This is a genomic window from Streptomyces sp. B21-105 (assembly GCF_036898465.1).
In the GTDB taxonomy this organism is placed as follows: Bacteria; Actinomycetota; Actinomycetes; order Streptomycetales; family Streptomycetaceae; genus Streptomyces.
The window spans coordinates 4351628-4407005 of record NZ_JARUMJ010000001.1; the positions used below are offsets into that span (position 1 = coordinate 4351628).

58 protein-coding genes (1 of these 58 only partly in view) are annotated in these 55378 nt (G+C 71.0%); 26 read left to right on the top strand and 32 right to left on the bottom strand.

The genetic code is table 11. From position 1 onward, the window contains the following. The first annotated feature begins 36 nt into the window (after nt 1-36). The 3 genes from QA802_RS19550 (at nt 37) to QA802_RS19560 (ending at nt 4065) form a co-directional block, all read left to right on the top strand. The gene (locus tag QA802_RS19550; RefSeq protein ID WP_334524342.1) at nt 37-855 is read left to right on the top strand and encodes a class I SAM-dependent methyltransferase; all 819 of its coding nucleotides are present in this window, start codon (nt 37-39) and stop codon (nt 853-855) included. Nucleotides 856-1192: 337 nt separating this feature from the next. Next, on the top strand, nt 1193-2290 hold the full coding sequence (locus QA802_RS19555; protein ID WP_334524345.1) for a C40 family peptidase: 1098 nt from the start codon (nt 1193-1195) through the stop codon (nt 2288-2290). 248 nt (nt 2291-2538) lie between these two features. Continuing rightward, nucleotides 2539-4065 (top strand): PP2C family protein-serine/threonine phosphatase, encoded by a 1527-nt coding sequence (locus QA802_RS19560; protein WP_334524348.1) that lies wholly within the window; start codon nt 2539-2541, stop codon nt 4063-4065. Between the two features lie 144 nt (nt 4066-4209). Here QA802_RS19560 and QA802_RS19565 read toward each other — a convergent pair whose 3' ends face one another. The 4 genes from QA802_RS19565 to QA802_RS19580 form a co-directional block, all read right to left on the bottom strand. Further along, entirely contained in the window at nt 4210-4545 is a 336-nt protein-coding gene (locus tag QA802_RS19565) for a DUF2516 family protein (RefSeq protein WP_373430479.1), read from the bottom strand. A gap of 181 nt (nt 4546-4726) precedes the next feature. After that, nucleotides 4727-5425 (bottom strand): hypothetical protein, encoded by a 699-nt coding sequence (locus QA802_RS19570; RefSeq protein ID WP_334524351.1) that lies wholly within the window; start codon nt 5423-5425, stop codon nt 4727-4729. A gap of 145 nt (nt 5426-5570) precedes the next feature. Next, nucleotides 5571-5999, bottom strand: a complete 429-nt coding sequence (locus QA802_RS19575; RefSeq protein ID WP_334524354.1) for a helix-turn-helix domain-containing protein — start codon at nt 5997-5999, stop codon at nt 5571-5573. Between the two features lie 445 nt (nt 6000-6444). Then, nucleotides 6445-7278, bottom strand: a complete 834-nt coding sequence (locus QA802_RS19580) for an NAD(P)H-binding protein (protein ID WP_334524357.1) — start codon at nt 7276-7278, stop codon at nt 6445-6447. Between the two features lie 429 nt (nt 7279-7707). On the opposite strand from QA802_RS19580, the gene QA802_RS19585 reads away from it, so the two are divergent. Beyond that, a complete protein-coding gene (locus tag QA802_RS19585) occupies nt 7708-8136 on the top strand; it encodes a VOC family protein (RefSeq protein ID WP_334524360.1) in 429 nt (142 codons plus the stop codon). Nucleotides 8137-8294: 158 nt separating this feature from the next. Here the strand turns inward: QA802_RS19585 and QA802_RS19590 are convergent, their stop codons facing one another. Beyond that, nucleotides 8295-8456 (bottom strand): hypothetical protein, encoded by a 162-nt coding sequence (locus tag QA802_RS19590; RefSeq protein WP_334524363.1) that lies wholly within the window; start codon nt 8454-8456, stop codon nt 8295-8297. A gap of 18 nt (nt 8457-8474) precedes the next feature. Continuing rightward, entirely contained in the window at nt 8475-9602 is a 1128-nt protein-coding gene (locus QA802_RS19595) for an FAD-dependent oxidoreductase (protein WP_334524366.1), read from the bottom strand. A 53-nt stretch (nt 9603-9655) separates the two neighbouring features. Between QA802_RS19595 and QA802_RS19600 the strand changes: the two genes are divergently transcribed. Both QA802_RS19600 and QA802_RS19605 read left to right on the top strand, forming a co-directional pair. Further along, on the top strand, nt 9656-10348 hold the full coding sequence (locus QA802_RS19600; protein ID WP_334524369.1) for a TetR/AcrR family transcriptional regulator: 693 nt from the start codon (nt 9656-9658) through the stop codon (nt 10346-10348). A gap of 155 nt (nt 10349-10503) precedes the next feature. Beyond that, nucleotides 10504-10983: an SRPBCC family protein gene (locus QA802_RS19605; RefSeq protein WP_334524371.1), complete on the top strand. Its 480-nt coding sequence runs from the start codon at nt 10504-10506 to the stop codon at nt 10981-10983. Nucleotides 10984-11072: 89 nt separating this feature from the next. Here QA802_RS19605 and QA802_RS19610 read toward each other — a convergent pair whose 3' ends face one another. From QA802_RS19610 to QA802_RS19630, 5 genes are all read right to left on the bottom strand, one after another. Further along, complete coding sequence (locus tag QA802_RS19610; RefSeq protein WP_334524372.1) at nt 11073-13196, bottom strand: HelD family protein; 2124 nt, start codon at nt 13194-13196, stop codon at nt 11073-11075. Nucleotides 13197-13235: 39 nt separating this feature from the next. Then, nucleotides 13236-13910: a TetR family transcriptional regulator gene (locus QA802_RS19615; protein ID WP_334524374.1), complete on the bottom strand. Its 675-nt coding sequence runs from the start codon at nt 13908-13910 to the stop codon at nt 13236-13238. A 152-nt stretch (nt 13911-14062) separates the two neighbouring features. Then, nucleotides 14063-15118, bottom strand: coding sequence for an ATP/GTP-binding protein (locus tag QA802_RS19620; RefSeq protein ID WP_334524377.1), 1056 nt, complete (start codon nt 15116-15118; stop codon nt 14063-14065). Nucleotides 15119-15230: 112 nt separating this feature from the next. After that, a complete protein-coding gene (locus QA802_RS19625; RefSeq protein WP_334524379.1) occupies nt 15231-15995 on the bottom strand; it encodes an HAD family hydrolase in 765 nt (254 codons plus the stop codon). Between the two features lie 144 nt (nt 15996-16139). Then, entirely contained in the window at nt 16140-16286 is a 147-nt protein-coding gene (locus QA802_RS19630) for a hypothetical protein (protein WP_334524382.1), read from the bottom strand. 30 nt (nt 16287-16316) lie between these two features. On the opposite strand from QA802_RS19630, the gene QA802_RS19635 reads away from it, so the two are divergent. Further along, nucleotides 16317-16493: a hypothetical protein gene (locus tag QA802_RS19635; RefSeq protein ID WP_334524384.1), complete on the top strand. Its 177-nt coding sequence runs from the start codon at nt 16317-16319 to the stop codon at nt 16491-16493. On the opposite strand, the gene QA802_RS19640 is transcribed toward QA802_RS19635, so the two are convergent. The 5 genes from QA802_RS19640 to QA802_RS19660 form a co-directional block, all read right to left on the bottom strand. Next, nucleotides 16484-17197, bottom strand: a complete 714-nt coding sequence (locus QA802_RS19640; RefSeq protein ID WP_443042145.1) for an HAD family hydrolase — start codon at nt 17195-17197, stop codon at nt 16484-16486. The genes QA802_RS19635 and QA802_RS19640 overlap by 10 nt on opposite strands. 58 nt (nt 17198-17255) lie before the next feature. Next, nucleotides 17256-18107: a winged helix-turn-helix domain-containing protein gene (locus QA802_RS19645; RefSeq protein ID WP_334534755.1), complete on the bottom strand. Its 852-nt coding sequence runs from the start codon at nt 18105-18107 to the stop codon at nt 17256-17258. Nucleotides 18108-18179: 72 nt separating this feature from the next. Further along, nucleotides 18180-19079: a winged helix-turn-helix domain-containing protein gene (locus tag QA802_RS19650; protein WP_334524387.1), complete on the bottom strand. Its 900-nt coding sequence runs from the start codon at nt 19077-19079 to the stop codon at nt 18180-18182. Nucleotides 19080-19444: 365 nt separating this feature from the next. Then, nucleotides 19445-20731 carry a GNAT family N-acetyltransferase gene (locus tag QA802_RS19655; protein ID WP_334524390.1) on the bottom strand — a complete coding sequence of 429 codons (1287 nt, stop codon included), beginning with the start codon at nt 20729-20731 and terminating at the stop codon, nt 19445-19447. A gap of 441 nt (nt 20732-21172) precedes the next feature. Further along, complete coding sequence (locus QA802_RS19660; protein ID WP_334524393.1) at nt 21173-21739, bottom strand: RsiG family protein; 567 nt, start codon at nt 21737-21739, stop codon at nt 21173-21175. Between the two features lie 158 nt (nt 21740-21897). Here QA802_RS19660 and dtd point away from each other — a divergent pair, with 158 nt between their 5' ends. Both dtd and QA802_RS19670 read left to right on the top strand, forming a co-directional pair. After that, nucleotides 21898-22323, top strand: coding sequence for a D-aminoacyl-tRNA deacylase (gene dtd / locus QA802_RS19665; protein ID WP_319170515.1), 426 nt, complete (start codon nt 21898-21900; stop codon nt 22321-22323). 583 nt (nt 22324-22906) lie between these two features. Beyond that, nucleotides 22907-23083, top strand: a complete 177-nt coding sequence (locus QA802_RS19670; RefSeq protein ID WP_319170516.1) for a hypothetical protein — start codon at nt 22907-22909, stop codon at nt 23081-23083. A 31-nt stretch (nt 23084-23114) separates the two neighbouring features. Here the strand turns inward: QA802_RS19670 and ygfZ are convergent, their stop codons facing one another. From ygfZ to QA802_RS19685, 3 genes are read right to left on the bottom strand one after another with little or no spacing between them, the layout of a single operon-like run. After that, nucleotides 23115-24080, bottom strand: coding sequence for a CAF17-like 4Fe-4S cluster assembly/insertion protein YgfZ (gene ygfZ / locus QA802_RS19675; RefSeq protein ID WP_334524398.1), 966 nt, complete (start codon nt 24078-24080; stop codon nt 23115-23117). A gap of 10 nt (nt 24081-24090) precedes the next feature. Continuing rightward, nucleotides 24091-24582, bottom strand: coding sequence for a Fur family transcriptional regulator (locus tag QA802_RS19680; RefSeq protein ID WP_334524401.1), 492 nt, complete (start codon nt 24580-24582; stop codon nt 24091-24093). 26 nt (nt 24583-24608) lie between these two features. Then, a complete protein-coding gene (locus QA802_RS19685) occupies nt 24609-25184 on the bottom strand; it encodes a heme-binding beta-barrel domain-containing protein (RefSeq protein WP_319170519.1) in 576 nt (191 codons plus the stop codon). 449 nt (nt 25185-25633) lie between these two features. Here QA802_RS19685 and QA802_RS19690 point away from each other — a divergent pair, with 449 nt between their 5' ends. Further along, nucleotides 25634-25996: a DsrE family protein gene (locus tag QA802_RS19690; protein WP_334524404.1), complete on the top strand. Its 363-nt coding sequence runs from the start codon at nt 25634-25636 to the stop codon at nt 25994-25996. A 35-nt stretch (nt 25997-26031) separates the two neighbouring features. On the opposite strand, the gene QA802_RS19695 is transcribed toward QA802_RS19690, so the two are convergent. From QA802_RS19695 to QA802_RS19725, 8 genes are all read right to left on the bottom strand, one after another. Further along, complete coding sequence (locus tag QA802_RS19695; protein WP_319170521.1) at nt 26032-26292, bottom strand: DUF3099 domain-containing protein; 261 nt, start codon at nt 26290-26292, stop codon at nt 26032-26034. 81 nt (nt 26293-26373) lie between these two features. Next, complete coding sequence (locus QA802_RS19700; protein WP_007382995.1) at nt 26374-26661, bottom strand: DUF1416 domain-containing protein; 288 nt, start codon at nt 26659-26661, stop codon at nt 26374-26376. Between the two features lie 44 nt (nt 26662-26705). Beyond that, nucleotides 26706-27545 carry a sulfurtransferase gene (locus tag QA802_RS19705; protein WP_319170522.1) on the bottom strand — a complete coding sequence of 280 codons (840 nt, stop codon included), beginning with the start codon at nt 27543-27545 and terminating at the stop codon, nt 26706-26708. Between the two features lie 136 nt (nt 27546-27681). Then, the gene (locus QA802_RS41625; protein ID WP_350818853.1) at nt 27682-27765 is read right to left on the bottom strand and encodes an Ms5788A family Cys-rich leader peptide; all 84 of its coding nucleotides are present in this window, start codon (nt 27763-27765) and stop codon (nt 27682-27684) included. Nucleotides 27766-27991: 226 nt separating this feature from the next. Further along, on the bottom strand, nt 27992-28729 hold the full coding sequence (locus tag QA802_RS19710) for an LmeA family phospholipid-binding protein (protein WP_334524411.1): 738 nt from the start codon (nt 28727-28729) through the stop codon (nt 27992-27994). A gap of 192 nt (nt 28730-28921) precedes the next feature. Beyond that, the gene (locus QA802_RS19715) at nt 28922-30241 is read right to left on the bottom strand and encodes a hypothetical protein (protein WP_334524414.1); all 1320 of its coding nucleotides are present in this window, start codon (nt 30239-30241) and stop codon (nt 28922-28924) included. A gap of 1 nt (nt 30242) precedes the next feature. Further along, nucleotides 30243-30497 carry a MoaD/ThiS family protein gene (locus QA802_RS19720; protein WP_334524417.1) on the bottom strand — a complete coding sequence of 85 codons (255 nt, stop codon included), beginning with the start codon at nt 30495-30497 and terminating at the stop codon, nt 30243-30245. Between the two features lie 36 nt (nt 30498-30533). Next, nucleotides 30534-31373 carry an alpha/beta hydrolase gene (locus QA802_RS19725; RefSeq protein ID WP_334524420.1) on the bottom strand — a complete coding sequence of 280 codons (840 nt, stop codon included), beginning with the start codon at nt 31371-31373 and terminating at the stop codon, nt 30534-30536. A gap of 224 nt (nt 31374-31597) precedes the next feature. On the opposite strand from QA802_RS19725, the gene QA802_RS19730 reads away from it, so the two are divergent. The 7 genes from QA802_RS19730 to QA802_RS19760 all read left to right on the top strand — a co-directional run bounded on the left by QA802_RS19730 (nt 31598) and on the right by QA802_RS19760 (nt 39784). Then, nucleotides 31598-32386: a response regulator transcription factor gene (locus QA802_RS19730; protein ID WP_334524422.1), complete on the top strand. Its 789-nt coding sequence runs from the start codon at nt 31598-31600 to the stop codon at nt 32384-32386. Between the two features lie 105 nt (nt 32387-32491). Next, complete coding sequence (locus QA802_RS19735; RefSeq protein ID WP_334524424.1) at nt 32492-33529, top strand: LacI family DNA-binding transcriptional regulator; 1038 nt, start codon at nt 32492-32494, stop codon at nt 33527-33529. A gap of 157 nt (nt 33530-33686) precedes the next feature. After that, a complete protein-coding gene (locus tag QA802_RS19740) occupies nt 33687-34898 on the top strand; it encodes a S1C family serine protease (RefSeq protein ID WP_334524426.1) in 1212 nt (403 codons plus the stop codon). 63 nt (nt 34899-34961) lie between these two features. Beyond that, nucleotides 34962-35180: a hypothetical protein gene (locus QA802_RS19745; RefSeq protein ID WP_334534757.1), complete on the top strand. Its 219-nt coding sequence runs from the start codon at nt 34962-34964 to the stop codon at nt 35178-35180. 150 nt (nt 35181-35330) lie between these two features. Next, nucleotides 35331-36068 carry a response regulator transcription factor gene (locus QA802_RS19750; protein WP_334524428.1) on the top strand — a complete coding sequence of 246 codons (738 nt, stop codon included), beginning with the start codon at nt 35331-35333 and terminating at the stop codon, nt 36066-36068. Further along, nucleotides 36065-37543, top strand: a complete 1479-nt coding sequence (locus QA802_RS19755; RefSeq protein ID WP_334524430.1) for a HAMP domain-containing sensor histidine kinase — start codon at nt 36065-36067, stop codon at nt 37541-37543. Before QA802_RS19750 ends, QA802_RS19755 begins: the two co-directional genes overlap by 4 nt. A 138-nt stretch (nt 37544-37681) precedes the next feature. Next, a complete protein-coding gene (locus tag QA802_RS19760) occupies nt 37682-39784 on the top strand; it encodes a pectinesterase family protein (protein WP_334524432.1) in 2103 nt (700 codons plus the stop codon). Between the two features lie 141 nt (nt 39785-39925). Here QA802_RS19760 and QA802_RS19765 read toward each other — a convergent pair whose 3' ends face one another. Beyond that, nucleotides 39926-41737: a bifunctional metallophosphatase/5'-nucleotidase gene (locus tag QA802_RS19765; RefSeq protein WP_334524435.1), complete on the bottom strand. Its 1812-nt coding sequence runs from the start codon at nt 41735-41737 to the stop codon at nt 39926-39928. A 159-nt stretch (nt 41738-41896) separates the two neighbouring features. Here QA802_RS19765 and mshD point away from each other — a divergent pair, with 159 nt between their 5' ends. From mshD to pstB, 8 genes are all read left to right on the top strand, one after another. Continuing rightward, nucleotides 41897-42823, top strand: a complete 927-nt coding sequence (gene mshD, locus QA802_RS19770) for a mycothiol synthase (protein ID WP_334524438.1) — start codon at nt 41897-41899, stop codon at nt 42821-42823. 670 nt (nt 42824-43493) lie between these two features. Further along, on the top strand, nt 43494-45725 hold the full coding sequence (locus QA802_RS19775; RefSeq protein ID WP_334524441.1) for an RNA degradosome polyphosphate kinase: 2232 nt from the start codon (nt 43494-43496) through the stop codon (nt 45723-45725). Continuing rightward, nucleotides 45706-47013, top strand: a complete 1308-nt coding sequence (locus QA802_RS19780; protein WP_334524443.1) for a CHAD domain-containing protein — start codon at nt 45706-45708, stop codon at nt 47011-47013. Before QA802_RS19775 ends, QA802_RS19780 begins: the two co-directional genes overlap by 20 nt. Before the next feature lie 158 nt (nt 47014-47171). Next, entirely contained in the window at nt 47172-47615 is a 444-nt protein-coding gene (locus QA802_RS19785; RefSeq protein WP_334524445.1) for an NUDIX hydrolase, read from the top strand. A 345-nt stretch (nt 47616-47960) separates the two neighbouring features. After that, a complete protein-coding gene (pstS, locus tag QA802_RS19790) occupies nt 47961-49088 on the top strand; it encodes a phosphate ABC transporter substrate-binding protein PstS (RefSeq protein WP_334524448.1) in 1128 nt (375 codons plus the stop codon). A 153-nt stretch (nt 49089-49241) separates the two neighbouring features. Then, on the top strand, nt 49242-50330 hold the full coding sequence (gene pstC / locus QA802_RS19795; RefSeq protein ID WP_334524450.1) for a phosphate ABC transporter permease subunit PstC: 1089 nt from the start codon (nt 49242-49244) through the stop codon (nt 50328-50330). Further along, entirely contained in the window at nt 50327-51391 is a 1065-nt protein-coding gene (gene pstA, locus QA802_RS19800) for a phosphate ABC transporter permease PstA (protein ID WP_334524452.1), read from the top strand. Before pstC ends, pstA begins: the two co-directional genes overlap by 4 nt. 50 nt (nt 51392-51441) lie before the next feature. Beyond that, the gene (pstB, locus tag QA802_RS19805; protein ID WP_334524455.1) at nt 51442-52218 is read left to right on the top strand and encodes a phosphate ABC transporter ATP-binding protein PstB; all 777 of its coding nucleotides are present in this window, start codon (nt 51442-51444) and stop codon (nt 52216-52218) included. 136 nt (nt 52219-52354) lie between these two features. Here pstB and QA802_RS19810 read toward each other — a convergent pair whose 3' ends face one another. Both QA802_RS19810 and QA802_RS19815 read right to left on the bottom strand, forming a co-directional pair. After that, entirely contained in the window at nt 52355-53353 is a 999-nt protein-coding gene (locus QA802_RS19810; RefSeq protein ID WP_319172203.1) for an inorganic phosphate transporter, read from the bottom strand. Nucleotides 53354-53360: 7 nt separating this feature from the next. Then, complete coding sequence (locus QA802_RS19815) at nt 53361-53981, bottom strand: DUF47 domain-containing protein (protein ID WP_319172204.1); 621 nt, start codon at nt 53979-53981, stop codon at nt 53361-53363. 214 nt (nt 53982-54195) lie between these two features. On the opposite strand from QA802_RS19815, the gene QA802_RS19820 reads away from it, so the two are divergent. Beyond that, on the top strand, nt 54196-54660 hold the full coding sequence (locus tag QA802_RS19820) for a metal-sensitive transcriptional regulator (RefSeq protein WP_334524465.1): 465 nt from the start codon (nt 54196-54198) through the stop codon (nt 54658-54660). Here the strand turns inward: QA802_RS19820 and QA802_RS19825 are convergent. Together QA802_RS19825 and QA802_RS19830 are read right to left on the bottom strand one after the other, a co-directional pair. Beyond that, nucleotides 54646-54846 carry a hypothetical protein gene (locus QA802_RS19825; RefSeq protein WP_319172206.1) on the bottom strand — a complete coding sequence of 67 codons (201 nt, stop codon included), beginning with the start codon at nt 54844-54846 and terminating at the stop codon, nt 54646-54648. The two genes, QA802_RS19820 and QA802_RS19825, sit on opposite strands and share 15 nt — an antisense overlap. A gap of 123 nt (nt 54847-54969) precedes the next feature. Then, nucleotides 54970-55378 carry the 3' end of an SCO4651 family lipoprotein gene (locus QA802_RS19830; protein WP_334524467.1) on the bottom strand. It continues 446 nt past the right edge of the window, so the window shows 409 of its 855 coding nt (coding positions 447-855); its start codon lies beyond the right edge, outside the window; it ends in the stop codon at nt 54970-54972.

The following is a 55378-nucleotide window of genomic DNA, read 5'->3' on the forward strand; positions in this document are numbered from 1 at the left end:
ACATCCCGCGCGGCCGCACCGCATACCCTCGTAGGCATGACGTCCCGCGCCCCGACCCGCCCCGTGGGCGCGGTCACGCGCGGCACGACGAACCCCAACCGGCTGCGCCGCATGGACCGCTGGATCGCCGCGACACACGGCCACGACCTGCGCCGGGCCGCCGATCCCGTCGCCGTCGACCTCGGTTACGGGGCCGCGCCCTGGACCGCCGTCGAGCTGCTGGAGCGACTGCGTTCCGTCGCGCCACGCGCGCGTGTCGTCGGCGTCGAGATCGAACCGGCCCGGGTGGCGGCCGCGCGGCCGTACGAGCGGGCGGGGCTGGTCTTCCGGCACGGCGGGTTCGAGATCCCGGTCCCCCAGCGGCCGCACCTGGTGCGCGCCGCCAACGTGCTGCGCCAGTACGACGAGGGCGAGGTCGCCGCGGTCTGGCGGCGGCTGTGCGGGCGGCTCGCGCCGGCCGATCCGGTGACCGGGTTCCGCGGCGGCCTGCTCGTCGAGGGGACCTGCGACGAGATCGGGCGCCGGCACGTGTGGGTGGCGCTGGGACCGGAAGGGCCCCGCACGGTCACGTTCGCGACCCGGCTGGGCTCCCTTCGGCGCCCCTCGGACCTCGCGGAGCGGCTGCCCAAGGCCCTGATCCACCGCAACGTGCCGGGCGAGCCCGTGCACGCCTTCCTGCGCGACTTCGACCGCGCCTGGGCGGCCGCCGCGCCGTACGCGTCGTACGGCGCCCGGCAGCGGTGGATGCGCTCGGTACGGGACCTGACGGCCGACTGGCCGGTGACGGACGGCCCGACGCGCTGGCGGCAGGGCGAGGTGACGGTGCGGTGGGCGGCGCTGGCGCCGCGGGACTGACGGCAACTCCCCTGGCGTGGCCGAGACACAGGGCGCAGGGCCGTCGCCGCCGGACGACCAGCGGGCGGCCACCGGCGATCGCCTGGCGACCAGCGGCCGGGCAGCAGGCGACCAACCGGGCAACCAGCCGGGCGACGGGGTCCCCCCGACACCCCCGGGAACGATCTCCGTGAGTCGTTCGTCACACAGGCGGGGAGAGTGAATGCGGGGGCGGGCAGGAGGGGAAGGACTGCCGATGCCGGTTCTGTCGTCACCTCTGTAGTTTTCGGCCGTGACGTGGCACGATCCCCCGAGCACCATAAGTTACTGACGGTTAATCACGCATGGGGGACGGGGTATGGGAACGGGCAAGCGCGGCCTGCTCGCGGCAGCTGTGACCGTGGTCTGCGCGGTCACCGTGCTGGGGGCGCCCGGCACGGCGTTCGCCAGCCCGAACCCCACGCCAACGCCTGCGCCGTCGGCGGGTTCGTCGGCCCCCGCGCTTCCCTCGACCGCCACCAACAAGGACCTCGAGGCCGTCCGCACCCAGCTCGAAGCGCTCTACCACGACGCCGCGGTGGCCACCGACGCCTACAACGCGGCCGAGGAAGCGGCGCAGAAGCAGTCCGCGGAGATCGTCGAGCTGGCGAAGAAGATCGTCGCGGGCCAGAAGAAGCTGGACGATCTCAAGGACCGCGCCGGTGCCGCCGCCCGCGCCCAGTACCGCACGGGCGGCCTGCCCGACGAGGCGCAGCTGATGCTGAGCAACGATCCGTCGGAGTTCCTCGACGGCGCGGGCCGGGTCCGTCAGGGGCAGCGCGCGACCAAGGGCCTCATCGGTCAACTGACCCAGACCCAGCAGGACTTGGAGCAGTACTCCAAGGACGCCTCCACTCAGTGGCAGAAGCTGGAGGCGGGCCGCAAGACCAAGGCGGCGGCCCAGAAGAAGATCGAGAAGCAGATCGCCGCGGCGGAGAAGCTCGAGGCGCAGCTGGAGAAGAAGGAGAAGGAGCGCCTCGAGCAACTGGAGGCTCAGGTCGCGCAGAAGGCGCAGAGCGCCTGGCTGGACACCGGGATCCTCAAGGAGATCGACAGCGCGGCGTCCCTGAAGGGCAGGGCGGCCGTGCAGTTCGCCACCGCCCAGATGGGCAAGCCGTACGTGTGGGGCGCCGAGGGCCCGAAGAGCTTCGACTGCTCCGGCCTGACCTCCGAGGCCTGGAAGAGCGCCGGACAGCCGATACCCCGCACCTCGCAGGAACAGTGGAAGCAGTTGCCGCACGTCGCCGTCGAGGACATGCGCCCCGGCGACCTGATCATCTACTTCAGCGACGCCAGCCACGTCGCGATGTACGTGGGCGACGGCTCGATCATCCACGCCCCGCGCCCGGGCCGCACCGTCACGCTCGCGGGAGCGGGCACGATGCCGATCCTCGGGGTCGTCCGGCCGGACGCGTGACCTCACCCGTGTGACCCAGGGCACCTCCGCCTGCGGCCGGGCACGGGGGCGACGTGACGTTCGTCATTCCCTTCCGGGCATCGGCCTGTCCAACTGCGGTAGGTAACGCGGCATATGACAGGGGCCTGAGATCAAGCTGCGTTCCGTACGCCATTCCGTTGCAGCGCCTTCTGCCGCTATGGTCCCCGTCGGTGGGTCGAGGTCCCTCGCCCCACCGTGCCCTCGGGGGGAGGGAAGGAACCAGGACGATGCCCGTACCCGTACCGCGGCAGAGAGCGATCCCGGCCGTGGAAAGTGGTCAGGCGCAGGCCGTGTCCGCAGTCGGCGGCCCCTCGGAGAATGAAGCCGGTCGCCGGGAAGAGCAGGCCTGTCGCAACGAGACGACGGTGGCGCACGACGCCGTCCCCTCCGGCGCGCAGCAAAACCCGCAGGGCGAAACGCTCAACGTTCCGCCCGTGGACGGCGTCCACCACGGCGTGAGCACCGCAGGGCTGAGCACCGCAGGCGTGAGCACCGCAGGCGTGAGCAATGCAGCCGTGAGCAATGCAGCCGTGAGCGCGCTCGGCATCACCGCGCCCGGTGCGGGCACCGCGCACACGCCCCTCACGCTGCTGCTGATCGAGGACGACCCCACGGCCGCGCCGATCTTCCGCGACCTCCCCGACTCGGACGGCAGGCCGATCCGGGTGCGCACCGCCCGCAACCTCACCGAGGCCGAGCGGCTGCTCACCGACGACGTGCACTGCATCCTGCTGGACATCGCGCTGCCCGTGCCGGGCCGCACGTCCGCGGCCGCCGGCGACGACGAGCTCGCCGTGCTGCGGCACGTGCTGCGGCTCGCTCCCCGCCACGCCGTGCTCGCGCTCACCGCATCCGGCGACGCCGAGCGCGGCGCCGAGGCCGTGCGCGTGGGCGCACAGGACTACCTCTTCAAGGACGAGCTGGACGGCCGTCTGCTGAGCCGCGCCATCCGGTACGCGGTGGAGCGGAAGCGTTCCGACACGGCTGAGCGGCGGCTCGCCGAGGGCAAGCTGCGCGCGCAGGAGAACGCCCGCCTGGAGCGCGGCCTGCTGCCCACGCCGCTGCTGGAGGGCTCCCCGCTGCGGTTCGCCGCCCGCTACCGCCCCGGCCGCTCGCGCGCCCTGCTCGGCGGCGACTTCTACGACACCGTCCGCACGCCCGACGGCACCGTGCACGCCATGATCGGCGACGTCTGCGGGCACGGTCCGGACGAGGCCGCGCTCGGGGTGGAGCTGCGCATCGCCTGGCGGGCGCTGACCCTGGCGGGCCTGTGCGGGGACGAGCTGCTGAACACGCTCCAGCAGGTGCTGGAACACGAGCGCGACGACGACGAGATCTTCGCGACGCTGTGCACGGTGGACATCGCGCCCGACGGCCGCCGGGCGGGCCTCTGCCTGGCCGGCCACCCGGCGCCGCTGATCGCCCGCCCGGACCGGCCCGCGCGTCTGCTGCCGTACGACAACAACGGCCCCGCTCTCGGCCTGCTGCCGGGTGCCCGCTGGCCGCGGATGCAGGTCGAGCTGGGCGCGGAGTGGAGCCTGATGCTGTACACCGACGGCCTCATCGAGGGGCGGATCGGCGAGGGCAGGGAACGGCTCGGCCAGGACGGCATGGTGGAGATGATCCGCCGCCAGCTCGCCGAGGGGCTCAGCGGGGAGGCGCTGCTGCGCGCCGCGGTGAGCGAGGTACGCGAACTCAACGGGGGCGAGCTGACGGACGACGTCGCGGTCGTCCTGCTGGACCGGGTGCCGTAGAAGGACGCGGGACGCGCCGCCGCGCGGCACCCTGCGCGCCGCGCGCCCACTACTGCGCCCACTGCTGTGCCTGCTGCCGCGCGTGGTACGTGATGTCTGGTGCGGGACCGGCCTGGTGCGGGACCGGCCTGGTGCGGGACCGGCCTAGCGTCCGCCGTTGTACGGGCCGTACGGGCCGTCACTGCTGCTTCCGCCGCGCCGGCGGCCCCAGCCGCCGCCCGAGACCTGCCGGAGGGCCGGACGGACGTCCACGAAGAAGACGATCGAGGCGACGAGGCCCGCGAGCTGCAGGAAGAGCATCGGCACCAGAAGGTTCACCGCGACCGCGATGCCGAGGATGATCAGCCAGAAGCCCTTGTTCTGCTTGTCGGCGGCGCGGTACGCGTCGTCACGGAACAGCGCGGCCATCACCAGTGCCACCACGGCGAAAGCCAACATGGCGAGGTAGAGCAGCCACATCAGCCCCGCGAAGCCTGCCATCAGCACAACGCCCACCACCTGATTCGACGCGTCTCGTCCCGGACTCGACCTGCTCGTGTCCTACGCGGTCACCGTACCCGCAACCACGCTTCCGCTACCCGTACAACGGGCCGGGCACCTCGTCAGTGCCCGGCCCGTGTCCGTATGTCGTCTTCTGCCGTGTCCGTCCCGGCCGTCGGTCTCACTTGGCGGGAGGCGTCGTCTTCTTCGCGGCGGGCTTGCGCACCGGGGCCTTCCGGGCGACGGGCTTCTTCGCCGCGGCGGTCTCGGACCGGGCCTCGGCCGGAGCGGTCTTCGGCTCGTCGGTCTTGAGCTGGACCGGCTCGGGCTTCGGCGCCGTCTTCGGCTCGGCGTTCGGCTCGACCGCGATCGCGAGCTCCTCGATCTCCTCGGCGGCCTCGCCGCGCCAGGTCTTCACGGCCTGCTCGCCGTGCTCGGCGACCTTCTCGTAGGTCTCACGGGCCTTGACGGCGTACTCGGCGGCGACGCCGACACCGCGCAGGGCGAGGTCCTGGGCGGACTCGCCGAGCTTCTTCAGGTCGGCGTCGAGGGTGCTGCCGATCTTCTTGATGTCGCCGTCGAGGGTGCTGATGAAGTCGGTGACCTTGGCCTGGAGGGACTCCTGCGCCTCCTTGGCGCGGGCGGTCGCCTCCTTGGCACGGGCCGTCGCCTCCTTGGCGCGGGCGTTGGCCTTCTCCTGCACGGACTTCGGGTCGGTGTTGCGGACGGCCTCGAACCGCGCCGGGGCCTCGGTGCGCAGCTGCTCCACCAGGCCCGGCACCTTCTTCGCCTGCTGGAGGGCCAGGTCGGCGGTGCCCGCGGCGAAGTAGAGCGGAGTCGGGTCGCTGAAGGTCTTGCGCAGGTCGTCGGTGATGGCCATGGTGAAGGTCCTCCCGGATTCACGTTCGTCTGTGTTCGTCTGTGGTTCGCGTGCGTGGTTCGCGTGCGCCGAGTACGCACGAGTACGTCGTCCTCGGCTGAGGGTCGTGCGGTTCCGCAGCGGTGCGGCCGGTCCCCTGGTCCGGTCAACCGGCCGTCTGCTGCGGATCGGCGTCGCTCTCGTGGGCCCGGAGGCCCGTTCCGTCCGCACGGCCGTCGTCGCTCCCGATCCCGTTCTCCCTGCGGAAGGACTCGTAGATCTGGAGCAGCGCCTGCTTCTGGCCCTCGGTCAGGGTGGGATCGGCGAGGATGACCGCCCGGGTCTCGACCTCGTCCAGGTCCCGCTCCGCGTCGAGGATGCCAGCCCGCACGTACAGCGTCTCGGCGGAGATCCGCAGCGCCTTGGCGACCTGCTGCAGCACCTCCGCGCTCGGCTTGCGCAGCCCGCGCTCGATCTGGCTCAGATACGGATTGGACACCCCGGCGGCGTCGGCGAGCTGCCGGAGCGACAGCTGCGCGTTGCGCCGCTGCTCGCGCAGGTAGTCACCGAGATTGCCGACGTTGAGCGATGCCATGACTCCACCTTGCACCACCACCGCTAACTTTTGCAAGCACCTGCTTGCAAAAGTGCGCCACACCACTCCACGGGCCCGGCATCGACGCCCCTGTGTCCGGTCTCTGCTGACCTGTCACGCTACAGGTGGGCCGGTCTCGGCCTATGTGAGCCATCTACCCGTGTGTCTCAGTCGACCTTGGCCGTCTGCTGTTCTGTCTCGCTCTTCCTGACCCGCTGCCACAGCCTGGCTGTCTACGGTCGCCGTACATGGACAGCGCCGGGTGGGGGTGTCTGGTGGAGGCTCAGGACTTCCGGCTGGAGTACGTCGACGCTCGCAGTGACCTGAATGAGGGGCCGCTTGAGGTGATGTGGCCGACGCGTTTCGCCTGTTGGCTCAGGTGGACTGAGACGAGCTCGGCACCGCTGTCTCACCCAGCCTGGACAACAGCAGCGAAGGTGCGGTTTCAGCGGAAGGCAGCACCGTTGTCCGACGCCCATTGCTGGAACGATCTGGCTGCGGACCCGGTGACCTGGGCAACGGTGTCGCGCACCTTCAGCAATTCGTCATTGACGTCCCCGCCCATCAAGTCGAGGACGGCATCCGCGGTCTCGTCTCCCATGAAGGAAGCCATCTGCCGGTGGGCTTCCTCCCGGCTGATCTCAATCAAGGCCACCTCCTGCCCCAACGCTGCAGCGATGGCCGCGACCTGCCATCGGACCGTGACGCACTCCGGCCCCGTCAATGCATACGTCTGCCCCTGGTGGCCCGGCTCGGTCAGCGCCGCACGGGCCACCGCCGCGATGTCCGCAGGGTGGATGGTCGGGAGACCGATGTCCGCATACGGCGCTCGAACCACGCCCCGATCCCGAATCGACTGCGCCCACCACAGGGTGTTCGAGGCGAACTGCGTCGGCCGCAGTATGGTCCAGGCCATGCCGCTGTCCTTGAGTAACCGCTCAACAGCCAGGTTCTCGCCGGCCGCAGGCAGATGCGGATGAGTCTGCACCGTGATCGACGACACGAGCACCACATGCTCCACGCCTGCCTGCCGGGCAGCCACCAGGACCCCTGCTTCCGCACCCATACCCGACAACAGGAACAGGGAGCGCGCTCCCTCCAGCGCGGCCTTCAGAGAATCCGCCCGCGCGAGATCGCCCTCAACGGCTTCGATCCCTTCAGCGAACGAGGCCCGTCCCGCATCACGAGTCAAACCCCGCACTGGTGCGGCGCCAGCCAGGCGCAACTCCCTCATCAGAGCACTTCCAATGTTCCCGGTCGCGCCGGTCACGAGGATCATCGTCATCTCTTTCTGCCGTCAGCCAGTGATCACGTCCACGGCACGCTAAAACCTCAACCTCACTTGGGGTCAAGAATTCAGCTCCACCGCCTCGTGCCGGCTCAGGTCAACTGCGACGACAGGACACCTGCACCCTCAGCGGCCGGAGTCGACGACCGCACATGGCTCAGCACCATCATCACGACCACGGCCCGACAGATCGAGACCCTCCTGGCCGCCCCGGAAGGCACAGTTGCCCCGGCTCAGGGTGCGCACTAGGGTCGATCGGGTGACTGCCGGGTCGGCCATGGGCCATACACGAGTGAGGCGCCCGGCCTCGGCGTGAGCGCAGGGCGGGCCAGAGCCCCGCCCGATTCTCCCTGTCTTCCCTCCCAGCGCCCTCGCACGGCGCCCTGCCCAGCGGATTCAAGACCCGGAGACACGCCTCAGATGTCACTCAAGCAGCAGCGCGAACCCAATTCCACGGCGGCGACGACCAGCGTCCAGTTGAACCACACCGCCGTCTACGCAAGCGACCGTCGGCTGTCGGCCGAGTTCATCGCCACGATCCTGGGCCTGAAGGTCAGCGCTCCGTTCGGGCCGTTCCTGCCCGTCGACCTCGGCAATGGCGTCACGCTCGACTACTACGAAAAGCGCGACGAGCCGATCCAGCCCCAGCACTACGCGTTCCTCGTTCCCGACGAGCAGTTCGACACCATGGTCGCCCGTCTGGACGCGGTCGGGGTCGTCCACTACGCCGACCCCAACCACACCGAACCAGGCCAGATCAACCGCCTCTTCGGCGGACGCGGCGCATACTTCGACGACCCGGACGGCCACAACATGGAGATCATGACCCGGCCCTACGCCCGCCCCTAGAAGGCCGTCCGGCAGCAGCACGTCGGACTCTCTCCACCTCCGATCACCCGTTGCCGACGAAGCAGCTGTCGCAGGTCGACGGCGCCCTCTCGGGCTGACCTCATCGCCAACAGACAGTCCGCGAAGCCGTGTTCGTGGGCCGCGCTCCCGGGCAGTTCTCACCAGCCCCAGGCCGGCGTCTGTTCGCCGTGGGTCCAGACCGCTGTCGTCCTGGGACGGCTCGCCGCGGTGAACGCGATGCCCGTCCACCGCATCCAGTAGCCCTCCCGGACGGCGATCTCCGGCGGCGCTGTCGGCGTCCGTTCGCGAGCGCCGGTCATCGGTGGTCTCGGACGGCGTCAGGAGGGCTGGACCCGGTCGAAGAGGGCGAGGGCTTCGGCGGGGTCCGGGCTCACCAGGCGCTCCAGGCCGGTCGTCGTGATCTCCGCCCACCTGCCGGCCCGCTCCCACATCCGTTCCTCGAAGGCGCGGACGGCCGTGTCCAGATCTGCGGGGCCGGCGGCGATGGACTCGGCGAGTTCGGCGCCTTCCAGCATCGCGAGGTTCGCGCCCGCCCCCAACGGCGGCATCAGGTGGGCGGCGTCGCCCAGCAGCGTCACCCCGGGGACATGGGTCCAGGTGTGGGACACGGGCAGGGCGTAAAGGGGGCGGTGGACGAACGCGGTGCCGCGGCGGAGGAGGTCGAGGACGGGAGCGGCCCAGCCGTCGAACAGGGCCAGCAGGCTCGAGCGCACGGCCACGGCGTCGGACGCGTCCAGGTTCGTGTGCCAGTCCAGCGGCGCGCGGAACTTGGCGTACACCTTGACGTGGCCGCCGCTGTTGCGCTGGGCGACGAGGGAGCGGTTCACGCCGTACACGGCCACGGAACCGTCGCCGATCAGCCCGGCGAGGTCGGGGTGCCGGGTGTCGACGTCGTCGAGGGAGGTCTCGACCGTGGTGACGCCGGTGTAGTGCGGCGTCACCGGCGAGACCGCCGGGCGGACTCGGGACCAGGCGCCGTCCGCGCCGACCACGAGGTCGAACGTCTCCTGTCGTCCGTCCGCGAAATGGACCCGTACGCCGTCCCTGGTCCCTGGCACCACCTGCGACACGCCCCGCCCCCACTGGACGTCGAGCGGGCCGAGCAGCAGATCACGGAGTTGCCCGCGGTCGATCTCGGGATTGGCCCGGTCGTCCGGACCGGGTCGCCAGTCGCGCAGGACGGTCCCGGCCGGGTCCAGGATGCGCATGGCCTGCCCCTCGGGGCGGGACAGCGTCTCGAACTCCGCCGACAGCCCCGCCTTGTCCAGCGCGACCCGGCCCAGCCCTTCATGCAGGTCCAGCGTGCCGCCCATGGGGCGGGCGTCGGGGGCGGGATCACGTTCGAGGACGGTGACGGTGACGGTGTCGGTGTCGTGGCGGTGCAGGACACGGGCGAGGGTGAGGCCGCCGGGACCGCCGCCGACCACCGCGATGCGTTGTCTCATGTCGATACACTGTATTGACACAAGACGATGTATCGCAAGAGTACGGTGTGACCATGACTGTGTGGGACCGGCCGGAGCCGCCGACTCGCCCCGTGCCGCTCGACCGGGAGCGGATCGTCGCCGCCGCCGTCGCACTCGCCGACGAGGGCGGGCTGGAGGCCGTGTCGGTGCGCAAGGTCGCCGCGCGGCTGAACGCCGGCCCGATGCGGCTGTACGGCTACATCTCCACCAAGGAGGAGCTGTTCGACCTCATGGTGGACGAGGTCCAGGCAGAGATACTCCCCGAGGAGAAGCCCGGCGACTGGCGGGAGGCCCTGCGCGTCCTCGCCCACCGCACGAGGCAGGCCGCCCTCCGGCACGAATGGCTGGCCGACCTGCTCGGCGGCCGCCCGTCCCTGGGTCCGAACGGCCTCGCCCTGACCGAGGCCACACTGTCCGCCCTCGACGGCCTCGCCGACGTCGACACCGTGATGCGCGCCGTGGAGACCGTCAGCGCCTACTTCACCGGCGCGATCAGGCGCGAGATCGCGAACCTGCGGGCCGAGCGCGCCACGGGCCTGTCCAAGCACGAGTGGCAGCGCGCCTCCGGGCCGCACGTGACGCGCATGTTGGCCACGGGCCGCTTCCCGGCGCTGGCCAGGGCCGTGTACGACGGCGCGGACGTGGACGCCGAGGAGTCCTTCGCGACCGGCCTGGACTGGGTCCTCGACGCCGTGGCCGCCAAACTCATCGGGCCGTCGGCGTGATGCTCGGTTCCTGCCTGGGAATCTCGATCACGCCATTGCCTTGCCGGTCGCCCTGCCATTACCGTCCGCGAGGTCCCGGACCGGACCGGGACCCTTTCCCCGCACCGCACGCACGGCACGCACGGCACATTCAGAGACCTTTCGGGAGAAACCCTGTGGCACGCCTGTGGGAAATACAGGAAAGCATCGTCGTCAACGCTCCCCGCGCAGAGGTCTACGCGGCGCTTTCCCATCTCCGGAACATGGGGAAATGGAGTCCGGAATGCTTCTACGTGTGGCACCGCGGCACGACGGTACGCGAGGGGACCGGATTCGTGGGGTTCAACCGCAAGGGGCCTCTGGTGTGGTTCACGACCTGCCGGGTCACCGTGGCCGACGGACCCCACGAGTTCGCGTTCCGGGTCGGCACCTTCGGTCTGCCGGTGGCCCTGTGGGGCTACCGGCTCGAGCCGGAGGGTGAAGGGACCCTCGTCACCGAGTACTGGCAGGACCTGCGGAGCGGGGCCGGTGCGCGCGTCACGGAGCTGCTCGGACTCCTGTTCACCGGCACTCGTCCCGAGGCCCGGGCGGAGGCCAACCGGGCCGGCATGCGCACCACTCTGCTGCGGCTGAGGCAAGCCGTGGCGGCTGTCTGACGGATCGGCAGAGCGGCAGAGCGAGACACGCCCCTGCTTTGTGAATCCTCCCGGGCCGCGCGTCTTCGGCGGCGCGGCGACCGGGCCCGTCAGGCCTCCGTCTCCCACGGCAACGCCCGTTCGTGCACCACGTCCAGACGGGAGACCGCCCGGGTGAGGACGACGTAGAGGCGGTTCAGGCCGCGGCGCTCCGATTCCGCGACGGCCGCCGGTTCGACGGCGACGACGTGGTCGTACTCCAGGCCTTTGACGAGGGTCGCGGGGACGACCGTGACCCGGGCGGCCGGGTCCTGCGGGCCGGCGGCCGGGACACCGGACGCGGTGAGGGCCTCGCGGATCGCGTCGGCCTGGGAGTCCGCGGCGATGACGCCGACCGAGCCCTCGTGGGTGAGGGCGTCGCGGACGGCGGCGGCGACCGCGGAGGGGAGGTCGCGGTCGGCCCGCCGGACGCGCAGTTCGCCGTCCCGGCGCAGGGATTGGGCCCGGGGCACGTCGGCGTCGAGGCGGTCGAGCAGGCGGCCCGCGAGGGCGAGGACGGCGGCCGGGACGCGGAAACCCGTGGTCAGCGGCACGATCGTGGCGTCCGGCTTGCCCAGGTGGGTCAGCTGGACCCGCCAGGAGGACGCCGCCCAGTCCGTGGTGCCCTGGGCCAGGTCGCCGAGGACCGTGAGCGAGCCGAAGCGGACCCTGCGGGCGACGGCCCGGCACTCCATCGGCGAGAGGTCCTGGGCCTCGTCGACGACGACATGGCCGTATCCCGGCGGATGGTCCAGCAGGCCGGCGATCTCGTCGAGGAGGACGAGGTCGGCGGCCGACCAGCGTGCCGACTTCGGCGTACGGGGCGGGCGCGGCCAGTGCAGGGCGCGTTGCTCGTCGGGGTCCAGGAGTCCGTCCGCGGCCCGGGCCAGCTCCTGGGGGTCGGTGAGCAGCCGGGCCAGCACCTCCGCCGGCCGCGCCTTCGGCCACACCGCCTCCACGCAGGCGCTCACCGGCGCGGCCCGTTCGATCCGGCGCGTCCAGGAGGCCGGACGGGGCCCGCTGCGGCGTTCCACCTGCTCCTGGAGCAGGCGCACGATCCGGGCCCGCACCCGCTCGCGGCCGGTGGCGTAGGGCGGCTCCTCGGCCAGCACGGTGGCGACGATCTCCGTCAGCGCCGGGCCGGCGATCCGCCAGTGACCGGAGCCCTCCGGGACGTGCAGGTCCTCGGCGCGGTCGGCCGCCACCCTCCCGTACACGGCCCGGCGCAGCACCTCGGCCATCCGTGCGTCGTGTTTGACGGCGGCGGTCCGCTCGGGGTCCGTGGCGGTCGCCCGGTGGCCGGCGGCGATCTCGTCCTGGAGCGTCGACTGCCGGACGCCGGTCTCGCCGAGGGAGGGGAGCACCTCGGCGATGTAGGAGAGGAAGGCTCGGTTGGGGCCGAGGATCAGCAGGCCGCCGCGTCGGATGCGGCGCGGGTGGGTGTAGAGGAGGTAGGCGGCCCGGTGCAGGCCGACCGCGGTCTTGCCGGTGCCGGGGGCACCCTGCACGCACACCGACGCGGCGAGGCCCCCGCGTACGAGGTCGTCCTGGTCGGGCTGGATGGTCGCGGCGATGTCCCGCATGGGGCCCACGCGGGGGCGTTCGATCTCTCGCGCGACGATGCCCCCGCCCGGCCCGACGATGTCGGCGCTCGCGTTCCCGCCGCCCCCGCACCCGTCTCCCGCGGCCCCGTCCAGCCGCTCGTCCTCCAGGCCCGTGAGGTCGGCGGAGTCGCCCCGGCTGCCCGGGGCCCAGCCGAACCGCCGCCGTACGGCCACGCCCTGTGGGTCGCGGACGCTCGCCTGGTAGAAGGCGCGGGAGACGGGGGCTCGCCAGTCGACGACGAGCGGTGGGGCGGCCGGGTGCTCGCTGACGCGGAGCCGCCCGATGTGGTGGGCGAGGCCCTCGTGCGCCCCGCCCGTGCCGGGCGCGAAGTCGAGCCGGCCGAAGAACAGCGGGCCCTCGGGCAGTTCGTGCAGCGCCTTGGCGTGGCTGCGCAGCCGGTAGCCGAGGACTTCGGCGTCGGCGCCGGAGGCGGAGACGTCCTCGCCGGTGACGACCTGGAGGTCGGCGCCCTCGACCATCGCGGCGAAGGCGGCACGGCAGGCGTCGTGGTGGGCGCGTTCGGCGTGCAGGACGGTGTCGAGGTCGGGCGGGTTCGCGCAGTCCGTGGAGGCGGGTTCGGGTGCCGTCATCCGGCAAGGATAGCGAATAACGTTACCGAGTCACGTTTTTTATGCGGTTACGTTTCCTGGTCGGCCGTCGCTGATGTCAGGGGTCCCGGCGAGTTGCGGCAGTCCCGCCGTCAGCACGTCGAACGCACGCTCCGCCGCGGCCACCGCGTCACCCCGTACGTCCTCCAGCCGCTCGCCCGCCGCGACCCGCCGCCAGGTGTCCTCGGCGAGGATCCGTCGGACGGCGATGATCTGGCCGGCTGCCAGCCGGGCGTCGAGGGCGGTGGGCAGGTCGTCCGCGAGGGCCTCGGCGAGGGCGGCCTCGGAACGCTCCAGATAGCCGTGCAGCCGCGCGACCAGGGAGGGGGTGCCGTAGAGGAGGTCGTAGAAGGCCCGCACCTGCGGGTGGTCGTTGAGGCCGGTGACCGGGTCCTCGGCGGCCAGCCCGTCGAGGAAGTTCCGGCGCAGCGCGGGCAGCGGCGCGACACCCTCGGCGCGGGCGGCGGCGACGACACGCGCCGCCTCCCGCTCGTGGTCGGCGATCCGGTGCAGGACCAGATCCTCCTTGGCCGGGAAGTACCGGAACAGGGTCGGCTTGGAGATCTCGGCCGCGGCGGCCACCTCGGCGACGGACACCGCGTCGAAACCGCGCTCGAGGAAGAGCCGGACGGCGACCTCCGACACGGCCCTGTACATCCGCTGCCTCTTGCGCTCACGCAGCCCGGTCGCACTCATGGAAGGAGCCTACGGGCCCGGTCGCCGCCCGGTACGGGCCGCCGGGCCACGCCGCCGAGGCCGTGTGCCGGCCCAGACCGCACGCCGGCCCAGTCCGTGACGCCGGCCGAAGCTGTGGCGCCTGCGCAGGACCGCCGGGAAGCGCCGAGCGGTCAGCCCGCGGAACCAGAACCGGAACCAACTGTTCCGCCGGTCCGTGCGCTGCTCGTCCCGCTCCTCCCGGGCCTCCCCGTCCCGCCGGTCCCGCCGTTCCTTGCGCCGGGCACGGAGTTCGCCTCCAGTGGGCGCGCGGCCCGCCAGTAGGTCTCGAAGAGCTCCCGGCGGCGGTCGATGACCTCCCGCGCCCGCGGCCCGTCGTCCCAGTGCCAGCGCGTCAGCAGCGAGTCGTACCCGAGCAGGTCGAGCAGCTTGTCGTCGCCGTCCGGGCCCGTGCCCTGCGTCGCCGGGAGCGGGCCGTACTCGTCGGGCCGCAGCTCGATCTTGTCGTAGATGCCCTCGAAGACCTGGTCGCGGTTGACGAAGTACAGCTTGAGCACCGGCGACATGTGCAGCACCCGGAACTCGACCGTCAGGGTGCCCTGGCCGTGGTGCTGCATCCGGCCGATCATTCCCTTCAGGTCCGACTCGTAGCCCTTGATCTTGCTCACCAGGTGCGCCCGGAACCCGGGGGAGTCCGCGGCCCTGCCGTCCGCACGGACCAGGCCGGGCACGTCGATCTCCTGGGTGAAGTCCGGGACCAGCACCCGGACGGTTACGGAGCGCCGGGGGTTGGGCGGCAGGCTGCCCAACAGCTGTTTCAGCGGGACCGCCAGGGTCTCGCCGGTGAAGGCCAGCGCGGCGAGGTGCACGTCCTCCACCCGGGACAGTGCGTCCCGGAACTCGCCCGCCAGCCCGTTCGGGGTGACCTCCGCGCCCGCCCGCGGACGCTGGACGGCGCTCAGCTCGGCGACCTGCTCGCTCAGGACGCCGATGGTGTCCCGCAGGCTCCCGGTGGCCTCACGCTGGGCGTCGTGCGCCGCGTTCAGCCGGTTCACCTGGCTGTAGAGCAGATAGCCGACGAGGCTCAGCAACGCCCCGCCGATGTAGATGTTGCCCTGCAGTGCGTCGCCCACGGGCCTCACGAACTGGGCCAGCAGACTGAGCCCGGAGACGGCCAGCAGCAGCACCATGGACAGCGCGCTCTCGACCTGCGCCCAGCGCGCCGCCATCCTGCTTCTCAGCGATGTCTCCGCCACCAAATCCCCCTGCCGGCGCGCCACTTCGGAACGAGCCTGCCCATAGTGCCTGGTGGTGGGCGGGGTCAGGAAGGGGACATCGGCATCACGGGTGACGACTTTCCCGGCCGCCTCCCGCACCGGCCGCCTCCAGCAGCGGGCCGTACGCGTCGAGCACGATCTTCGCCCCCGCGTCCCGCAGCCGCAGCCGCTTCTCGGCGTTGCGGCCGTACCCGACGAACGGAACGCCGGCCCGCTCCGCGGCCAGGACGTCCGCGGCCGTGTCCCCGATCATCACCGCCGCCTCCGGTTCGAGGCGGAGGTCGCGCAAGGCGCGCTCGACGACGTCGGGATCCGGTTTCATGAGGTCGGGGTCGGCGGACCGGCCGTGGACGGCGGCGAAGTACGGGCGCAGTCCGTACGCCCGCAGGTAGCGCTCGGCCGCGCGGGGCGCGTTGTTGGTGACGACGGCCAGCCGCACCCCGCGCCCCGCCAGCCACCGTACGAAGGCGGCCGCGTCCGAGGTGGGCCACGCGACGCGGGCCGCGGCGCACTCCCCCAGGCTCACCGCCTCGTCGAGGCGCGCCACCAGGTCCCCGAGGTCCCTGCGGTGCCGGGCGCGGTGCGCGGCGCGCAGCACCACGTGCGGGTCCTTGTCGGTGCGCTCCGCGTCGGAGAGGACGTCCAGGGCGCCGGAGGACTCGAGCATCCGCCTGAGCTCGTCGGCCACGACCGTCGAGGTGCCGCTCGGGAACAACCGGCACAGCGGGCCGTCGAAGTCGAACAGGACGGCGCCCGGGCCGCCCGACTCACCCGCGCTGCCGGCCAGGAGTTCCCACGCTTCCTGGACATCGCCGAGATCAGCCGTCATGCCGCTCCATCCGGGTCCATCCGGGTCCATCCGGGTCCATCCGGTCCATCCGGTCCATCCGCTCCACCGTTCGCACCCGGCGCCTCCGCTCGGCACGTCCGGGCGCCGGGCGCCGTCGGGCCGGCCTCGGTAACGGCAGCACGGCTATGAGGCCAGCCATTCCCAGATCGAATCGAACCAGTCCTGCCAGCTGTTCACGAAGACCGAACCCGGTGAATCAAAGTTCGCGTCCTTGACGTGGCCGGTGAGCGCGGCCCCCAGCCCCAACACGTCCAGCGCGTCGATCCCCACCCCGGAGTCCAGGGTGATCCGGCGTTCCTGTTGACGGCGGCGTCCCGGGAAGTTCTCGGCCTGGCGCTGGGGACTCCGGCGCAGGCGAGACTCGGCCCGGCGGGCGTCGTTCTCCTGCTCATGCTCGGGGTGGGCCTGCGGGCACGTCACAGCGGTCTGGCCGTCACGGCCGCCGTCGCGCTCGTGGTGCTCGCCAGTCAGGCCTGACCCCGGGCCACCCGCAGCACGGTCTCCAGCGAGTTCACCGTCAGCGATGCGCCTTCACGTCGCAACGCCTTCTCCTTGCGTTCATCGCGGGCGTAGCCCAGAAAGGGGACGCCGGCCTCGCGGGCGGCCCGGAAGTCGGAGGGGGCGTCGCCGATCACCAGGGCCGAGCCGGGGTCGCAGTCCATGGCGCGCAGGGCGCGGTTCAGGAGTTGCGGATGCGGCTTGAGGTGGCGCAGCCCCGGTGTGCGGCCGTAGACGTGCGGCGCGAAGCAGGAGGTGAGCCCGCGGCCGGCCATATACGCGGTGACCGTCCGGGGGGAGTTGTTCGTGGTGACCGCCTGTCCCATGCCCAGGGCCGTGAGGGTGCGTATCAGCGGGTCGGCGTAGGCCGTGGGCATCGCCGTGGCCACGGCCCTCAGTTCCTCCTGGGTGAGGCGTTCCTCCAGCTCCGCGAGCAGGTCGCTGTCCGGGTGCCGACGGCTCACGGCGTGCAGGACGACCTGCGGGTCGGACGACCCCCGCTCCGGCCCGGTCAGCAGGTCGCGCCGACCCCGGGATTCGAGCCACTTCACCAGACCGCCGGACACGTGCTCCGCCGAGTGGCCGGCGAACAGCCGGCAGATCGGGCCGTCGAAGTCCCACAGGACGACCCGCGCGCGGGTGATCAGCTCCCGCAGATCCGCCAGGTCCTGTACCTCGTTCACGCTCTTGTGCTCGGATGCCATCTGTCAGCCCGCCCGGTCCGCTTCGCGTCGGAAGTCGCTAGGAAAGTGTCAGGTCCGTCGTGATGGTTTCCCAGAGGGCGTCGAACCACTTCTGGGATTCCGCCACGAACGCGGCGTCACGCCGGCCGGCCTCCTTCTCGAAGGAGAACAGCAGGGACCCGGTGCCGAGGACGTCGTACATGTCGAGGGTGCCGCTGTCGGTGAACTCCTCCCGCCGGGTGACCATGTAGTACGCGACCAGCGCCTCCCGGTCGTTGAGGAGGTACAGCTTCACCGGCGGGGTGAACGGCAGCGCGCGGAAGACGATGCTGACGTCGATGCCGTGCGAGCGCAGAGACTGAAGGTTGTGGCGCAGGACGTGCCCCTGGGCGTTGCGCATCGAGAGCCAGCGCTGGTGGACGGGGTCCGCGTCGCCCGGGCCCTCGACCGCGACCGGGAAGGCCAGGTTGATGTCGCGGGACGGCAGCAGGACGCGGACGTCGATCCGGGCGGGCTTCAGCTGCCCGCTGTAGATCAGCCGGAGGGGCTCGCCCATAGCGATCATGAGGCTCTCGGCGGTGAGACAGGCCGCGTCGATGCGCACGTGCGAGGCGGCGAAGGCCTCGGTCAGCCGCGGCGCCAGCCCGACCATCGTGGGCTGCGGCTCATCGTCGCCCCGCCCCGGCAGCTCGGCGATCCGGGGCGGGCTGCCCTTGCTCACGTTGGTGAGCAGCCCGTCGTCCTGCAGTAACCGCAGTGCCTGGCGGACGGCGCCACGCTCCACGCCGAACTCATCGGCGAGTTCCGCCTGGGTGGGCAGCCGGTCGCCGGCCTTGAGATCGCCGACCCGGATGCGTTCGCGCAGGACATCGGCGATCTCCTGGAACGGAATCCGTCTGCTGCCGAACACGGTCCTGTTCTCCTCGGTCACAGGACAAACGGTACGGCTCCCGGCCCGCCACGGCGAGGCACATGCCAGGAGCTATTGCATCAGGGTCAGATCCGAACTGATCGTCTCCCACAAGGAGTTGAACCACAGGTGGGACTGCTCGACGAAGGACGTGTCCCGCACCCCGGCGCCCGTCTCGAAGCCGAACAGCATCGACTGGGAGCCCTGGGCGTCGTAGATCTCCAGCTGCCCGTCCTCGGCGTCCCGTTCCTGCCGGCGGCTCAGGGTGTAGTACGCGAACAGCGCTTCCGTGCCGTTGAGGAGGTACAGCTTGACGGGCGGGGTGAAGGGCAGCGCGCGGAAGGTGACGTGCACGTCGATGCCGTGCGTGGAGCGCAGCATGCGCAGGTTGTGCCGCAGCACCTGTCCCTGGGCGTTGCGATGGGCGAGCCATGTGCGCTGCAGCTGCCCGGCGTCCGAGGCGTCCACCGGCGTGGGGAAGGCGAGGTCGATGTCCCGGGACGGCAGCAGCACCCGGACGTCGATCTTCGCCGGCCGCAGTCGCCCCGCGTGAATCTGCCGCAGGGGCTCGCCGAGGGCGGCGGTGAGGCTGGTGGAGGTCAGGCAGAGGGCGTCGATCTCGACGTGCGCGGCGGCGAAGGCGGCGGCGACACGGGGGCCGAGGGCCACCGCCGTGGGCTGCGGGGGAAAGGTCGGACCGGAGGTCGGCGGGTCGCCGGTCTCCGACGCGACGGTCGCCGGGCTCCCCTTCGACACGTTGGTCAGCAGGTGCTCGCTCTGGAGGATCCGCAGGGCCTGCCGTACGGTGCCGCGCTCGACGCCGAACTCCTCGGCGAGCTTGGCCTGCGTGGGCATGCGCTGGCCCGCCCGGAGCACACCGGATCTGATCCGGGCGCGCAGCTCATCGGCCACCTGTTCGTGCGACCGAGGGGATCTCTGCCGGCCGTTGAGGACGGCGCTCTCCTGCTTCACACCAGAACATTACAACTTTGCGCCAAGTCACGTCAGTTGTTCAACAGATGGTTCCAAGACACTTCCAAGTCGAGGCAACTAGGGCTAAGTTGGCAACCAACTAATCCAACATGGCTGTATTTCCAGCAGGTTGGTCGACCTCCCCTCCGGAGGGGAGCCGGGAGATCGACCAGGCGGTGAGCAACCCGGCGACAAGCGAACGGCACAGCCACAACCGAACAGCGGAACCACCGCACAGCCACAACTTCACATCGACAACCGAAGAAGCGACACCGAAGAAGTGACACCGAAGAACGGCTACGGACGCACCACCACGGATGCACAGCCACGGATGCACAGTCAGCCGCCGTCGGCGAAGGGAGCTCTCAGAACATGTCCGGGCACCAAGGCCGTCCGGACGTACGCAGCAGGGCGTCGGCCCCCCGCGCGGCGCCCGCTCGTTCTTCGCGGAGCCGGCCCAGCGCCGCCAGCCGCCCCGCGGACTCGTCCCCCAGCCACAGCGTCGCCAGCTCACCGATGTCGAGCGTGAGGTCGGCGCTGCGGGTGGTCGGCGCGCAGGAAGCGCCGTCGGGGGTCGCGTCCAGCAGGAAGCGGCCGCCGGCCAGGCCGGCCCCGTCCACGACCTCCAGCACCAGCGAGCCCGCCGCGTCGTAGGTACGCGCCTCCAGGGCCCGTACGACGTCCAGGATCCGCACCCACAGCCAGTCCGCCTGCGTGGTGACGGTCGCCGCGCGCGGGTCCGGCAGGTAGAGCGGCAGCAGGTCGCCCGGGGAGCGCCAGCCCGACTTCACCCGGGTGATCCAGTCGATGGAGCACAGGTAGTGCCACAGGGCGCGCTCCGCGGCCGGCGTCACCGCGATCAGCCACCGCACCGACGCCGTGTTCAGCGGCTGCTTGGCATCGCTCCACTTGTCGTCGGCCCGGTAGGCGACCATTCCCTCCACCTCGCCGTCCGGCGAGCGGTACACCGCGTAGTAGGGCTCGGTCCAGGGCTCACCGGTCGGGTTCGCCACCCCGGTCTGGATGTCCCACCACTTGTCGCTCCTGCTGACGGCGCCGGGCTGGGCGCGCCGCAGCCGCTCGTGCAGCCCCGGGCCCGCCTTGCGGACCTCGTCGCCGTCGACGAGGTCGATCCGGCCCTCCTCCGGCTGACCCGACCGGCGCGGGTCGAGACCGGCACGCGCCACGTCGATCGACCACGCGGTCGTCGTGGTGGCCGGCCCGAAGCCGTAGCGGCCGTAGATCCGGTACTCGGCCGCGATGAGCGTGGCCACGACGTCCCCGCGCTCCTTCGCGGCCGTGAGGTCGTCGGTCATCAGTCGGGTGAGGAGGCCGCGGCGGCGGTGCGTGGGCGAGACGGTGACGTTGGAGATCGCGTCGGCCGGGACGGCGGCGCCGCCGACGGCGGTGAGCTCCTGCGGGAAGGAGCGGAACGTGGCGACGCAGCGGCCCGCGTCGAAGGCGCCCGACGTGCGGGAACGGGATTCCGAGATGGCCGCTCGGCGTTCCGCCAACAGCTGTTCGGTGAGGACCGGTGGGATCAGGAAGCCCGTGTCCAGGGCCCGTATCCAGTCGGGGAGTTCGGAGTCGGTGATCAGACGGGTGTCGACGGGGAGGCTGGCTCGGCTGGCTCGGCTGGCTCGGCTGGTCATGACATCACCGTAAGCAGCCGCGACCGGACACCGCGGGCATTTATTCTCCGCCGCCCCACGACCACCTCCCCCGAGCCACCGACCTCCGGCCACCCGTCCCCCGAGACGCCGGGCCCCGGGCCGCCGAGCCCCGGGCCGCCGAGCCGCGGGCCGCCGAGCCGCGGGCCGCGGGCCGCGGGCACGAGCCCAGAACCACGAGCCAGGGGCGACGGGCCGCCGATCCGCGGGCCCCGGGCCGCGGGGCGCCGGCCTCGAGCCGTGGGCCAGGGGTGACGGGCCACGGGCCACGCGACCACCGGCCCCCGAATCACAGCCACGGGCCGCCGATCGCCGGGCCGCGGGGCTGCCGAGACATCGGCCACCGTCCCGCCTCCGGCAGCCTGGGCCACCCGGGCCGGCGAGGCCGGCGAGGCCCAGCGAGGCCCGTTGCTCGTGCCGGGCTCACACCAGCAGGTCCTCCACCTGCGCCTCCCCCTCCCGGTACCGCCTGGTGATCTCCGCGCCGGACTCGTCGGCCGTCCGCTGGAGGTGCTGACGGCGGCTGGAGACCTGCTGCTCGTAACGCACCAGCCGGGCCATCGCCTCGTGCAGCTCGAGGTCCGTGCGGGCGTCGAGGTCGGAGAGCTCGACGTCGGCCAGCATGTCGGCGGCCAGCCGCCGGCCCTCCTCACTGTGCGGGGTGCCCAGGGTCACGTGACGTGCGGAGGAACGGTGCCGGGCCGGGCCGTCCGTGAGGATCTCCGGCAGCCGGTCCACCACGGACGCCGCCCCCGTCGGCGAGCGCCGGGCCAGCTCGGCGCGCAGAATGTCGATCCGGCCCTGCAACAGCCGTCGTACGTAACTGAGGTCGGCCTCGTCGCGCTGGGCGTCCCGGCGCAGGGTGCGCAGCTCGGGCAGGCTCAGCCCGGCCAGCTCCTGCTCGGGCGGTTCGACGGGCAGCACGGGGCTGTCGCTGCGCTGTGCGGGCGGCCGGTGTGTCGCCGACCGCTCGGTACTCGGTGTGCTCATGTGCCTCAACCGTCTCTCGACCGGCGTGTGGAAAGCATCGTGCCACCCCAAGTGGCCGCTTTGTGACCGAGTCCCCCCGAACGGCCCCAGACAGGTGCTTAAGGATAAAAAATGGGCCAGTCGTCGGTCCGCGCCCGCGACCCGGCATCATGGTCCGCATGCGAGCGGTGGTGCAGAGGGTGGACGGCGCGAGCGTCGTCGTGGACGGCGAGACGGTCGGCGAGATCAGCGGCGAGGGGCTGTGCGTCCTGGTCGGCGTGACCCACGAGGACACGAAGGAGAAGGCCGACCAGCTCGCCCGCAAGCTCTGGTCGGTGCGCATGCTGCACGACGAGAAGTCGTGCAGCGACATCGACGCCCCACTGCTGGTGATCAGCCAGTTCACGCTGTACGGCGACGCCCGCAAGGGCCGCCGCCCCACCTGGAACGCGGCAGCCCCCGGCCCGGTCGCCGAGCCCCTCGTCGACGAGGTCGTCGCCCGGTTGCGCGCCCTGGGCGCGACGGTGGCGACGGGCAGGTTCGGCGCGCAGATGCGCGTCTCCCTCACCAACGACGGCCCCTTCACGGTCCTGCTCGAGATCTGAGCCCGGCCCGCCCGCACGGCCGCCCGGCCCGCCCGCACGGCCGCCCCGGGTGCCCAGCCGCACGCCTGCCCGGCCGCACGCTACAACTTTCCTCCATCTATGCCGAGTTGCCGGGAAGTTGTTTATCGATCCCGGCCAGGTGGGATAACCAGAGCGAAGTTGGTTGCCAACTCGATTCGGTTGGCTGAGGATTGGCCTTTGCGCTCGGCTTCCCTGTCAGCCCAGGTGAGTCAGCGGCAAGGCGGTCGGCGACAGCCGGCCATCCGGGGTCTGTGGCAGCAGGTCCCGGAAGACGTGGATCGCCCCGGGGGATCACCACAGCCCCCGGGGCATCAGTCGTGACGTCCCTACGGAGAACGGCGGAGGAGTCCTCCCCTTCTCGTCGTAAGTGATTTCAACCCTCCCGGCGCGGCTTCGCGCGCTCTGTCAGTGGGCATCTCTCGCCGCACGGGCCGCGACTGCCATCGCGTGCTCCGTGCTCGACCGCTCACCTGGGCTGACGAAGGGATGGGGCATGGAACACCACCTGCCTGACGGGCAAGGCCCCGGCACCACGCCGGGGACGGGGGACAGGGGGGCCACCGTGGCACGGTTGCCCATGTCCAACGCGATCGCGGCGGTGATCATCGCTGTCGCGGCGCTCCTGGGCGGCATCACGGTGCTGCTCCTGATGCCGGGGACGCTGGAGGCGCTGGGCACCGCCGTCACGATCAGCGGTTCGGGATTCGCGCTGGCGGCGAAGATCGCCATACCCCACTGACCGGGACACCGCGCTCATCTCCCGGGGCTTCTCACGGTTCGACGACGACCTCCTGGGCCGCCGCCGTCGTGCCGGCCAGCAGCGGGGCGTCCACCGGGACGTTGCGCTTCACCAGCGCCAGGGCGACCGGGCCGAGTTCGTGGTGGCGCACGGACGTGGTGATGAAGCCGATCTTGCGGCCGTCGGGCGCTTCGTCCGCGACACGGAGTTCGGTGCCCGCGGCGGGCAGGTGGACCTCGCTGCCGTCGAGGTGGAGGAAGACCAGGCGGCGGGGCGGCTTGCCGAGGTTCTGGACCCGGGCGACCGTCTCCTGACCCCGGTAGCAGCCCTTCTGCAGATGCACGGCGGTGCCGATCCAGCCGAGCTCGTGGGGAATGGTGCGGTGGTCGGTCTCGAAGCCGAGGCGCGGGCGGTGCTGCTCGACGCGGAGCGCCTCGTGGGCCAGGATCCCGGCGGGCGGACCGGCCTGTTCCGTGTACGACTCCAGGTCGGCGCGGGGCAGGAAGAGGTCGCGGCCGTGCGCGGTCTCGCGGACCACGACGCCCGGCGGGACGGACGCGATCGACCCCGCGGGCAGGTGGACGACCGCGGTGTCCGCGGTGCGGTCGGCGACCTCGACCCGGTAGAAGAACTTCATCGACTCCAGGTACGCGATCAGCGCCTCCTGGGTGCCGGGCTCCACGTGCGCCCAGACCGTCGTGCCGTCGTCGACCAGGTACAGCGCGTGCTCGATGTGACCGTGCGCGGAGAGGATCAGCGCCTCGGTGGCCTGGCCGACGGGCAGGTCGGTGACGTGCTGGGTGAGCAGGAGGTGCAGCCAGCTCAGCCGGTCGTCGCCGGTGACGGCGACGACTCCGCGGTGCGAGAGGTCGACGAAACCGGCGCCGTCGGCGAGGGCGCGCTGCTCGCGGAACAGGTCGCCGTAGTGACCGGCGACGCCTTCGTCCACACCCTCGGCGGGGACGGCGCCGGGCAGGGACAGCAGAGGGCTCTTCATGACGCCAAGCCTACGACCCGGCAGGGGAACCCTTGACGGCCGAACCCTTGACGGTCGAACCCTTGACGGTCGAACCCTTGAGCGTGCAGTCCTCGCACCGGCCGAAGATCGCGAAGTGCTTCATGTCCGTCTCGAAGCCGAAGCTCCGGCGCAGCTTGGCCGTGAACTCGGCGGCGACCTGTACGTCCGCCTCGATGATGTTGTCGCAGTCCCGGCACACCAGGTGGATGTGGTGGTGCCGCTCGGCGAGGTGGTACGACGGCGCCCCGTGCCCCAGGTGCGCGTGGCTGACCAGCCCCAGCTCCTCCAGGAGCTCCAGGGTCCGGTACACGGTGGAAATGTTGACCCCCGACGCCGTCTTCCTCACTTCCACGAGGATGGCGTCGGGGGTCGCGTGCTCCAGGGTGTCCACGGCCTCCAGGACAAGCTGTCGCTGCGGCGTCAGGCGGTATCCGCGCTGCCGCAGGTCGCTCTTCCAGTCAGTGCTTCCAGTGCTCACCACACAGAAGAGTCTAGGTCCGTCCGGGATTACTTGAAGAAGGCGATTCCGTCGTCCGGCATGTCGTCGGGGAGGGCCTTCGCCCAGCGTTCGACGTCCTCCGGGGTGACGACCTTCTTCAGGTGGGCCGACATGTAGGGGCGCAGCTCGACCTCGGGAGTCTGCTTCTCGCCGACCCACATGAGGTCGCTCTTGACGTACCCGTACAGGCGCTTGCCGCCGGTGTACGGGCCGGAGGCGGCCGTGCGGGCCACCGCGTCGGTGACGAGGTCGATCTGCGGCTTCTTGTCGGCGAGCTCGCCGTACCAGATCTCGACCACGCCGTCGTCGCGGACCATCGTCACCTCGACCTTGCGGTCGGCGTCGATGCGCCAGAAGCCGGACTCGGACTCCAGGGGACGGACCTTGTTGCCGTCGTTGTCCAAAATCCAGGTGTGCGAGTGGTACTCCAGGAAGTCACGGCCGTCGTGGGCGAAGGTGACCTCCTGCCCGAAGTTGCACTTCTGCGACCCCGGGAAGTCGTGCACGCCCGCGCCCGCCCAGCTGCCGAGCAGGAAGGCGAGGGGGACGAGGTCCTTGTGGAGGTCGGACGGAATCTCGATCATGAGTGGCAGTTCCTGGAGGTGGTCGGTCTCAGCGCTGGCCCTGGTACAGCTTCTTCACGGTCAGACCGGCGAAGGCGAGAACGCCGACGCAGACCAGGACCAGCAGGGCTTCGAAGAAGATCTCCACGGGTGCTCCTCGGATGAGCGTGTTTCGGGTACGGACGGCTCGCGACACGTACGACAGGGCCGGGCCCCAGCTTACGCGGCCGGGCCCCGCCCTCCTTGTCGAGGTGCGCCCTCCGCGAGCGTCAGCTCAGCAGCCGGCTCTGCAGGGCCACGGTCTGTCCGAGGGTGGTGCGGTCCTCCTTCGCCTCGGACACCGGCAGGAAGTCCTTCGTGGCCGGCCGGCCGCCGGTGCCGCGCAGCGCCTCGTCCTGCGTCGAGCCCTCGGGATGTCCGGGTAGTCCCAGCGGCCGTCCGACTGTAAGGAACCTGATTACGATTCGGCCATGGCGAAGAAGCTCGTGATCAAGGTGACGGCAGGGGCCGATGCGCCCGAGCGGTGCTCTCAGGCGTTCACGGTCGCGGCGGTCGCCGTGGCCAGCGGCGTCGAGGTCTCCCTGTGGCTGACCGGGGAGTCCGCATGGTTCGCGCTGCCGGGCCGGGCCGCGGAGTTCGAGCTCCCGCACGCGGCGCCGCTGCCCGGACTCCTCGAATCCGTCCTGGCCGGCGGCCGTCTCACCCTGTGCACCCAGTGCGCCGCCCGCCGGAACATCACGGAGAAGGACGTCATCGACGGCGTCCGGATCGCGGGTGCGCAGGTGTTCGTCCAGGAGGCGCTGGGCGACGACACCCAGGCGCTCGTGTACTAGGGCGTGCTTCGAAAGTCCGAGGCGTTCTAGGCGTTCTAGGGGCGGCGTTTCTTGCCGTCGAGCTCGTCCCACCACTCGTCGGACTTGGGGTCGCCCGAGGGGTCGTCCCACCAGCGGTCCTCGGGGCCGCGGCGGTTGGCGACCATCGCCGCGACCGGCGGGATGACCATCGCGACCAGGCACATCGCGACCGCCGCGGGCGTCGACCAGATGCGCACGACCGCCCAGGCCAGGACGAACAGCGTGATGCAGGTGCCCATCATCGCGAAATAGACGTGCCGTCGGCGGGCCAACATACGTCCAGGGTAGGCCGGGACACGGCGAAGGGCCGTGTCCCGGGCGTCCAACCCGTGGGACACGGCCCCTGCGCGTCGTGCTCAGACCGCGATCGCGACCTCGGCGAGACCGCCCTGCTGGGCGACCACGGTGCGGTCGGCGGTGCCGCCGGGCACGAGAGCGCGGACGGTCCAGGTGCCTTCGGCCGCGTAGAAGCGGAACTGTCCGGTGGCGGAGGTCGGGACCTCCGCGGTGAACTCGCCGGTCGAGTCCAGCAGACGGACGTATCCGACCACCGGCTCGCCGTCCCGGGTCACCTGACCCTGGATCGTGGTCTCACCGGGCTTGATCGTCGAGGCGTCCGGGCCGCCGGCCTTCGCTCCACACATGTGTTTCTCCAGAGGGGTCTGACCAGAAGGTCGGTCGGGTGGGATTACTTGTTGGCGCCGAGCTCGATCGGGACGCCGACGAGGGAGCCGTACTCGGTCCAGGAGCCGTCGTAGTTCTTGACGTTCTCCACGCCCAGCAGCTCGTGCAGCACGAACCAGGTCAGGGCCGAGCGCTCACCGATGCGGCAGTACGCGATGGTGTCCTTGGCCAGGTCGACCTGCTCGTCGGCGTAGAGCTCCTTGAGCTCGTCGTCCGACTTGAAGGTGCCGTCGTCGTTGGCGTTCTTCGACCACGGGATGTTGCGGGCGGACGGGACGTGGCCCGGACGCTGCGACTGCTCCTGCGGCAGGTGGGCGGGGGCGAGCAGCTTGCCGCTGAACTCGTCGGGCGAGCGGACGTCGACCAGGTTCTGGGCGCCGATGGCCGCCACGACGTCGTCACGGTAGGCACGGATGGCCGTGTTCTGCGGCTTGGCCTTGTAGTCGGTCGTGGCGCGCTCGGGCACCTCTTCGACCAGCTCGCGGGCGTCCAGCTCCCACTTCTTGCGGCCGCCGTCGAGGAGCTTGACGTTCTCGTGGCCGTACAGCTTGAAGTACCAGTAGGCGTAGGAGGCGAACCAGTTGTTGTTGCCGCCGTAGAGGATCACCAGCGTGTCGTTGGCGATGCCCTTCGCGGACAGGAGCTTCTCGAAGCCCTCCTGGTCGACGAAGTCACGGCGGACCGGGTCCTGCAGGTCCTTGGTCCAGTCGATCCGGATCGCGTTCCTGATGTGGTTCTTCTCGTACGCGGACGTGTCCTCGTCGACCTCGACGATGGCGATGTCGGCGTTGTCGAGGTTGGCCTCGACCCAGTCGGCGTCGACCAGTACGTCGCTGCGGCTCATGCTCGTTCTCCTCCGGGGCAGTTACGGCGGGGGTGTGCAAGACGAAGAGGGGTGCGCGACCGGGGCTCGCCGGCGGCGGCGCACGGATGCCCTCGGAAGAGGGCGGGGAGACGCGGAACGCCGGCGGCGCTTCCGCTCAGAAAGGACGACAGAGCATGGCGGCGACGCGGCACAGGTCTACTGCCCGCCGCTTCGTGAGATCCGCCTGTCGCTGCATCATGCCGTCGATCGTAGGGACGGACAGGCGGCCATGTCACCAGTGCTCCGCATAGTGAGACGCGATCGTCCGCATGCCGGGAAAGCAGAAGCGCCCGGACCGTGGGGGCACGGGTTCCGGGCGCTTGTTTCCGTCGTCGATCTTTCGCGCGGACGACCGCGTCTCGCCTGTCGGACATTTACCGTCCATCGGCGGTCGGACCGGCGGGGGCGTTCGTCGGTGGTCGGCCTTACCCGGCCAGCCTGACGTTCGAACCCTTCACGGAGATCTCGACGCCGTCCTTGCCCGCCTGGACCTTGTCGAGCTTGATGCCGCCGGGCAGGTCGTCGATCTTCTGCTGGAAGTCGGTGATCGAGCGCACCTCGTTCTCGGCGGCCCGGACCCCGCCGAAGCTGGGCAGCGAGTCGGCGTGCACGCGGACGGTGTCGCCCTGGACGGTGACCGTGCTCAGGACGTACACGGGCTGCGGCAGCTTGGTGCCGAGCACGGTGGCCTGGACGGCGACCTTGATCTTGCCGTTGCCGCCGTCCGAGAGGCCGACGACGTTGGCGGTGACGCCCCGCACCACCTCGGTCGGCTCGGCCTTGGCCGTCTTCAGCAGCTCGGCGTAGGTGATGGAGGCGGTGCCGGTGGCGCTGGCGGCGGTGGCGGAGCTGTAGTCGCCGGAGAACTCGACGCCCTTCATGTCCGCCTGGAGGTCGCCGATGCGGATCGTCTGACCGCTGGTGCCGGTCGCCGCCTGGTAGTCCTTGATGCCCACCTCGACGTCGTCCAGCGAGCCGCCGACGACCTGGGTGAGGAACGGGAAGCCCTTGATGGACACGTCCGGGGTGGCGGCGAGGCCCTCGTTGGCCTTGAGCTTGTCGGCCACCTCGCCCTCCGCGAAGTTCACGGCCAGGCGGTCCGCCAGCACGAACAAGCCGCCGAGGACCACGACGACGACCAGAAGTATGCGGAGTGCACGCATGACGGATATTCCCCCACCGGACGACCTGAACAGTTCACTGACAACGGTTCAAGGTAACCGTTGTCGAAAGGGCCGCCGCCGGATTGTCGATCACCTGTGACAGACCCTTACCGCTCTTACCGCCTTACGGCGGCTTCCTTACCCCGGGTTGCATACGCCCGGACTACGCCCGGTCACATACGCCCGGCTTCCTCACGCCAGCGCCCGCCCCAGGACGTACACCGCGGGCGCGGCCGCGGCCAGCGGCAGGGCGACGCCCGCCGTGAAGTGCACGAAACGGGAGGGGTAGTCGTAGCTAGCGACCCGGTGGCCGATGAGCGCGCAGACCGCCACGCCCGCGCCGAGCAGCGCGCCCTTCGCGCCCAGCCCCGTCATCCCGCCGACCGCGATGCCCGCGCCCGCCGCGGCGAGCAGCGCCACCACGACGGAGGCCGGGGTGGGCAGCGGCAGCGCCCGGGCGAGGACGGCCACGGCCACCGCGGCCGCGCCGACCGACACCGCGTCCGGGTCGGCGCCGAGATGGCCGGTGGCGAGGACCGCCAGCGCACTGGAGGTGACGGTCGCCATCAGCCCGTACATGCGCTCGTCGGGGTCGGCGTGCGAGCGCAGCTGGAGGATCAGGCAGAGCAGGACCCAGACGCCCAGGGTGCCGAGGATGGCGGCGGGCGCGTGCTCCCGGCCGGCGGCGAGAAGCACCGCGTCCGAGACCAGCGCGCCCAGGAAGGCGAGGGCGATGCCCTGCCGTGCGGGCCACATGCCGTTCAGCCGGAACCAGCCCGCGGCCGTCACCGCCTGGAGGACGACGAGCGGGACGAGAAGGGCGTACGAACCGATCGCCGCCGTGCCCGAGAGCAGCAGACCGAGCAGCGCGGTGAGCGCCGCGGGCTGCATGCCCGGCTCGATGATCGGCGAGCGCCCCTCCAGCCGGGCCCGCTGGGCGTCGGTGATCCGGGAGTTGCCGGCCAACGTGGCGGGGCCGTAGCCCGAGCCGGTGCCGCCCGCGGGCTGGGCGACCGGGGCGGCGGGGTCCGACGCGGCGGACGCGTGGGATGCGGCGGACGCGTGAGACGCCGGGTCGGCGGCGGCAGCGTGTCGGCCGTCCGCTCCTGCCTCCGCCGGGTCTCCGTAGGCGGCCCGCGGATTCCCGTACGCGAAGTCGCCGCCCGTCTGGGGCGGCAGATAGGCGGTCCTGGCCGGGTCGGCGGCCATGGCACGGTCTGCGGTCCCGGCCGGGTCGGCGGCGGTGACCGGGGGCTGGACGCTGGTCTCCCAGGTCTGCCCCTGCCACTGCTGCGTGTACTGGAGGTGCGCCTGCGGGTCGTCATACCCCTGCTGCTGCCCCGGCCACGCCTGCTGCTGCCCTTGCCGGGAGTGCTGCGCCTGCTGGGCGTAAAGGTCGTACTCCGCCTGACCCGGGTGGCCCTGGTGGCCGTCGGGGCTCTGGTAACCCTCTTGCCCCGGGTGACCCTGGTGGCCCGGGTAACCCTGGTGGTCGTACGGCTGGTCGGTCATCTCACCCTCCTGCGAACGGCGGGAGCACCTCGACCGTGCCGCCGTCGGCCAGCCGTACCGTCTCATGTTCGCGGGTGCCCACGGGGTCACCGTCGACGAGGAACGAGCATCGCTGCAGGACACGCGCGAGTTCGCCGGGGTGTCGCGCACGTACGGCGTCGAGCGCGTCGGCGAGCGTGGCCGCTTCGTGCGGCTCCTCGGCGATGCCGGCCGCTGCCTTCGCGGCGGCCCAGTAGCGCACCGTGACCTGGGGCATGGGTTCCTCAATCGATCGGCTGTGTACACGGTCAGGCTAGCCCGCCCGGGCGACCGTCCAGTCCCCGATGCGGGTCAGCAGGCCGTCGTCGGCCGCGTGCTCGGCGTGGCCCATTCCGTGCTCCAGCCAGAGTTCGCCGTGTCCGGCGGCGGCCTCCGCCAGCATCCGGGGGTGGTCGAGCGGGAAGTAGCCGTCCCGGTCGCCGTGCACGATCAGCAGCGGGACGGGGGCGATCCTCGGTACCGCCTGCACCGGGGACAGCGGGACCGGGTCCCATCCGCGGCGGTGGATGCGGGTGCGGAAGCCGTAGCGGCCGACGAGGCGGCCCTCAGGGCGGGTGACCATCCAGTGCAGGCGGCGCATGGGGGCCGTGCCGCGGTAGTACCAGCGGGCGGGGGCGCTCACCGAGACCACGGCGTCGACCGTCCCCGGGTGCAGCGCCGCGTGCCGCAGGACGACCGAACCGCCCATGGAGAAGCCGACGCTGACCACGCGCGCGTGCCCGAGCGAGCGGGCCCGGTCCACGGCGGCGGCCAGGTCGAGGACCTCGCGGTCGCCGACGGTGGAGCGCCCGCCGGAGCGTCCGTGCCCCCGGAAGGAGAACGTGACGACGGCGCCGTACCGGGCGAGGGCGGACGCCACCCGCCGTACGTGCGGCCGGTCCACGTCCCCGGTGAACCCGTGTGCGACGACGAACACCGGGTGACGGGCCGCCGACCCGTCGGAGTCGTATACGGCCGCACCCGGGTCGTATACGAAATCGATGGAAACCCCGTCGGCGGTGGGCAGAAACGTCCGCAATGGTGCGCGGGTGCCCGTCTCGCAATTCGGACGAACGGTGGAACGCACCACATGACCTGCCGGACCGCTGCTCATGTGGGCTATTCTGCTGGACAGAGGACTCGGGCAGCGCAGCCCCCGGGTCCTTTTGTGCTTTCGGACGCGTTGTATACGAAGCGGGAACCGAGCGGGAAACGCCAGGTGACCGCGGGTGTACGAGCTGCCGGGAACGCAGAGAAGTGCCGCAGTGCCGCAAGAACTCCCCCACCGCCCCGAAGCGTGGGAGGGGCCCCCGCAGGGACCGAGGAGGAACCAGACATATGAGTTCTCTGCTGCTCCTGACCAACGCCCTCCAGCCCTCGACGGAAGTACTGCCGGCCCTCGGCCTGCTGCTGCACAACGTGCGCGTGGCCCCGGCGGAAGGTCCCGCTCTCGTCGACACCCCGGGCGCCGACGTCATCCTCGTGGACGGACGTCGGGACCTGCCCCAGGTCCGCAGCCTGTGCCAGCTGCTGCGCTCCACCGGGCCCGGCTGTCCGCTCGTCCTCGTCGTGACCGAGGGCGGCCTGGCCGCCGTCACCGCCGACTGGGGCATCGACGACGTGCTCCTGGACACCGCCGGACCCGCCGAGGTCGAGGCGCGGCTGCGGCTGGCCATGGGCCGGCAGCAGATCGTCAACGACGACTCCCCGATGGAGATCCGCAACGGCGACCTGTCGGTCGACGAGGCGACCTACAGCGCGAAGCTGAAGGGTCGGGTCCTGGACCTCACCTTCAAGGAGTTCGAGCTGCTGAAGTACCTCGCCCAGCACCCGGGCCGGGTGTTCACGCGTGCACAGCTGCTCCAGGAGGTCTGGGGCTACGACTACTTCGGCGGCACCCGCACGGTCGACGTCCACGTACGGCGGCTGCGGGCCAAGCTCGGCCCGGAGCACGAGGCGCTGATCGGAACCGTCCGGAACGTCGGTTACCGATTCGTTACCCCTGAGAAGGGGGAACGCTCCACGGACGAGTCCAAGACGAAGAAGGACCGGCAGGACCAGGCAAATGCGGACGAGGCGGACAACGCGTCCGCCCTGGACGCCACCGAGGTCCCGACGGAGGCGTAGTACCCGTCAGTAGGCCCCGCACCTGGTCGGACAGGGCGTTGCTTCCGCAAGCAGAAGGTTCTTCACGCCCTGCCCAGAGCCGGTCCATCCGCGTAGACTCCGTGCGTGGCAAAGGTGACTCGGGATGATGTGGCGCGGCTGGCGGGAACTTCGACCGCCGTCGTCAGTTACGTCATCAACAACGGACCCCGGCCGGTCGCCCCGGCCACGCGCGAGCGTGTCCTCGCCGCCATCAGGGAGCTGGGGTACCGGCCCGACCGGGTCGCCCAGGCGATGGCGTCCCGACGCACCGATCTCATAGGCCTGATCATCCCGGACGCCCGTCAGCCGTTCTTCGGCGAGATGGCGCACGCGGTCGAGCAGGCCGCCTCCGAGCGCGGGAAAATGGTGCTGGTCGGCAACACCGACTACGTCGCCGAGCGCGAGGTCCACTATCTGCGGGCGTTCCTCGGGATGCGGGTCTCCGGCCTCATCCTCGTCAGCCACGCGCTGAACGACCAGGCGGCCGCCGAGATCGACGCCTGGGACGCGCGCGTGGTGCTGCTGCACGAACGCCCCGAGGCCATCGACGACGTCGCCGTCGTCACCGACGACCTCGGCGGCGCCCAGCTCGCCGTCCGCCACCTCCTCGAGCACGGCCACCCGTACGTCGCCTGCGTCGGCGGCACCGCGGAGACCCCCTCCGTCGGCGACCCGGTCTCCGACCACGTCGAGGGCTGGCGGCGCGCGATGGACGAGGCCGGGATCAGCACGGAGGGCCGGCTCTTCGAGGCCCCCTACAACCGCTACGACGCCTACCGCGTCTCCCTCGAGCTGCTGGCGGGCCCGGACCGGCCGCCGGCCGTCTTCTGCTCCACCGACGACCAGGCGATCGGCCTGCTGCGCGCGGCGCGCGAGCTGCGCATCGACGTCCCCGGCGAGCTGGCGGTCATCGGCTTCGACGACATCAAGGAAGCGGCCCTGGCCGACCCGCCCATGACGACGATCGCGTCGGACCGCTCGGCGATGGCCCGGGCGGCCGTCGACCTCGTCCTGGACGACGGTCTGCGGGTCGTGGGGTCCCGGCGCGAGCGCCTGAAGGTGTTCCCGTCGCGCCTGGTCGCACGGCGTTCCTGCGGCTGCGAACAGCCTGCGTCAGGCTGAACAGCGCCTGGGCAGTGCCCGGACGGCCTTCATGAGACCTGTCTGAGAGACCTGGCGCCGCCGCCGCGTCCGGCTTCATATCGGGCACACGAGGTTCTGCCGGGCTTCTCAGCAAGCGCTCAGGGAGCTCTCATGGTCGAGCGACAAGCTTCCTTCCATGACCGAGAGCATCCGCCGCAGCGGCGAGTACGAGAACCCGTACCAGGCCCCGTACGAGGGCGCCCGGCAGCACGCCTCCTCCCCGGTGGCGCCCTCCTCCCCGGCGGGAGCCTCCCCGGTGAACCCGGAGTGGCCGCCCCCGCCCGCGTACCGGCCCGCCGGCGCACATGACGCGCAGCAGACCGTGCGGCAGCCGGCGATCGAACCCGCCGCCGGCTGGCAGGCCCAGGCGGCTCCCGCCGGCGACGGCCACAGCGGTCAGGGCGGCCACGGCGGCGGAACCGCTCTCCTCGCTCCCCCGGCCGCCGAGCCCGCTCCGCACGCGAAGAAGAGGCGCACCCGGGGTCCGCTCGCGCTGCTCGCCGCCGTGGCGATCGTCGCGGCCGCCATCGGGGGCGTCACCGCCTACGGCATCCAGGAGCTGACCGGCAAGGACGAGGTGGTCACCACGTCCACCACCACCAGCGTGGTGCCCTCCAGCAAGACGGGCGACGTGGCCTCCATCGCGGCAGCGGTGAGCCCGAGCGTCGTCGAGGTCAGCGCCACGCTCGGCAACGGGACGTCCACCGGGTCCGGTGTGATCATCACCAGCGGCGGCGAGGTCGTCACCAACAACCACGTCATCTCCGGCGCGAACTCGATCAAGGTGACGACCAGCGACGGCAAGTCGTACACCGCCAAGGTCGTCGGCACGGACAGCAAGAAGGACCTCGCCCTCATCAAGCTGGAGAACGCCTCCGGCCTCAAGGCGGCGACCCTCGGCGACTCCGACGGCGTCAAGGTCGGTGACACGGTCGTGGCGATCGGCTCCCCCGAGGGCCTGACCGGCACCGTCACCAGCGGCATCGTCTCCGCGCTGAGCCGCGACGTGACCGTCTCCACCGACGAGAGCCAGGGTCAGCAACAGCAGGGCGGCGGGGACGGCAACTGGCCGTTCCAGTTCGGCGGCCGGCAGTTCAACGGCGACACCGGCGAGTCGACCACGACGTACAAGGCGCTCCAGACGGACGCCTCCCTCAATCCCGGCAACTCCGGCGGCGCGCTCATCGACGCCGCGGGCGACATCATCGGCATCAACTCCGCGATGTACTCCGCCGCGGCCGACTCGTCCTCCTCCGACGCCGGCAGCGTCGGCCTCGGATTCGCCATCCCGATCAACACCGTCAAGGCCGACCTCGCCACGCTGCGGGCCGGCGGCTCCGACAACTGACCACCACCCACCACCACCCACCGACCGACCGACCGAGCCAGGGAGTACGTCATGGACTACGTCGTGATCAAGCAGGTTTCGCACACGGTGACCGGTTGCGGTGCGGCCGACCTCGGCCTGGCCCTCGACGTGGCGTACGAGCTGCACGCGGCGACCGCATCGACCGCGGCCGCCCGCGCGCCGGAGGTGGCGGCCCCGCAGCTGATGGGTCTGCGCACCAGCGCGGCCCGCCCGCACCAGCGCAAGGTGCCGCTGACCCGGCTCGCGGCCATGCGCGGCTGATCTCATCCGCCGCGGCCATGCGCGGCTGATCTCATCCGCAAAACCGCTCTTTACGCGCCCGCCGGGAACCGTGCGAGGCTGAGGACGCTCACCACGTTCAGCACGCCCTGCCTCTCCCGTCGTCCCATCGCACCCGAGGAATCCACGCCCATGACCCCCGCCGAAGGCGACCGTGACACCCAGCGCATCCTGATCGTCGACGACGAGCCGGCGGTGCGCGAGGCACTCCAGCGCAGCCTCGCGTTCGAGGGCTACGACACGCAGGTCGCCGTGGACGGCGCGGACGCGCTGGAGAAGGCGACGGTCTACCGGCCCGACCTGGTGGTCCTGGACATCCAGATGCCGCGCATGGACGGCCTGACGGCGGCCCGCCGTATCCGGGGCGCGGGCGACACCACCCCCATCCTGATGCTGACGGCCCGTGACACGGTCGGCGACCGCGTCACCGGGCTCGACGCGGGCGCCGACGACTACCTGGTCAAGCCCTTCGAACTCGACGAGCTCTTCGCCCGGGTCCGGGCCCTGCTGCGGCGCAGTTCCTACGCTCCGGCGGCCGGCGCGGGCGCGGCGCCGGCGGACGACGCCCTCACCTTCGCCGACCTGCGCATGAACCTCGCGACGCGGGAGGTGACGCGGGGCGGGCGGCCGGTCGAACTGACCCGCACGGAGTTCACCCTCCTCGAGATGTTCATGGCGCACCCGCGCCAGGTCCTCACCCGCGAGCAGATCCTGAAGGCGGTCTGGGGCTTCGACTTCGAGCCGTCCTCCAACTCGCTGGACGTGTACGTGATGTACCTGCGCCGCAAGACGGAGGCGGGCGGTGAGCCGCGCCTCGTGCACACCGTGCGAGGGGTCGGGTATGTGCTGCGACAGGGCGGAACCGAGTGAACAGGGTCGTACGGCGGTTCCGGACCCTGCCCATCCGGGCCCGGCTGTCGATGCTGGTCGCCGCCGCCGTGGCGTTCGCGGTGGCAGCGGTGTCGGTGACCTGCTGGTTCATCGTCCAGGGGAAGCTGTACGACCAGGTCGACCAGGATCTCGAGAAGTCCCTGGTTGTGTCGCGGGGGCTCCAGGACCAGGCCGAGTCCGCGGTCAACAACTGCACCACGAAGGCGTCGCTGAACCCCGGCAACGGACCGCCGCGCAACACCTACTACCAGGTGGTCACGGAGGACGGAAAGTCCTGTGTGACGCCGTACTCCGCCGGCGCGGTCACGGTGGCCGAGTCCGACAGGGACCTCATCAAGCGGGGAAGCAGCACCCACGGGAGGTTCCGCAACGGCACCGACTCGGAGGGCAACGACGTACGCGTCCTCATCCTGCCGGGGCTCACGGTCGCCGACCCGGTCACGCAGAGCACGTCCAACGCCGCCCTCCTCATCGCGCTCCCCCTGAAGAACACCCAGTCCACCCTCAACGACCTCGCCCTCCTGCTCCTCCTCGTCTCCGGCATCGGGGTCGTCGGCGCCGGAGCCGCCGGGCTGGCGGTGGCCCGGGCGGGGCTGCGGCCCGTCGACAAGCTCACCGAGGCCGTCGAGCACGTGGCCCGCACCGAGGACCTCAGCGTGCGCATCCCCGTCGAGGACGACGCCGAGGACGAGGTGGCCCGGCTCTCCCGTTCCTTCAACTCGATGACCGCCTCCCTCGCCGACTCCCGGGAGCTGCAACAGCAGTTGATCGCGGACGCCGGGCACGAACTGCGCACCCCCCTGACCTCTCTGCGCACCAACATCGAGCTGCTGACCCGCAGTGAGGAGACGGGCCGTCCGATCCCGGAAGCGGACCGGAAGGCGCTGCTCGCCTCCGTGAAGGCGCAGATGACCGAGCTGGCGGCACTCATCGGCGACCTTCAGGAACTGTCCCGTTCCGAAGGGCAGCGCGGTGAGCGTGTGCAGGTGGTGTCCTTCGAGGACACCGTCGAGTCGGCGCTGCGCCGGGCCCGGTTGCGCGGCCCGGAGCTGACCATCACCGCGTCGCTGGAGTCCTGGTACACCCGGGCGGAGCCGGCCGCGCTGGAGCGGGCGGTGGTCAACATCCTGGACAACGCGGTGAAGTTCAGTCCCGAGGGCGGCACGGTCGACGTCCGACTCGTCGACGGGACGCTGACCGTCCGCGATCACGGTCCCGGCATCCCGGCCGACGAACTCCCGCACGTCTTCGACCGTTTCTGGCGCTCCCCCGGCGCGCGGGCCCTTCCCGGCTCCGGTCTCGGTCTGTCGATCGTCGCCCGCACCGTGGAAGAGGCGGGCGGTCAGGTCACGTTGGAGCGAGCAGCCGGCGGCGGCACGGTGGCGACGGTCCGGCTGCCGGGGGCGCCGACCCCTCCGCCGGAAACTCCGGGAGACGTGTCGGCAACGCCTTAGGGGACGTGTCGGCAACGTCTTAGAGAGACGTGTCGGCAACGCCTTGGAGATCTTCGGCAACCTTTTCGTTCCGGGCGGCGACCATGCCACGACCCGAACCCCCCACGGGTGGCCCCTCCACGGAACGGAATCCCGCACATGAGCGATATCAGCGGCACGCCCAGGCGTCGGCACCGCAGGCGCGGCAAGGCCCTCGCGCTGGGCGTCCCCCTCACCCTGACCGCGGCCGGCGCTCTCGCCTACGGCACCGACCTGGGCGCCTTCGGCAGCGGCGCGCAGCACACGGCGTCGGCCGCGACCGCCGCCCCCGCCTGGGCGACCGCCTCCGCCGACGGGTTCGCCTCGGTGAACGCCCTGGGGCAGAACGGCACCTACGGCGGCCGGAACGGCAAGACCGTCACTGTGAAGACCCTCGCCGACCTGGAGAAGTACGCGACCGCCAGTGAGCCGTACGTCATCGTCGTGGCGGCCGCCATCAACATGAATCCGGTCGGCAAGGAGATCAGGGTCCAGTCGGACAAGACGATCGTCGGGTCGGGGACCTCCGGGCACATCGTCGGCGGCGGGTTCTTCCTCGGCCAGGGCGTCCACAACGTGATCATCCGCAACCTGACGATCCGGGACGCCTACCAGGGCGTCTGGAACGACAAGGAACACGATTTCGACGGCGTTCAGATGGACGGCGCCCACCACGTCTGGATCGATCACAACGACATCCGGCACATGGCCGACGGCCTCATCGACAGCCGCAAGGACACGACCTACCTGACCGTCTCCTGGAACAAGCTGAGCCAGGAGAACAAGGCGTTCGGCATCGGCTGGACCACCAACGTCACCGCCGACATCACGATCCACCACAACTGGGTCCGCGAGACCGAGCAGCGCAACCCGTCCACCGACAACGTCGCCCACGCGCACCTGTACAACAACTTCCTGGAGGACGTGGCCGGGACGGACATCAAGTCGTCGTACGGCAACTACTCCCGCGGCAAGACGAACATGGTGCTGGAGAACTCCTACTTCCAGGGCATGACCAATCCCGTGGTCCGGGACACGACGGCCACCCTCGTCCAGCGCGGCAACCTGTTCTCCGGCACGAGCGGCAAGAACGAGAGCGGCGGGTCGGGCGCGGCCTGGAACCCGAAGACGTACTACCCGTACACGCTGGACAAGACCGCGGACGTCCCCGCGCTCCTCAAGTCGGGTACAGGCCCGCGCAGTTCGATCGGTACGACGACGGCCACGACCACCGCCGCCACCACAACCACCACCACGAAGGCTGCCGCTGCCGCGACGCTCACCGTCGCCAAGGACGGCAGCGGGCAGTACACGACCGTGCAGGCCGCCGTGAACGCCGTACCCGCGAACAACCCCTCGCGCGTGGTGATCGCCGTCAAGCCGGGCACGTACCGCGAGCTGGTGAAGGTGCCCGGCAACAAGCCGCACGTCACCATCCAGGGCACCGGCGGCAGCCGCAAGGACACCACGATCGTCTACAACAACGCGTCGGGCACCCCCAAGCCGGGCGGCGGCACGTACGGCACCGGCGGCAGCGCGACCGTCGCCGTCGAGGCGGACGACTTCCAGGCCCGCAACCTGACCATCTCCAACGACTTCGACGAGGGCGCCCACCAGGACATCGCCGGCCAGGCGGTCGCCCTGCGCACCGCCGCCGACAAGGTGTTCCTGGACGGCGTCATCGTCAGCGGCGACCAGGACACCCTGCTGGTCGACACCGCGTCCAAGGACAAGCTCGGCCGCGTCTACATGACGAACTCCTATGTGATCGGCAACGTCGACTTCATCTTCGGCCGCGCCACCGCGGTGATCGACAAGTCCGTCATCACGCTGAAGAAACGCTTCAACGGCACCTCGGCCGGCTACGTCACCGCGCCCAGCACCGTCGCCGGACGCAAGGGCATCCTGATCGCCAACACCACGATCGGCGGGGACGTCTCCGACCGCAGCTTCCACCTCGGCCGCCCCTGGCACGCCGGCGGCGACGCGAGCCTCGACCCGCAGACCACCGTCCGCAACAGCACCCTGAGCGCTGCGATCAGGACCGCGCCCTGGACCGACATGAGCGGCTTCCACTGGAAGGACGACCGCTTCGCGGAGTACCAGAACAAGGGCGCGGGCGCCGGCGCCGCGAGCAGCGAACGCCCGCACCTGTCCGACGCCCAGGCCGCCGGCCAGGAGGTCGTCGACTGGCTCGGCGACTGGACGCCCACCGCGTCCTGAACCGCCGCCGAGGGGGCGGCGACCCCGCCCCAACGCCGAAGAGGCGGCCGCGTCGGTGACGCGGCCGCCTCTTGTCACGGAGAGCCGGGTGTACGGAAAAGCCGGGTGTACGGAAAAGCCGGGTGCAGGGAAAAGCAGGTGTTACTGCACGATCGTGATGCGGTTCGCCACCGGCGGCGCGAGCGGGCCCGCCGCCGAGGAGTTGGCGAGCAGGTACTGCTCGAGGGCCGACAGGTCGTCGACGCCGACGAGGTCGTTCGTGCCCTGGCCCAGCGTGGGGAAGCCGTCGCCGCCGCCCGCGAGGAAGCTGTTCGTCGAGACGCGGTAGGTGGCGGCCGGGTCGATCGCCGCGCCGTTCAGCTTGATGGAGTCCGTGACGACACGGTCCGCGCCGGCCTTCGTCAGGTCCAGCGTGTACGTCAGGTTGGCGGACGGCTGAAGGATCTTCGGCGCGGTCGCGTTCGGGCCGCTCACCTGCTCCTTGAGCACCTGGATCAGCTGGGCGCCGGTGAAGTTCTGCAGGTTCACGGTGTTGGAGAACGGCTGCACGGTGAAGCCCTCGGCGTAGGTGACCACGCCGTCGCCCTCCGCGCCCTTGGCCGCGTAGGTGAGGCCGGCCCGCACGCCGCCCGGGTTCATCAGCGCGAGGTCGGTGTCCGCGTCGAGCTTCTTGCCGTACCAGAGCTGGGCGTCCGCGATCAGGTCGCCCATCGGCGACTCGGTGCCCGTGCTCGGGACGTCCGCGGTGATGTAGCCGATCGCGCGGTTGCCGATCGGCGCCGCCAGCGTGTTCCACCTGCTGATGAGCTCGGTCATGTCGGGCGCCTTGGCGACGGTCCGGGTGACCACGTGGTTCGCCGACTTGACCGCCGTGCGCGCGATGTCGCCGGTGTAGCGGTCGTACGTCAGCGTGGTGTCCGTGTACAGACGGCCGAAGGACGCGGCCGAGGTGACCGTGCGCGGCCTGCCCGACGGGTCCGGGATCGTGCAGGCGTAGGCCGCGTGCGTGTGACCCGTCACCAGCGCGTCCACCGCCGGCGTGACGTTCTTCGCGATGTCGACGATCGGGCCGGAGATGCCGGCGCCCGCGCCCGGCGAGTCACAGTCGTAGTTGTAGGAGCCCGAGGCCGGCAGCCCGCCCTCGTGGATCAGCGCCACGATCGACTTCACGCCCTGCCTCTGCAGCACCTTGGCGTACTTGTTGATCGTCTCGACCTCGTCCTTGAACTTCAGGCCCTTGACGCCCTCGGCCGACACCACACCGGGGGTGTCCTCCAGCGTCACGCCGATGAAGCCGATCTTGACGTCCTTCTTCTTCCACACCCAGTACGGCTTCAGGATCGGCTTGCCGGACTTCTCGTTCAGGACGTTCGCCGCGAGGTACGGGAAGTCGGCGCCCCGGAACTTCTTGCCGCCGTAACAGCCGTCCGTCGGGTGACAGCCGCCGTTCTGCAGCCGGCCCAGTTCCATCGCGCCCTCGTCGAACTCGTGGTTGCCGACGGACGTCACATCCAGGTCGAGCTTGTTCAGCGCCTCGATCGTGGGCTCGTCGTGGAAGAGGCCCGAGATCAGCGGGGAGGCGCCGACCATGTCGCCGCCGGCCGCGGTGACCGAGTACGCGTTGCCCTTGCGGGCCTCGCGCAGATGCGTGGCCAGGTACTCCACGCCGCCCGCGTCGATCGTCTTCGTCGTGCCGTCCGCCTGCAGCTCGGTGACACGGCCGGACGAACCGGACGGGGGCTCGAGGTTGCCGTGCAGGTCGTTGAAGGACAGCAACTGCACGTCCTGGTAGCGGCTGGGCCGCGGCTTTGCGTGCTTGGCCTCGTGCGCGTCCGCCGGAAGCGCGGCGGCGAGGGCGCCGGCGGTCGCGAGAACGGCGGAGGCCGCGACAAGACGGTACGTACGGCGGCGGCCGCGTCTGTCGCTCGGCTGCGGCTGGGAAGTGGCTGGCATGCGCCCCCCTGTGGATCGGCTGGAATTCGGTGGCTCCCGTCCCGGCGCAGCCTAAGGTCAACGCGCGTAGCGCGACAGGGGGTTCGTGGTCACAACCTGGTTTCCCCTTGCCCTGTCCTTTGCCCCCGTTTTGCGGCAACCGCCCCTTACCCTCGACGCATGACCAGCGACGACACCGCACGGCTCCCCGGCTCCCGATCCATCGAGACCCACTCCGCGCTCTCCCCCGGACAGACCGAGGCCGTCCTCGCCCTGCTCGCCGAGGCCGCCCGGGCGGACGGCCAGCAGGCAGTGTCCGAACAGGGGCGGCTGCAGCTGCGCGGAGGGTCCCGCGAGGGCGTCTCCCACCTCGTCCTGACCGTCGGGGACGAACTCGTCGGCTACGCCCAACTGGAGGACACCGACTCCGTCGAGGCCCCCGCCGCCGAACTGGTCGTGCACCCCTCGCACCGCGGCCACGGCCACGGGCGCGCACTCGGCTCCGCCCTGCTCGCCGCCTCCGGCAAGCGGCTCCGGGTGTGGGCCCACGGCGGCCACTCCGCGGCCCGCCACCTCGCCCAGGTCCTCGGCCTCACACTGTTCCGCGAACTGCGCCAGATGCGGCGTTCGTTGACCGACCTGGAGCTGCCCGACCCGGTGCTGCCCTCGGGCGTGACGGTCCGTGCCTTCGTGCCCGGGCGGGACGACTCCGCCTGGCTCGCCGTCAACGCCGCCTCCTTCGCCCACCATCCCGAGCAGGGCTCCCTCACCCAGCGCGACCTCGACGACCGCAGGTCCGAGCCCTGGTTCGACCCGGCCGGCTTCTTCCTCGCCTTCCGCGGCGACACACTCGTCGGGTTCCACTGGACGAAGGTCCACGCCCAGGAGCAGCTCGGCGAGGTGTACGTCCTCGGCGTCGCCCCCGGCGCCCAGGGCGGCGGCCTCGGCAAGGCCCTCACCACGATCGGCCTGCGCCATCTCGCGGCCCAGGGCCTGCCCACCGCGATGCTGTACGTCGACGCCGACAACAAGGCGGCGGTGTCGGTCTACGAGCGTCTGGGCTTCCTCACCCACGAGACGGACCTGATGTACCGCACCGAGACGTGAGGCGCGAGGAGGCCGAGCTGTCGTCGGGACAGCTCGGCCTCCTCCCGCGCCCGGGCTCGGCTCACACCGTCGCCGCCGACGCCCTTTCATGGCCGGGAACGGAGACACTGCGCCGTTCGTCTTCCCTCCCCCGCTCGAGTCGCCGCCTGCGGCGAAGAGCGGACAGCCCAGGACGGCGAGGGCCGCGAGGGCGGACACGGTGATGACGGCTTTCTTGCTCACGCTGACCAGGCGTCTCCCCTCCCAGTTCAGCCGCGAGCTGAAGCACGGCACCGTCGCGGCCCGCCTGGACGCAGGGAGTGTCCCCGACCCGCCGCCCCGCCGACCCGCCAGCTGGCCACCAAGTTCGCCGCGACCGCCGCCGGCTTCCGGCTGCCGCGCCGCCGCACGGTCTGAACCCGCGAGATCCGGCGTGAGGGACGTCCCTCCACCCTGCTCCCGGCCCCGCCCCGCCCCCGCCCCCGCCCCCGCAGGCCGCCCCCCGATATCCCGCACGCCATGTCTCCGTAACCGTCGGTTAAGACGACCTTGCGACGCTCGGCGAATGAAGCCCGCCGTGCCCGAGCCTTCGCCGCCTCCCGAGGCACTTCAGCCCCACCAAGGCTCCGCCGCGACCCCGCCCACACGTTCCGACGCGCCCGTCTCGCTGTTCGCGCGGAACAATAGGTACATGAGCCAGTCAGACACCCAGGCCGAGGTCCAGCACGCGCAGCCCTCCGTGGGCTCCATAGCCGCGCACCGCCCGCACACCGTGGCTGCCGTCGTCTCCGATCTGGAGCCCGACATCGACGCCGACCTCGACACCTACGAGGAGGCCCCCTACGACGGCCCACAGCTGCCGCAGGGACGTTTCCTCGACCGGGAACGCAGCTGGCTCGCGTTCAACGAGCGGGTCCTGGAGCTCGCCGAGGACCCCGACACGCCCCTGCTCGAGCGGGCGAACTTCCTGGCCATCTTCGCCAGCAACCTGGACGAGTTCTTCATGGTCCGGGTGGCCGGACTGAAGCGCCGCATCGCCACCGGCGTCGCCACCCGCTCCGCCTCCGGCCTCCAGCCCCGCGAGGTGCTGGAGATGATCTGGGCCCGCTCGCGGGAGCTCATGGCCCGGCACGCCGCGACCTACCACGAGGACGTCGCCCCCGCCCTCGCGGAGGAGGGCATCCACCTGGTCCGCTGGAGCGAGCTGACGGAGAAGGAGCAGGCCCGCCTCTTCACCCTCTTCCGGCACCAGATCTTCCCGGTCCTGACCCCCCTCGCCGTCGACCCCGCGCACCCCTTCCCGTACATCTCGGGTCTCTCGCTCAACCTCGCGGTCGTCGTGCGCAACCCGGTCAGCGGCCACAAGCACTTCGCGCGCGTCAAGGTGCCGCCCCTGCTGTCCCGCTTCCTGGAGAGCTCCCCCGGCCGGTACGTCCCCATCGAGGACGTCATCGGCGCCCACCTGGAGGAGCTGTTCCCGGGCATGGAGGTGCTGGAGCACCACGCCTTCCGGCTCACCCGCAACGAGGACCTCGAGGTCGAGGAGGACGACGCCGAGAATTTGCTCCAGGCCCTGGAGAAGGAGCTCATGCGGCGCCGCTTCGGGCCGCCGGTGCGTCTGGAGGTCGAGGAGTCCATCGACCGCGAGGTCCTCGACCTGCTGGTGCGCGAGCTGAAGATCAGCGAGGCCGAGGTCTACCCGCTGCCGGGCCCGCTCGACCTCACCGGCCTCTTCCGCATCAGCGGCCTCGACCGGTCCGAGCTGAAGTACAAGAAGTTCATCGCCGGCACCCACCGCGACCTCGCCGAGGTCGAGTCCGCGTCCCCGCCGGACATCTTCGCCGCCCTGCGCAGCCGGGACGTCCTGCTGCACCACCCGTACGACTCCTTCTCGACGTCCGTGCAGGCGTTCCTGGAGCAGGCGGCGCTGGACCCGGACGTCCTCGCCATCAAGCAGACCCTGTACCGCACCTCGGGCGACTCCCCGATAGTGGACGCGCTCATCGAGGCCGCCGAGTCCGGCAAACAGGTCCTCGTCCTCGTCGAGATCAAGGCCCGCTTCGACGAGCACGCCAACATCAAGTGGGCGCGCAAGCTGGAAGAGTCCGGCTGCCACGTCGTCTACGGCCTCGTCGGTCTGAAGACCCACTGCAAGCTGTCGCTGGTGGTCCGCCAGGAGGGGGACACGCTGCGGCGCTACTGCCACGTCGGCACCGGCAACTACCACCCGAAGACGGCCCGGCTCTACGAGGACCTCGGCCTGCTCACCGCCGACCCGCAGGTCGGCGCGGACCTCTCCGACCTCTTCAACAGGCTCTCCGGCTACTCCCGCCGCGAGACCTACCGACGCCTGCTCGTCGCCCCCAAGTCGCTGCGCGACGGACTGATCTCCCGGGTCGACAAGGAGATCCAGCACCACCGCGCCGGACGGCCCGCGCACGTCCGCATCAAGGTCAACTCCATCGTGGACGAAGCGCTCATCGACTCCCTCTACCGGGCGTCGCAGGCCGGCGTGCCGGTCGACGTCTGGGTACGCGGCATCTGCGCCGTGCGCCCGGGCGTGCCGGGCCTGTCGGAGAACATCCGGGTCCGGTCCATCCTCGGCCGCTTCCTCGAGCACTCCCGCGTCTTCGGCTTCGGCAACGGCGGGGAGTCCGAGGTCTGGATCGGCAGCGCCGACATGATGCACCGCAACCTCGACCGTCGTATCGAGGCCCTGGTCAGGGTCACCGACCCGGCGCACCGGGCGACGCTGAACCGGTTCCTGGAAACAGGCATGTCCGACGCCACCGCCTCCTGGCACCTCGGCCCCGACGGCGAGTGGACCCGGCACGCCACCGACGCGGAGGGCAGCCCCCTGCGCAACGTCCAGGAGATGCTCATAGACGCCCGGAGGCGCCGGCGTGGCACAGCGACACCATGACCTGACGGCGGCCTCCGCGGCCGGGCCCGTCACCACGGGGGACGCCCTCGAGGGCTACCTGCGGGCCCAGGCCACGGAATTCCTCCGCGCGCTGCGCCAGCACCGCGAGGCGGGGAACGCGACATCGCACGGTGCGCCTCAGGGCGCGTCGCACGGCACGTCGCATTCGCCGGCGCACGGCACGTCGCACGCGTCGGCGGGCGGCGCGGAGGAACGGGACGACGCGGCGCGCGCCCTGCGCCGCTCGGCCCGCCGCATCAGCGCCACCCTGCGCACCTTCCGTCCCCTCCTCGACTCCGAGTGGTCGGAAGCGCTCCGCCCCGAACTGTCCTGGCTGTCCGCCACATTGGCCCTGGAACACGCCCACGGCGCCCGCCTGGAACGCCTGCTGCTCGCCCTGAACCGCCTGTCCGGAGCGGCCCCGGAGCCGTCGGCGGTACGCGTGCCGACGTCCGCGCCCGCACCGGGCACGACCGTCACAACGTCCACACCGAGCACACTGGGCACACCGAGCACTCTGGGCACTGTCGCCACACAGCCCACACCGGACGCCCCCGTCGCACCCGGCACTCCTGTCCTGCTGCCCGCCGCCCCTCCTGCCACGGCGGCGACCCGCCCCCGTACGGCGGGGGCCGCGCGCGGTCCGCAGAGCGCGACCCTCACCGTCGGCGCGGCGAAGGCCGGCGCCCTTCTGGACCGTCAGCTCACCCTCGCCCGCACCCGGGCCCACTCGACCGCGCTCCAGGCCCTCGGCTCCTCCCGCTTCCACGCCGTCGCGGACCGGGCCGCCGTCCTCGCGAGCGAGGTCCCCCTCACGCCGGCCGCCGCCACCACCGACCTGCGCCCCTTCGCCGCCGCCGCCGAGGAACGCCTCGCCGACGCCGTCGCCGCGCTGCCGCTCGTCACCGCGGGCAGCCCCTACAACGCGGAGGCCCTGATGTACGGCCTCTCGGCGGACGCGGTCCCGCACCCGCAGGACGCGCCCTGGCACCACGTCCGTCTCCTGCTGCGCCTGCACCGGTACGCGTGCGAGGTCCTGAGCGGCCCGAACGCTCCGCTGGACGACGTCGGTCTGCTGACCGCCGGCGCCGCCCTCGACCGGCACCGGGACGCCTCGGAGGCGGCCGCCGCCGCGGCGCAGGCGGCCCGGACGCCCCGGATCGCACCCGCGACGGCATACGCGCTCGGCGTGCTGCACGCGGACCAGCGTCACGAGGTGGAGGCGGCCCGGTACGAGTTCCAGCGCACCTGGCAGAAACAACCCGTCACCACCACCTGCCCGACCTGACCCACCAGACACCTCAGGCCCACCAGCCACCCCAGACCGACCAGACCGACCAGCCACCCCAGACCGACCAGCCACCCCAGACCGACCAGCCACCCCAGACCGACCAGCCACCCCAGACCGACCAGATCACAGCCCTACCAGACAGGCGGTGAGCACCGGTGAGCACGGCAAGGAACCCTGACGACGCCTCCGACCCCACCCCCGTCCAGGCGGCCGGCTGCGTGCTGTGGCGCCGTTCCCCGACGGACGGCGGGCTGCAGGTGTGTCTCGTCCACAGGCCCAAGTACGGCGATTGGTCGCATCCGAAAGGCAAGCTGAAGCGCGACGAGGACCCGCTCGCGGGGGCCCTGCGCGAGGTCGAGGAGGAGACCGGTCACCGGGCCGCCCCCGGCGCGCCGCTGCCGACCGTGGGCTACGAGGTGAACGGCCGCCCCAAGCAGGTCCGTTACTGGGCGGCCGAGGCCGTCTCCGGGGTCTTCACCCCGAACGACGAGGTCGACCGCCTCCTCTGGCTGCCGCCGCCCGCCGCCCGCGACCGGCTCACCCAGCCGAGGGACCGCACCCTCGTGGACGCACTGCTGCAGGTCCTGCACCTGACATAAGGGTGCGAAGGCCGGAACCGGTCCGGAGCCGGCCCCCGGACCAGCCCCCATACCGATCCCGGACCGGCCCCGGACCGGCCTCATACCGGTCCCGCCCCCCTGCCCCACGCCCGAGGCCCCTGCCCGATGCCCCATGCCCCCCCACGCCCCAGGTGTGAGCGTTCCGGGGCCTCACCGCACCGTCCCCAGGGGTTCACTCCCCGTTCACTCCCGTCCGTGAGCGCCTTCACCTGGTCTGCCTAATTTCAGCCTTACCCGGTGCGACTTCGCACCCGACAGACTTCGCACCCACCGCACGCACGCCGCCGGATTCAGGCCGGCGGCTCCTGGAAGGACCTTCCTCAAGTGAAGCTTTCGCGCATGAACCGGCGGGCTCTCTCCCTCGGTGCTCTCGCCGTCTCCGGCGCCCTGGCCCTCACGGCGTGCGGTTCGGACGACACCGGCGCAGGCAGTGGCAGCAGCTCCTCGGCCACCACGGCCGCCGGGGCGATCAAGTGCGACGACGCCAAGGGCCAGCTCCTCGCCGACGGCTCCTCCGCGCAGAAGAACGCGATCGACGCCTGGGTCAAGAACTTCACGCAGGCCTGCTCCGGCGTCCAGGTCAACTACAAGGGCTCCGGCTCCGGCGCGGGCGTCACCGCCTTCACGCAGGGCCAGGTCGCCTTCGCCGGCTCGGACTCCGCGCTGAAGCCCGAGGACGTCGCCGCCTCCAAGTCGGTCTGCAAGGGCGGCCAGGGCATCGACCTGCCGATGGTGGCCGGACCGATCGCCATCGCCTACAACGTCTCCGGCGTGGACGACCTCGTCCTCGACGCAGCGACGATCGCCAAGATCTTCAACGGCAAGATCACCAACTGGAACGACGCCGCGATCGCCAAGCTGAACCCCGCCGCGAAGCTGCCCGACCTGAAGATCCAGCCGTACCACCGCTCGGACGAGTCCGGCACCACCGACAACTTCACCAAGTACCTGATCGCCACCGCCAAGACCGACTGGCCCTACAGCGGCGGCAAGGCCTGGCAGGCCAAGGGCGGCCAGGCAGCGGCCGGCTCCTCCGGCGTCGCCCAGGGCGTCAAGCAGACCAACGGCGCGATCGGCTACATGGAGCTGTCGTACGCCAAGGACGGTCTCGGCACCGTCGCGGTCGACACCGGCGCCGCGGCCCCGGTCAAGGCCTCCTCCGACGGCGCCACCAAGGCCGTCGCCGCCGCGCAGATCGTCGGCACCGGCAGCGACCTGTCGCTGAAGCTGGACTACAACACCAAGGCCGACGGGGCGTACCCGCTCACGCTGGTCACGTACGAGATCGCCTGCGACAAGGGCAACAAGGCCGACACCCTGCCGGCCACCAAGGCGTTCCTGCGCTACATCGCCAGTGAGGACGGCCAGGGCGTCCTCGCGGGCATCGACTACGCCCCGATCCCCGACGCCATCATCGCCAAGGTCCGCACCACCATCGAGGGCCTGAGCTGATCTGAGCGGTGCGGTGCGGTCCGGCGCCGGGTGCGACCCGGACCGGACCGACCGCACCCGTCCGGTGCACCGCCGCCAGGGGCCGCCGCCCGCGATCCGGCCCCACCCGAGCCGCCCCACACCCACAGGCGGCTCCGCAGACCGGAGACCCCCATGGACATAGAGACGCAGACGTCGGACACCGACGACACCCCACGCCCCACACCCCCGCCGAACCCGTCACCCCCCACCACGACCTCCACCATCACGCCCTCCACCACCACGCCCCCCTCCCCGCCCCCCGCGACAACCGACGAGAAGAAGCGCGCGGCGCGCGGCGCCACCCGACCCGGCGACCGGATCTTCCTCGCCCTCTCGCGCGGCTCGGGCATCTTCCTGCTGTCGATCATGGCCGCGATCGCGGTGTTCCTCGCGTACCGCGCCAGCCTCGCCATCAGCAAGGACGACGCGAACTTCCTGACGGCGTTCGAGTGGAACACCAGCCTCGTGCCGCCGCGGTTCGGCATCGCGGTCCTGGCCTTCGGCACGGTGGTGTCGTCGGTCATCGCGATGGTCATCGCGGTCCCGATCGCCGTCGCGATCGCGCTCTTCATCACCCACTACGCGCCGCGCCGCCTGAGCGGCCCCGTCGCGTACGTGATCGACCTGCTCGCCGCCGTCCCGTCCATCGTGTACGGCCTCTGGGGCGCCCTGGTCCTCGTACCGCACATGGACGGCCTGTTCGGCTGGCTGGACCACTACCTGGGCTGGACCGGCGTCTTCTCCTGGGACCGGGGCGCCCCGCGCTCCATGCTCACCGTGGGCATCCTGCTGGCCGTGATGATCCTTCCGGTGATCACCAACGTCAGCCGCGAGGTGTTCCGCCAGGTCCCGAAGACGCACGAGGAGGCGGCCCTGGCGCTGGGCGCCACCCGCTGGGAGGTCGTCCGCATGGCGGTGATCCCCTTCGGCCGCTCCGGCGTCATCTCGGCCTCGATGCTCGGCCTCGGCCGCGCGCTCGGCGAGACGATGGCCGTGGCCACGGTCCTCTCCCCGGACTTCGACATCCACGCCAGCCTGCTGAACCCCGGCGGCGGCACCTTCGCCCAGAACATCGCCAGCAAGTTCAACGAGGCGACGGAGTTCGGCCGTGACGCGCTCATCGCCTCCGGTCTGGTCCTGTTCGTCATCACCCTGCTGGTCAACGGCGCGGCGCGCATGATCATCGCCCGTCGCAAGGAGTACTCGGGGGCCAACGCATGAGCCACGCAAGCACAAGTGCCGACAAGGCCCCCGGCACGCTCCGCGGCGCGAGCCTGCCGAAGTGGTCCCCCTGGGCGATCGCGGCCGGCTCGCTAGTCCTCGCGGCCGTCATCGGCGTCGCCGGGGGCCTGGACAGCAAGGTCCAGTGGGGCCTGATCGCCGGCCTCCTCTTCGTTCTCGGCACGTACGGCGTCGCCGCGAAGGTGGAGGGCCGCCGCCAGGCCAAGGACCGGATCGCGACGTGCCTGGTCTGGGTGGCGTTCCTGCTGGCCGTGGTCCCGCTGGTCTCCCTCCTGTGGACGACGGCCGCGCGCGGCGTGAAGGTCCTGGACGTCTACTTCCTGACCCACTCCATGGGCGTGGTCGCGGACAGCGAGCCCGGCGGAGGCATCTACCACGCGATCCTCGGCAGCCTGGAGCAGGTGGGTCTCGCCACGGCGATCGGCGCGCCCGTCGGCATCCTGACGGCGATCTACCTGGTCGAGTACGGCCGGGGCGGTCTGGCGAAGGCGGTCACGTTCTTCGTCGACGTCATGACCGGCATCCCGTCCATCGTGGCGGGCCTGTTCATCCTCAGCCTGATGCTGATGCTCGACCTGCAGCCGTTCGGCTTCGCGGGCTCCCTCGCCCTGGCGATCCTGATGATGCCGGTGATCGTGCGCTCGACGGAGGAGATGCTGAAACTCGTCCCCAACGAACTGCGCGAGGCGTCGCTCGCCCTGGGCGTTCCCAAGTGGCGCACGATCCTGAAGGTGGTCGTCCCGACGTCCGTCGGAGGCATCATCACGGGCGTGATGCTGGCGGTCGCCCGTATCGCCGGCGAGACGGCCCCCGTCCTGCTCCTGGTCTTCGGCAACCCGTTCATCAACGCCAACCCCTTCGAGGGCGCGCAGGCGTCGCTGCCGCTGTACATCTACCAGCAGTACGCGCAGAGCGCGGGTTCGACGGCGGCCTACGACCGCGCCTGGGCGGCGTCGCTCACGCTGATCGCCTTCGTGATGATCCTGAACCTGGTGGCCCGCGGCATCGCCCGCTGGAAGGCCCCGCAGACCGGTCGCTGAAGCGGCCATGCAGCGACTGATCCATATGACCGGGAAGTGAAGTGGAAGACATGGCCAAGCGAATCGACGTCAGCGGGCTGAGCGCGTACTACGGGTCCCACAAGGCCATCGACGACATCTCGATGACCGTCGAGCCGCGCTCGGTGACGGCCTTCATCGGCCCCTCCGGCTGCGGCAAGTCCACGTTCCTGCGCACGCTGAACCGCATGCACGAGGTGACGTCGGGCGGCCGGGTCGAGGGCAAGGTGCTGCTGGACGACGAGGACCTGTACGGGGCGGGCGTGGACCCGGTGTCGGTCCGCCGCGAGGTCGGCATGGTCTTCCAGCGACCGAACCCGTTCCCCACGATGTCGATCTTCGACAACGTGGCGGCCGGCCTGCGCCTGAACGGCTCCTACAAGAAGAGCGAACTGGCCGACATCGTCGAGAAGTCCCTCCAGGGCGCGAACCTCTGGAACGAGGTCAAGGACCGCCTCAACAAGCCGGGCGCGGGCCTGTCGGGCGGCCAGCAGCAGCGGCTGTGCATCGCCCGCGCCATCGCGGTGGAGCCGAAGGTCCTGCTGATGGACGAGCCCTGCTCGGCCCTCGACCCCATCTCGACGCTCGCCATCGAGGACCTGATCGGCGAGCTGAAGGAACAATTCACGATCGTCATCGTGACGCACAACATGCAGCAGGCGGCGCGCGTCTCGGACCGCACGGCCTTCTTCAACCTGGCCGCGGTCGGCCGGCCCGGCAAGCTGATCGAGCTGGACGACACCGCGCGCATCTTCTCCAACCCGTCGGTGCAGGCCACCGAGGACTACATCTCGGGCCGCTTCGGCTGACCGGACACCTCGCGGTGCTGCATGGCGGTGCCACCGCGAGGCACACGAAAGGGCCCGCCCCTGCTCCCGGGGGCGGGCTCTTTCCTCGACTCAAGAGGATCTGGAGGATCTAGAGGATCTGGAGGATCTGGAGGATCTAGAGGAAGGCCAGATCCACGATCCAGAAGGCGCACGCGGCGACGATCGCGGCCGCCGGCATGGTGATGAACCAGCCCATCACGATGTTCTTGGCGACCCCCCACCGCACGGCGTTGATCCGCTTCGTCGCTCCCACGCCCATGATCGCCGAGGTGATCACATGAGTGGTCGAGATCGGCGCGTGGAACATGAACGCGGTGGTGAACATGATCCCGGCGCCGGTGGTCTCGGCGGCGAAGCCCTGCGGCGGGTCCAGTTCGATGATCTTCCGCCCGAGCGTGCGCATGATGCGCCACCCGCCCGCGTACGTGCCGAGCGACAGCATCACGGCGCAGGCGATCTTCACCCACACCGGGATCGGTGCGTCGGCGCTCTGGACGTCGCCGATGACGAGCGCCATCACCACGATGCCCATCGTCTTCTGCGCGTCCTGCAGACCGTGCCCCAGCGCCATGCCGGCCGCCGACACCGTCTGAGCTATGCGGAAACCCCGCTTGGCCTTGTGCGGATTGGCCCGCCGGAACATCCACAGGATGGCGGTCATCACCAGATAACCGGCGACGAGTCCGACCACTGGCGACAGGAACATCGGGATGACGACCTTGTCGAGCACCCCGGACCAGATGACCTCCGTACCGCCGGCGAGCGCCGCGCCCACCATGCCGCCGAACAGCGCGTGGGACGACGACGAGGGCAGCCCGAAGTACCAGGTCACGAGGTTCCAGACGATCGCGCCGATCAGCGCGGCGAACAGGATCCCCATGCCCTTGGAGCCGTCGGGGGTCTCGATCAGCCCCTTGCTGACGGTGTGCGCGACGCCACTGCCAAGGAAGGCGCCGGCGAGGTTCATCACCGCGGCCATGGCCAGCGCGGCGCGCGGCGTCAGCGCCCGGGTGGAGACCGACGTGGCGATCGCGTTAGCGGAGTCGTGGAAACCGTTGGTGTAGGTGAATCCGAGCGCGACGCCGATGGTCACGATCAGAGCGAAGGTGTCCATGAAGGGCTCAGGACTCCTTGACCGCGATGGTCTCCACCGTGTTGGCCACGTGCTCGAAGGCGTCGGCGGCCTCCTCCAGCACATCCACGATCTGCTTCAGCTTGAGCACCTCGATGGCCTCGTACTTGCCGTTGAAGAGATGCGCGAGCAGCTTCCGGTGGATCTGGTCGGCCTGGTTCTCGAGCCGGTTGACCTCGATCCAGTACTCGGTGAGGTTCTCCATGGTCCGCAGGTTCGGCATGGCCTCGGCGGTCAGCTCGGCCGCCCGGGACAGCACCTCGATCTGCTGCTCGACGCCCTTGGGCAGTTCCTCGATGTTGTAGAGGACGACCAGGTCGACGGCCTCCTCCATGAAGTCCATGATGTCGTCGAGGGAGGACGCGAGGTTGTAGATGTCCTCGCGGTCGAACGGCGTGATGAACGAGGAGTTCAGCTGGTGGAAGATCGCGTGCGTCGCGTCGTCGCCTGCGTGCTCCGCGGCCCGCATGCGCTCTGCGATCTCGGCCCGGCCGGCGGGGTCCGCCCCGAGCAGTTCCATCAGGAGTTTCGAGCCCGTGACGATGTTGTCCGCGGATGCGGCGAACATGTCGTAGAAGCTCGTCTCCCTGGGGGTCAGACGAAAGCGCACGTTGGGGTCCTCAAGATGCATCGGTTTCGGTCAGGCTGATGCTAGGCGCATCATCCGGCCACGGCTAATGGGGCCGCCCCCAGTGTCGCCCATGGGCCGCAGCGGTCTGCAGGGGGGCGACCGGACCGCCCGGACGGGGACCGGGTTCCCGCCGAAGTTCGGTACCATATACCCAGTAGGGGTATATGTCGGAGCCGGAGCGCTGGAGGACACGATGACGACCACCGAGGCCGACGCGGAAGCCCTCTCGGCCCCAGACCCGCTCACCCCTGCCACCCCGGAACACCCGGAAGTCCCCGAACAGCAGGACGACGCCGAACAGCCGGAGCACGGCAAGGACGCGGACGCCGAGCACGCGGACGCCGAGCACGCGGACGCCGAGCATCCGGCCGGAGCCGTGCACGGCTACCACGAGCAGAAGGCCGAACACCTCAAGCGCCTGCGCCGCATCGAGGGCCAGATCCGCGGCCTGCAGCGCATGGTCGACGCGGACACCTACTGCATCGACATACTCACCCAGGTGTCCGCCTCCACCAAGGCCCTGCAGTCCTTCGCCCTGCAGCTCCTGGAGGAACACCTGCGGCACTGCGTCGCCGACGCGGCCCTCAAGGGCGGCGACGAGATCGACGAGAAGGTGGAAGAGGCGACGAAGGCGATCGCCCGCCTACTGCGCACCTGAGCCCGCGGCCCCTTCCCTCCCGGCCCGCTCCTCCTCGCCCACCCGCAGCACCTGGTCGATGCTCTCCATGCTGAGCCGGTCCTCCCCGGCCGCCGAGGCCGCGATGATCAGCTCCCCGCACAGTTCGATCTCGGCGAGGGCCACGTGGTCCTGAACTGCCGTACCGCCGCCCGGAGCCACGCGCATCACCTCGTCTCTGCCGTCACCGGCTTCCTAGAGTAGGGAGCGCTCCGTACGGCGCGCATGGCACGGACGGGCTAGTCCTTACGACCGCCCTGTGGCCGAAAACACTCCGCGCATGCGGTGCCCCTACTCCGCGATGCGCCCTGCGTAGATGTCGTCCGCGGCCGGCAGCCGCACCTGGACGGGGGCGCCGAAGTCGTACAGCAGGGTCGTCGAGGCGACGGCGACGGCCTCCCGCTGCTGCCCGTTCACAAAGCTGAACCGGTGCCGGACCTTGCGGATCCGCCCCTCGTCGTCGAGGTAGACGTCGAACGGCACCCGAGCCGTGGCGAACCCCTTCGCCGCCGCCCGCAACGCATCCCGCCCGCCCGCCGACGCGTTCTCGGCGGCCGCCGTCAGGTCGGCGGTGCCCCGGTAGTGCCGCACCGCGGTCCCGGCCACCTCGGTCCGCCCCACGTACGTCGCCGTGCGCGTCCCGCGCAGCACCTCGGCGGCGGCGAACGGGTCGGTGGCCCCGCCGGTCACCAGGTTCCCG

Excerpts from the sequence above, each read along its gene's own strand:
- QA802_RS19550 (WP_334524342.1), top strand. The coding sequence starts at position 37 with ATGACGTCCCGCGCCCCGACCCGCCCCGTGGGCGCGGTCACGCGCGGC.
- QA802_RS19555 (WP_334524345.1), top strand. The coding sequence starts at position 1,193 with ATGGGAACGGGCAAGCGCGGCCTGCTCGCGGCAGCTGTGACCGTGGTC.
- QA802_RS19560 (WP_334524348.1), top strand. The coding sequence starts at position 2,539 with ATGCCCGTACCCGTACCGCGGCAGAGAGCGATCCCGGCCGTGGAAAGT.
- QA802_RS19565 (WP_373430479.1), bottom strand. The coding sequence starts at position 4,545 with ATGGCAGGCTTCGCGGGGCTGATGTGGCTGCTCTACCTCGCCATGTTG.
- QA802_RS19570 (WP_334524351.1), bottom strand. The coding sequence starts at position 5,425 with ATGGCCATCACCGACGACCTGCGCAAGACCTTCAGCGACCCGACTCCG.
- QA802_RS19575 (WP_334524354.1), bottom strand. The coding sequence starts at position 5,999 with ATGGCATCGCTCAACGTCGGCAATCTCGGTGACTACCTGCGCGAGCAG.
- QA802_RS19580 (WP_334524357.1), bottom strand. The coding sequence starts at position 7,278 with ATGATCCTCGTGACCGGCGCGACCGGGAACATTGGAAGTGCTCTGATG.
- QA802_RS19585 (WP_334524360.1), top strand. The coding sequence starts at position 7,708 with ATGTCACTCAAGCAGCAGCGCGAACCCAATTCCACGGCGGCGACGACC.
- QA802_RS19590 (WP_334524363.1), bottom strand. The coding sequence starts at position 8,456 with ATGACCGGCGCTCGCGAACGGACGCCGACAGCGCCGCCGGAGATCGCC.
- QA802_RS19595 (WP_334524366.1), bottom strand. The coding sequence starts at position 9,602 with ATGAGACAACGCATCGCGGTGGTCGGCGGCGGTCCCGGCGGCCTCACC.
- QA802_RS19600 (WP_334524369.1), top strand. The coding sequence starts at position 9,656 with ATGACTGTGTGGGACCGGCCGGAGCCGCCGACTCGCCCCGTGCCGCTC.
- QA802_RS19610 (WP_334524372.1), bottom strand. The coding sequence starts at position 13,196 with ATGACGGCACCCGAACCCGCCTCCACGGACTGCGCGAACCCGCCCGAC.
- QA802_RS19615 (WP_334524374.1), bottom strand. The coding sequence starts at position 13,910 with ATGAGTGCGACCGGGCTGCGTGAGCGCAAGAGGCAGCGGATGTACAGG.
- QA802_RS19620 (WP_334524377.1), bottom strand. The coding sequence starts at position 15,118 with ATGGCGGCGCGCTGGGCGCAGGTCGAGAGCGCGCTGTCCATGGTGCTG.
- QA802_RS19625 (WP_334524379.1), bottom strand. The coding sequence starts at position 15,995 with ATGACGGCTGATCTCGGCGATGTCCAGGAAGCGTGGGAACTCCTGGCC.
- QA802_RS19655 (WP_334524390.1), bottom strand. The coding sequence starts at position 20,731 with ATGACCAGCCGAGCCAGCCGAGCCAGCCGAGCCAGCCTCCCCGTCGAC.
- QA802_RS19660 (WP_334524393.1), bottom strand. The coding sequence starts at position 21,739 with ATGAGCACACCGAGTACCGAGCGGTCGGCGACACACCGGCCGCCCGCA.
- dtd (WP_319170515.1), top strand. The coding sequence starts at position 21,898 with ATGCGAGCGGTGGTGCAGAGGGTGGACGGCGCGAGCGTCGTCGTGGAC.
- ygfZ (WP_334524398.1), bottom strand. The coding sequence starts at position 24,080 with ATGAAGAGCCCTCTGCTGTCCCTGCCCGGCGCCGTCCCCGCCGAGGGT.
- QA802_RS19685 (WP_319170519.1), bottom strand. The coding sequence starts at position 25,184 with ATGATCGAGATTCCGTCCGACCTCCACAAGGACCTCGTCCCCCTCGCC.
- QA802_RS19690 (WP_334524404.1), top strand. The coding sequence starts at position 25,634 with ATGGCGAAGAAGCTCGTGATCAAGGTGACGGCAGGGGCCGATGCGCCC.
- QA802_RS19695 (WP_319170521.1), bottom strand. The coding sequence starts at position 26,292 with ATGTTGGCCCGCCGACGGCACGTCTATTTCGCGATGATGGGCACCTGC.
- QA802_RS19700 (WP_007382995.1), bottom strand. The coding sequence starts at position 26,661 with ATGTGTGGAGCGAAGGCCGGCGGCCCGGACGCCTCGACGATCAAGCCC.
- QA802_RS19705 (WP_319170522.1), bottom strand. The coding sequence starts at position 27,545 with ATGAGCCGCAGCGACGTACTGGTCGACGCCGACTGGGTCGAGGCCAAC.
- QA802_RS41625 (WP_350818853.1), bottom strand. The coding sequence starts at position 27,765 with ATGATGCAGCGACAGGCGGATCTCACGAAGCGGCGGGCAGTAGACCTG.
- QA802_RS19710 (WP_334524411.1), bottom strand. The coding sequence starts at position 28,729 with ATGCGTGCACTCCGCATACTTCTGGTCGTCGTCGTGGTCCTCGGCGGC.
- QA802_RS19715 (WP_334524414.1), bottom strand. The coding sequence starts at position 30,241 with ATGACCGACCAGCCGTACGACCACCAGGGTTACCCGGGCCACCAGGGT.
- QA802_RS19720 (WP_334524417.1), bottom strand. The coding sequence starts at position 30,497 with ATGCCCCAGGTCACGGTGCGCTACTGGGCCGCCGCGAAGGCAGCGGCC.
- QA802_RS19725 (WP_334524420.1), bottom strand. The coding sequence starts at position 31,373 with ATGAGCAGCGGTCCGGCAGGTCATGTGGTGCGTTCCACCGTTCGTCCG.
- QA802_RS19730 (WP_334524422.1), top strand. The coding sequence starts at position 31,598 with ATGAGTTCTCTGCTGCTCCTGACCAACGCCCTCCAGCCCTCGACGGAA.
- QA802_RS19740 (WP_334524426.1), top strand. The coding sequence starts at position 33,687 with ATGACCGAGAGCATCCGCCGCAGCGGCGAGTACGAGAACCCGTACCAG.
- QA802_RS19750 (WP_334524428.1), top strand. The coding sequence starts at position 35,331 with ATGACCCCCGCCGAAGGCGACCGTGACACCCAGCGCATCCTGATCGTC.
- QA802_RS19760 (WP_334524432.1), top strand. The coding sequence starts at position 37,682 with ATGAGCGATATCAGCGGCACGCCCAGGCGTCGGCACCGCAGGCGCGGC.
- QA802_RS19765 (WP_334524435.1), bottom strand. The coding sequence starts at position 41,737 with ATGCCAGCCACTTCCCAGCCGCAGCCGAGCGACAGACGCGGCCGCCGC.
- mshD (WP_334524438.1), top strand. The coding sequence starts at position 41,897 with ATGACCAGCGACGACACCGCACGGCTCCCCGGCTCCCGATCCATCGAG.
- QA802_RS19775 (WP_334524441.1), top strand. The coding sequence starts at position 43,494 with ATGAGCCAGTCAGACACCCAGGCCGAGGTCCAGCACGCGCAGCCCTCC.
- pstC (WP_334524450.1), top strand. The coding sequence starts at position 49,242 with ATGGACATAGAGACGCAGACGTCGGACACCGACGACACCCCACGCCCC.
- pstA (WP_334524452.1), top strand. The coding sequence starts at position 50,327 with ATGAGCCACGCAAGCACAAGTGCCGACAAGGCCCCCGGCACGCTCCGC.
- pstB (WP_334524455.1), top strand. The coding sequence starts at position 51,442 with ATGGCCAAGCGAATCGACGTCAGCGGGCTGAGCGCGTACTACGGGTCC.
- QA802_RS19810 (WP_319172203.1), bottom strand. The coding sequence starts at position 53,353 with ATGGACACCTTCGCTCTGATCGTGACCATCGGCGTCGCGCTCGGATTC.
- QA802_RS19820 (WP_334524465.1), top strand. The coding sequence starts at position 54,196 with ATGACGACCACCGAGGCCGACGCGGAAGCCCTCTCGGCCCCAGACCCG.
- QA802_RS19825 (WP_319172206.1), bottom strand. The coding sequence starts at position 54,846 with ATGCGCGTGGCTCCGGGCGGCGGTACGGCAGTTCAGGACCACGTGGCC.